General features: G+C 58.9%; 51 protein-coding genes and 1 pseudogene (2 of these 52 only partly in view). 20 read left to right on the forward strand and 32 right to left on the reverse strand.

Annotated elements, in window-relative coordinates:
* The 5 genes from fkpB to murJ form a co-directional block, all read right to left on the reverse strand.
* Positions 1 to 191: the start of an FKBP-type peptidyl-prolyl cis-trans isomerase gene (gene fkpB / locus ACYZT1_RS21335; protein WP_462019298.1), read on the reverse strand. The gene continues 247 nt to the left of window position 1, outside the view; the window shows 191 of its 438 coding nt (coding positions 1-191); its start codon is at positions 189 to 191; the stop codon falls past the left edge of the window.
* Positions 192 to 198: 7 nt separating this feature from the next.
* Positions 199 to 711, reverse strand: a complete 513-nt coding sequence (gene lspA / locus ACYZT1_RS21340; RefSeq protein ID WP_462016586.1) for a signal peptidase II — start codon at positions 709 to 711, stop codon at positions 199 to 201.
* Complete coding sequence (ileS, locus tag ACYZT1_RS21345; RefSeq protein ID WP_462016587.1) at positions 704 to 3535, reverse strand: isoleucine--tRNA ligase; 2832 nt, start codon at positions 3533 to 3535, stop codon at positions 704 to 706. Before ileS ends, lspA begins: the two co-directional genes overlap by 8 nt.
* On the reverse strand, positions 3536 to 4486 hold the full coding sequence (ribF, locus tag ACYZT1_RS21350; protein WP_462016588.1) for a bifunctional riboflavin kinase/FAD synthetase: 951 nt from the start codon (positions 4484 to 4486) through the stop codon (positions 3536 to 3538).
* A 129-nt stretch (positions 4487 to 4615) separates the two neighbouring features.
* Positions 4616 to 6154: a murein biosynthesis integral membrane protein MurJ gene (gene murJ, locus ACYZT1_RS21355; RefSeq protein ID WP_462016589.1), complete on the reverse strand. Its 1539-nt coding sequence runs from the start codon at positions 6152 to 6154 to the stop codon at positions 4616 to 4618.
* A 252-nt stretch (positions 6155 to 6406) separates the two neighbouring features.
* Between murJ and rpsT the strand changes: the two genes are divergently transcribed.
* Complete coding sequence (gene rpsT, locus ACYZT1_RS21360; protein ID WP_003185593.1) at positions 6407 to 6685, forward strand: 30S ribosomal protein S20; 279 nt, start codon at positions 6407 to 6409, stop codon at positions 6683 to 6685.
* 257 nt (positions 6686 to 6942) lie between these two features.
* On the opposite strand, the gene ACYZT1_RS21365 is transcribed toward rpsT, so the two are convergent.
* The 5 genes from ACYZT1_RS21365 to rplU all read right to left on the reverse strand — a co-directional run bounded on the left by ACYZT1_RS21365 (position 6943) and on the right by rplU (position 10718).
* Positions 6943 to 7407: a CreA family protein gene (locus ACYZT1_RS21365; protein WP_462016590.1), complete on the reverse strand. Its 465-nt coding sequence runs from the start codon at positions 7405 to 7407 to the stop codon at positions 6943 to 6945.
* A gap of 12 nt (positions 7408 to 7419) precedes the next feature.
* On the reverse strand, positions 7420 to 8538 hold the full coding sequence (gene proB / locus ACYZT1_RS21370) for a glutamate 5-kinase (protein ID WP_462019299.1): 1119 nt from the start codon (positions 8536 to 8538) through the stop codon (positions 7420 to 7422).
* 137 nt (positions 8539 to 8675) lie between these two features.
* On the reverse strand, positions 8676 to 9899 hold the full coding sequence (gene cgtA / locus ACYZT1_RS21375; RefSeq protein ID WP_462016591.1) for an Obg family GTPase CgtA: 1224 nt from the start codon (positions 9897 to 9899) through the stop codon (positions 8676 to 8678).
* A gap of 194 nt (positions 9900 to 10093) precedes the next feature.
* A complete protein-coding gene (gene rpmA / locus ACYZT1_RS21380) occupies positions 10094 to 10369 on the reverse strand; it encodes a 50S ribosomal protein L27 (RefSeq protein ID WP_003215862.1) in 276 nt (91 codons plus the stop codon).
* Positions 10370 to 10403: 34 nt separating this feature from the next.
* Complete coding sequence (gene rplU, locus ACYZT1_RS21385; RefSeq protein ID WP_003176051.1) at positions 10404 to 10718, reverse strand: 50S ribosomal protein L21; 315 nt, start codon at positions 10716 to 10718, stop codon at positions 10404 to 10406.
* A 240-nt stretch (positions 10719 to 10958) separates the two neighbouring features.
* Here rplU and ACYZT1_RS21390 point away from each other — a divergent pair, with 240 nt between their 5' ends.
* From ACYZT1_RS21390 to ACYZT1_RS21400, 3 genes are all read left to right on the forward strand, one after another.
* Positions 10959 to 11927 carry a polyprenyl synthetase family protein gene (locus ACYZT1_RS21390; protein WP_462016592.1) on the forward strand — a complete coding sequence of 323 codons (969 nt, stop codon included), beginning with the start codon at positions 10959 to 10961 and terminating at the stop codon, positions 11925 to 11927.
* 51 nt (positions 11928 to 11978) lie between these two features.
* Positions 11979 to 12320 carry a zinc ribbon domain-containing protein YjdM gene (locus tag ACYZT1_RS21395; protein WP_462016593.1) on the forward strand — a complete coding sequence of 114 codons (342 nt, stop codon included), beginning with the start codon at positions 11979 to 11981 and terminating at the stop codon, positions 12318 to 12320.
* Positions 12321 to 12525: 205 nt separating this feature from the next.
* Positions 12526 to 12783 (forward strand): PA4570 family protein, encoded by a 258-nt coding sequence (locus ACYZT1_RS21400; RefSeq protein ID WP_462016594.1) that lies wholly within the window; start codon positions 12526 to 12528, stop codon positions 12781 to 12783.
* A gap of 111 nt (positions 12784 to 12894) precedes the next feature.
* Here the strand turns inward: ACYZT1_RS21400 and ACYZT1_RS21405 are convergent, their stop codons facing one another.
* The 3 genes from ACYZT1_RS21405 to ACYZT1_RS21415 form a co-directional block, all read right to left on the reverse strand.
* The gene (locus tag ACYZT1_RS21405; RefSeq protein ID WP_462016595.1) at positions 12895 to 13512 is read right to left on the reverse strand and encodes an FKBP-type peptidyl-prolyl cis-trans isomerase; all 618 of its coding nucleotides are present in this window, start codon (positions 13510 to 13512) and stop codon (positions 12895 to 12897) included.
* Between the two features lie 127 nt (positions 13513 to 13639).
* Entirely contained in the window at positions 13640 to 13945 is a 306-nt protein-coding gene (locus ACYZT1_RS21410) for a DUF6482 family protein (protein ID WP_462016596.1), read from the reverse strand.
* A 130-nt stretch (positions 13946 to 14075) separates the two neighbouring features.
* On the reverse strand, positions 14076 to 14564 hold the full coding sequence (locus ACYZT1_RS21415) for a TIGR00645 family protein (protein ID WP_462016597.1): 489 nt from the start codon (positions 14562 to 14564) through the stop codon (positions 14076 to 14078).
* 172 nt (positions 14565 to 14736) lie between these two features.
* Between ACYZT1_RS21415 and ACYZT1_RS21420 the strand changes: the two genes are divergently transcribed.
* Positions 14737 to 16566 (forward strand): hypothetical protein, encoded by a 1830-nt coding sequence (locus tag ACYZT1_RS21420; RefSeq protein WP_462016598.1) that lies wholly within the window; start codon positions 14737 to 14739, stop codon positions 16564 to 16566.
* Positions 16567 to 16571: 5 nt separating this feature from the next.
* Here the strand turns inward: ACYZT1_RS21420 and ACYZT1_RS21425 are convergent, their stop codons facing one another.
* Both ACYZT1_RS21425 and ACYZT1_RS21430 read right to left on the reverse strand, forming a co-directional pair.
* Positions 16572 to 16898 carry a PA4575 family protein gene (locus tag ACYZT1_RS21425; protein ID WP_462016599.1) on the reverse strand — a complete coding sequence of 109 codons (327 nt, stop codon included), beginning with the start codon at positions 16896 to 16898 and terminating at the stop codon, positions 16572 to 16574.
* Between the two features lie 298 nt (positions 16899 to 17196).
* Positions 17197 to 19635, reverse strand: a complete 2439-nt coding sequence (locus ACYZT1_RS21430; protein WP_462016600.1) for a Lon protease family protein — start codon at positions 19633 to 19635, stop codon at positions 17197 to 17199.
* 274 nt (positions 19636 to 19909) lie between these two features.
* Here ACYZT1_RS21430 and ACYZT1_RS21435 point away from each other — a divergent pair, with 274 nt between their 5' ends.
* From ACYZT1_RS21435 to ACYZT1_RS21445, 3 genes are all read left to right on the forward strand, one after another.
* Positions 19910 to 20398 carry a DUF3015 domain-containing protein gene (locus ACYZT1_RS21435; protein WP_028624601.1) on the forward strand — a complete coding sequence of 163 codons (489 nt, stop codon included), beginning with the start codon at positions 19910 to 19912 and terminating at the stop codon, positions 20396 to 20398.
* Positions 20399 to 20505: 107 nt separating this feature from the next.
* Positions 20506 to 22359, forward strand: a complete 1854-nt coding sequence (locus tag ACYZT1_RS21440) for an Lnb N-terminal periplasmic domain-containing protein (protein WP_462016601.1) — start codon at positions 20506 to 20508, stop codon at positions 22357 to 22359.
* Between the two features lie 169 nt (positions 22360 to 22528).
* A complete protein-coding gene (locus ACYZT1_RS21445; protein ID WP_462016602.1) occupies positions 22529 to 23023 on the forward strand; it encodes a GreA/GreB family elongation factor in 495 nt (164 codons plus the stop codon).
* A gap of 58 nt (positions 23024 to 23081) precedes the next feature.
* Here ACYZT1_RS21445 and ettA read toward each other — a convergent pair whose 3' ends face one another.
* The gene (gene ettA / locus ACYZT1_RS21450; protein ID WP_462016603.1) at positions 23082 to 24746 is read right to left on the reverse strand and encodes an energy-dependent translational throttle protein EttA; all 1665 of its coding nucleotides are present in this window, start codon (positions 24744 to 24746) and stop codon (positions 23082 to 23084) included.
* A gap of 278 nt (positions 24747 to 25024) precedes the next feature.
* Here ettA and ACYZT1_RS21455 point away from each other — a divergent pair, with 278 nt between their 5' ends.
* The 3 genes from ACYZT1_RS21455 (at position 25025) to ACYZT1_RS21465 (ending at position 31394) form a co-directional block, all read left to right on the forward strand.
* Positions 25025 to 28873 (forward strand): sensor domain-containing protein, encoded by a 3849-nt coding sequence (locus tag ACYZT1_RS21455; protein WP_462016604.1) that lies wholly within the window; start codon positions 25025 to 25027, stop codon positions 28871 to 28873.
* 262 nt (positions 28874 to 29135) lie between these two features.
* Positions 29136 to 30389 (forward strand): serine hydroxymethyltransferase, encoded by a 1254-nt coding sequence (gene glyA / locus ACYZT1_RS21460; RefSeq protein ID WP_462016605.1) that lies wholly within the window; start codon positions 29136 to 29138, stop codon positions 30387 to 30389.
* Positions 30390 to 30827: 438 nt separating this feature from the next.
* Positions 30828 to 31394 carry a hypothetical protein gene (locus ACYZT1_RS21465; RefSeq protein WP_462016606.1) on the forward strand — a complete coding sequence of 189 codons (567 nt, stop codon included), beginning with the start codon at positions 30828 to 30830 and terminating at the stop codon, positions 31392 to 31394.
* Between the two features lie 76 nt (positions 31395 to 31470).
* On the opposite strand, the gene yjiA is transcribed toward ACYZT1_RS21465, so the two are convergent.
* From yjiA to ACYZT1_RS21480, 3 genes are all read right to left on the reverse strand, one after another.
* Complete coding sequence (gene yjiA, locus ACYZT1_RS21470; RefSeq protein WP_462016607.1) at positions 31471 to 32442, reverse strand: GTPase; 972 nt, start codon at positions 32440 to 32442, stop codon at positions 31471 to 31473.
* Between the two features lie 154 nt (positions 32443 to 32596).
* Entirely contained in the window at positions 32597 to 32794 is a 198-nt protein-coding gene (locus ACYZT1_RS21475; RefSeq protein ID WP_028620750.1) for a YbdD/YjiX family protein, read from the reverse strand.
* 14 nt (positions 32795 to 32808) lie between these two features.
* The gene (locus ACYZT1_RS21480; protein ID WP_462016608.1) at positions 32809 to 34875 is read right to left on the reverse strand and encodes a carbon starvation CstA family protein; all 2067 of its coding nucleotides are present in this window, start codon (positions 34873 to 34875) and stop codon (positions 32809 to 32811) included.
* Positions 34876 to 35034: 159 nt separating this feature from the next.
* Between ACYZT1_RS21480 and ACYZT1_RS21485 the strand changes: the two genes are divergently transcribed.
* A complete protein-coding gene (locus tag ACYZT1_RS21485; RefSeq protein ID WP_462016609.1) occupies positions 35035 to 35403 on the forward strand; it encodes a PilZ domain-containing protein in 369 nt (122 codons plus the stop codon).
* Between the two features lie 127 nt (positions 35404 to 35530).
* On the opposite strand, the gene radA is transcribed toward ACYZT1_RS21485, so the two are convergent.
* The gene (gene radA, locus ACYZT1_RS21490; RefSeq protein WP_462016610.1) at positions 35531 to 36898 is read right to left on the reverse strand and encodes a DNA repair protein RadA; all 1368 of its coding nucleotides are present in this window, start codon (positions 36896 to 36898) and stop codon (positions 35531 to 35533) included.
* A 225-nt stretch (positions 36899 to 37123) separates the two neighbouring features.
* On the opposite strand from radA, the gene mscL reads away from it, so the two are divergent.
* Positions 37124 to 37546 (forward strand): large-conductance mechanosensitive channel protein MscL, encoded by a 423-nt coding sequence (gene mscL / locus ACYZT1_RS21495; protein WP_462016611.1) that lies wholly within the window; start codon positions 37124 to 37126, stop codon positions 37544 to 37546.
* Between the two features lie 42 nt (positions 37547 to 37588).
* Here mscL and ACYZT1_RS21500 read toward each other — a convergent pair whose 3' ends face one another.
* Entirely contained in the window at positions 37589 to 38365 is a 777-nt protein-coding gene (locus ACYZT1_RS21500; protein ID WP_462016612.1) for a ferredoxin--NADP reductase, read from the reverse strand.
* Positions 38366 to 38714: 349 nt separating this feature from the next.
* Here ACYZT1_RS21500 and ACYZT1_RS21505 point away from each other — a divergent pair, with 349 nt between their 5' ends.
* Together ACYZT1_RS21505 and ACYZT1_RS21510 are read left to right on the forward strand one after the other, a co-directional pair.
* Positions 38715 to 39452 (forward strand): helix-turn-helix transcriptional regulator, encoded by a 738-nt coding sequence (locus ACYZT1_RS21505; RefSeq protein WP_462016613.1) that lies wholly within the window; start codon positions 38715 to 38717, stop codon positions 39450 to 39452.
* Between the two features lie 155 nt (positions 39453 to 39607).
* Positions 39608 to 40732, forward strand: a complete 1125-nt coding sequence (locus ACYZT1_RS21510) for a methyltransferase (RefSeq protein ID WP_462016614.1) — start codon at positions 39608 to 39610, stop codon at positions 40730 to 40732.
* Between the two features lie 77 nt (positions 40733 to 40809).
* Here the strand turns inward: ACYZT1_RS21510 and ACYZT1_RS21515 are convergent, their stop codons facing one another.
* From ACYZT1_RS21515 to ACYZT1_RS21525, 3 genes are all read right to left on the reverse strand, one after another.
* Positions 40810 to 40977, reverse strand: a complete 168-nt coding sequence (locus tag ACYZT1_RS21515) for a DUF2474 domain-containing protein (protein WP_462016615.1) — start codon at positions 40975 to 40977, stop codon at positions 40810 to 40812.
* A gap of 66 nt (positions 40978 to 41043) precedes the next feature.
* A complete protein-coding gene (gene cydB, locus ACYZT1_RS21520; RefSeq protein WP_462016616.1) occupies positions 41044 to 42051 on the reverse strand; it encodes a cytochrome d ubiquinol oxidase subunit II in 1008 nt (335 codons plus the stop codon).
* Positions 42052 to 42054: 3 nt separating this feature from the next.
* A complete protein-coding gene (locus ACYZT1_RS21525) occupies positions 42055 to 43503 on the reverse strand; it encodes a cytochrome ubiquinol oxidase subunit I (RefSeq protein ID WP_462016617.1) in 1449 nt (482 codons plus the stop codon).
* Positions 43504 to 43900: 397 nt separating this feature from the next.
* Here ACYZT1_RS21525 and ACYZT1_RS21530 point away from each other — a divergent pair, with 397 nt between their 5' ends.
* Complete coding sequence (locus tag ACYZT1_RS21530; protein ID WP_462016618.1) at positions 43901 to 45139, forward strand: MFS transporter; 1239 nt, start codon at positions 43901 to 43903, stop codon at positions 45137 to 45139.
* Here the strand turns inward: ACYZT1_RS21530 and ACYZT1_RS21535 are convergent.
* From ACYZT1_RS21535 to ACYZT1_RS21555, 5 genes are all read right to left on the reverse strand, one after another.
* Positions 45136 to 47337 carry a xanthine dehydrogenase family protein molybdopterin-binding subunit gene (locus tag ACYZT1_RS21535; protein ID WP_462016619.1) on the reverse strand — a complete coding sequence of 734 codons (2202 nt, stop codon included), beginning with the start codon at positions 47335 to 47337 and terminating at the stop codon, positions 45136 to 45138. The two genes, ACYZT1_RS21530 and ACYZT1_RS21535, sit on opposite strands and share 4 nt — an antisense overlap.
* A complete protein-coding gene (locus ACYZT1_RS21540; RefSeq protein ID WP_462016620.1) occupies positions 47337 to 48323 on the reverse strand; it encodes an FAD binding domain-containing protein in 987 nt (328 codons plus the stop codon). Before ACYZT1_RS21540 ends, ACYZT1_RS21535 begins: the two co-directional genes overlap by 1 nt.
* Entirely contained in the window at positions 48320 to 48853 is a 534-nt protein-coding gene (locus tag ACYZT1_RS21545) for a (2Fe-2S)-binding protein (RefSeq protein ID WP_462016621.1), read from the reverse strand. The genes ACYZT1_RS21540 and ACYZT1_RS21545 overlap by 4 nt, the downstream gene beginning before the upstream one ends.
* Positions 48854 to 49004: 151 nt before the next feature.
* Entirely contained in the window at positions 49005 to 49556 is a 552-nt protein-coding gene (locus tag ACYZT1_RS21550; protein WP_462016622.1) for a DJ-1 family glyoxalase III, read from the reverse strand.
* Between the two features lie 68 nt (positions 49557 to 49624).
* Positions 49625 to 50071, reverse strand: a complete 447-nt coding sequence (locus ACYZT1_RS21555) for a DUF4879 domain-containing protein (protein ID WP_462016623.1) — start codon at positions 50069 to 50071, stop codon at positions 49625 to 49627.
* 220 nt (positions 50072 to 50291) lie between these two features.
* On the opposite strand from ACYZT1_RS21555, the gene ACYZT1_RS21560 reads away from it, so the two are divergent.
* Positions 50292 to 51587 carry an NCS2 family permease gene (locus ACYZT1_RS21560; RefSeq protein ID WP_462016624.1) on the forward strand — a complete coding sequence of 432 codons (1296 nt, stop codon included), beginning with the start codon at positions 50292 to 50294 and terminating at the stop codon, positions 51585 to 51587.
* The gene (trmA, locus tag ACYZT1_RS21565) at positions 51584 to 52663 is read left to right on the forward strand and encodes a tRNA (uridine(54)-C5)-methyltransferase TrmA (RefSeq protein ID WP_462016625.1); all 1080 of its coding nucleotides are present in this window, start codon (positions 51584 to 51586) and stop codon (positions 52661 to 52663) included. Before ACYZT1_RS21560 ends, trmA begins: the two co-directional genes overlap by 4 nt.
* A gap of 65 nt (positions 52664 to 52728) precedes the next feature.
* Here the strand turns inward: trmA and ACYZT1_RS21570 are convergent.
* A pseudogene (locus ACYZT1_RS21570) lies at positions 52729 to 52905 on the reverse strand (DUF2442 domain-containing protein); the annotation flags it as partial.
* 188 nt (positions 52906 to 53093) lie between these two features.
* Here ACYZT1_RS21570 and ACYZT1_RS21575 point away from each other — a divergent pair.
* On the forward strand, positions 53094 to 53948 hold the full coding sequence (locus ACYZT1_RS21575; RefSeq protein WP_462016626.1) for a shikimate dehydrogenase: 855 nt from the start codon (positions 53094 to 53096) through the stop codon (positions 53946 to 53948).
* Positions 53949 to 54018: 70 nt separating this feature from the next.
* On the opposite strand, the gene ACYZT1_RS21580 is transcribed toward ACYZT1_RS21575, so the two are convergent.
* Together ACYZT1_RS21580 and quiC are read right to left on the reverse strand one after the other, a co-directional pair.
* Entirely contained in the window at positions 54019 to 54696 is a 678-nt protein-coding gene (locus tag ACYZT1_RS21580; protein ID WP_462016627.1) for a TetR/AcrR family transcriptional regulator, read from the reverse strand.
* A 101-nt stretch (positions 54697 to 54797) separates the two neighbouring features.
* Positions 54798 to 56699, reverse strand: a complete 1902-nt coding sequence (gene quiC, locus ACYZT1_RS21585; RefSeq protein WP_462016628.1) for a 3-dehydroshikimate dehydratase QuiC — start codon at positions 56697 to 56699, stop codon at positions 54798 to 54800.
* 445 nt (positions 56700 to 57144) lie between these two features.
* Here quiC and ACYZT1_RS21590 point away from each other — a divergent pair, with 445 nt between their 5' ends.
* Positions 57145 to 57255, forward strand: partial view of an MFS transporter gene (locus ACYZT1_RS21590; RefSeq protein ID WP_462019300.1) — the 5' end (the start) only. The gene runs 1206 nt beyond the window's last position; only the first 111 of its 1317 coding nucleotides appear in the window; the start codon lies at positions 57145 to 57147; the stop codon falls past the right edge of the window.

Here is a 57255-nt window from a genome sequence, read left to right on the forward strand (position 1 = left end):
GTCAGCGTACGCTTGTCACCGGCCTTGAAGCCGAACAGCGCTGCCTCAAAGCCTGGCAACAGGTTGCCATCACCGACCTTGAAGGTGGCCGGGGCTTTGTCGAAAGTGCTGTCGACGGTTTCGCCGTTCTCCAGGCGCAATGCAAAGTGCAAAGTGACTTCCGTGTTCTGGCGGATGCGTTGCTCAGCCAATACGTGCTCAGTCATGAACGGCCTCTCCAGTCTTTTTACTTTTAAACATGTCCAGCGCCAGCATGACTGCACCGACAGTAATCGCGCTGTCAGCGAAGTTGAACGCCGGGAAATACCAGCGGTTCTGCCAGTGCACCAGAATGAAATCGATCACATGGCCATAGGCAATGCGGTCATATAAATTGCCTAGCGCGCCACCTAGAACAAGCGCCAGCGCAATCGCCAGCCAGGTTTCGTTGCGCCCCAGACGCTTCAGCCAGACCACCAGCACGGCGCTGACCACTATCGCGATCAAGGCAAACAGCCAGCGCTGCCAGCCCGAGCTATCGGCAAGGAAACTGAAAGCGGCGCCAGTGTTGTAAGCCAGCGTCCAGCTGAAGTAGTCAGGTATCACCACAATCTGCTGGTACATCGAGAGCGAGCTTTCGAAGTAATACTTGGTGGCCTGGTCAACGACCAAAATCAGCAAGCTCAACCAAAGCCAACTCAAGCGCCCAAAACGGCCAATGTTGTCAGGCATAGTGACGAACCTCGCCAGCGCCGCTGATGTTGTCTACGCAACGGCCACAAATTTCCGGATGCTCCGGGTTCACGCCGACGTCTTCACGGCAGTGCCAGCAACGGGCGCACTTGGCGAAGGCCGACTTGACGATTTTCAGCTTCAGGCCGCTGACTTCGGTCTCCACGGCGTCGGCCGGTGCCTGTACCAACGGAGCAACGCTGGCGGTCGAGGTGATCAACACGAAACGCAATTCGTTGCTCAGTCTGGCCAGGTCGGCGCTTAGTGCTTCTTCGGCGAACAGGGTCACTTCGGCTTGCAGGTTGCCACCGACGGCCTTGGCCGCGCGCTGGATTTCCATTTCCTTGTTGACCGCCACCTTCACCGCCATGATCCGCTCCCAATAGGCGCGGCCCAGTTCGACGTCGTCCGGCAGTTCGGTCAGGCCTTCGTACCAGGTATTGAGCATCACCGATTCATTTCGCTCGCCCGGCAGGTATTCCCACAGTTCGTCGGCAGTGAACGCGAGGATCGGCGCGATCCAGCGCACCAGCGCTTCAGAGATATGATACAGCGCGGTTTGCGCCGAGCGGCGCGCCTTGCTGTTGGCGCCAGTGGTGTACTGACGGTCCTTGATGATGTCGAGGTAGAAGCCACCCAATTCCTGCACGCAGAAATTGTGGATCTTGGAGTACACGTTCCAGAAGCGGTATTCGCCGTAGTGCTCTTGCAACTCGCGTTGCAGCAGCAGCGTGCGATCCACGGCCCAGCGGTCCAGCGCGAGCATTTCTTCAGCCGGCAGCAGGTCGGTGGCCGGGTTGAAACCGGTCAGGTTCGAAAGCAGGAAACGCGCGGTGTTACGGATCCGCCGGTAAGCGTCCGCGCTGCGCTGCAGGATCTGATCGGAGACGGCCATCTCACCCGAGTAATCGGTCGACGCGACCCACAGACGCATGATGTCGGCGCCCAAGGTGTCGTTGACCTTTTGCGGTGCGATCACGTTGCCCAGCGACTTGGACATCTTGCGCCCGGACTCGTCGACGGTGAAACCGTGGGTCAGCAGCTCGCGATAAGGTGCGTGGTTGTCGATGGCGCAACCGGTCAGCAGCGACGAGTGGAACCAGCCACGGTGCTGGTCCGAGCCTTCCAGGTACAGGTCGGCGCGCGGCCCGGTCTCGTGACCCATCGGATGCGAGCCGCGCAGCACGTGCCAGTGCGTGGTACCGGAATCGAACCAGACGTCGAGGGTGTCGCTGATCTTGTCGTACTGCGGCGCTTCGTCACCGAGCAACTCGGCAGCGTCCATCTTGAACCAGGCTTCGATGCCTTCGACTTCAACGCGTTTGGCGACTTCTTCCATCAGTTCGGCGGTACGTGGGTGCAGCTCGCCGCTTTCCTTGTTGAGGAAAAACGGAATCGGCACGCCCCAGTTGCGCTGACGGGAGATGCACCAGTCCGGACGGTTGGCGATCATCGAGTGCAAGCGCGCCTGACCCCAGGCCGGAACGAATTTTGTTTCCTCAATCGCTTTGATCGCCCGCTTGCGCAGGGTTTCGCCCGAAGCCGGCTCTTTGTCCATGCCGATGAACCACTGCGCAGTGGCGCGGTAGATCAGCGGGGTCTTGTGGCGCCAGCAATGCATGTAGCTGTGTTCGATGACGGTGGTGTGCAGCAGCGCACCGACTTCGGTCAGTTTTTCGACGATGGCCGGGTTGGCTTTCCAGATGAACTGGCCGCCAAAGAACTCCAGCGAGGTCACGTAAACGCCATTGCTTTGCACCGGGTTGAGGATGTCGTCGTTGACCATGCCGTATTTCTTGCAGGTCACGAAGTCGTCCACGCCGTACGCCGGGGCGGAGTGAACCACGCCGGTACCTGCGCCCAGCTCAACGTAGTCAGCCAGATAAACCGGTGACAGGCGATCGTAGAACGGGTGACGGAAGTTGATCAGCTCCAGTTCTTTACCGGTGGTGGTCGCAATGATCGAACCTTCCAGGCTGTAACGCGCCAGGCAGGATTCGACCAGCTCTTCAGCCAGCACCAGCAGTTTGTCGCCGACATCTACCAGTGCGTAGTTGAATTCCGGGTGAACATTCAGCGCCTGGTTGGCCGGGATGGTCCACGGGGTGGTGGTCCAGATCACGATCGAAGCGGGCTTGGCCAGCGACGGCAGACCGAAGGCGGCAGCCAGTCTGGCTCCGTCGGCAATCGGGAAGGCTACGTCGATGGTCGAGGACTTTTTGTTTTCGTATTCGACTTCGGCTTCAGCCAGGGCCGAACCGCAATCGAAGCACCAGTTCACCGGCTTCAGGCCCTTGAACACGAAACCGCCCTTGACGATTTCGGCCAGGGCGCGGATTTCGCCGGCCTCGTTCTTGAAGTCCATGGTCTTGTACGGGTTGGCGAAATCGCCCAACACGCCCAGACGGATGAATTCGGACTTCTGCCCTTCGATCTGCTCGGTGGCGTAGGCACGACACAGTTCGCGCGTCTTGTCCGCGCCCAGGTTCTTGCCGTGGGTGACTTCGACTTTGTGCTCGATGGGCAGACCGTGACAGTCCCAGCCCGGAACATAAGGCGCGTCGAAACCCGACAGGGTCTTCGAACGGATGATCATGTCCTTGAGGATCTTGTTCAGCGCATGACCGATGTGAATCGTGCCGTTGGCGTACGGAGGACCGTCGTGAAGCACGAACTTCGGACGATCCTTGCCAATCTCGCGCAACTTACCGTACAGGCCAATGCTGTCCCAGCGCTGCAGAATCTGCGGTTCGCGCTGGGGCAGGCCGGCCTTCATTGGGAAGGCGGTGTCCGGAAGGTTTAGCGTGGCTTTATAGTCGGTCATTTAAGGCTCTTCATTAGCGATTGGCGCTAGGTGCGACAGGGCACGGGCGGCGGCGACATCCGCATTGATCGCCGTCTTAAGCGCCTCCAGAGAGGCGAAACGCTGCTCTTCACGCAGCTTATGGTGGAAAACCACCGTCAAACGCCGGTCGTACAGATCGCCGGCAAAATCTAAAAGATGCACTTCCAGGTGGGCTTTGCCATCACCCTGGACTGTAGGCCTCACGCCGATATTGGCGACGCCGGGCCAGGTCTTGCCGTCGATTTCGACATCGACCAGGTAAACCCCGGTCAGCGGCACACGACGGCGCTTGAGTTGTATGTTGGCGGTGGGCGTACCCAGTTGGCGCGCCAGTTTCTGCCCGTGCAGGACGCGCCCGGTGATCTGGAACGGGCGACCCAGCAGCTGCTCGGCCAAAGCAAAATCAGCAGCGGCCAGGGCATTGCGAACCTGGGTGCTGCTGACCCTGATCCCGTCCAGCTCGACGGTTTGCGCTGCTTCGACGGTAAACCCTTGCATCACGCCGGCCTGCTGGAGGAATTCGAAATCCCCGACCCGATCACAGCCAAAACGGAAGTCGTCACCAACTTCCAGGTGTTTGACGCCGAGGCCATCGACCAGAATCGTATCGACGAATTCGCTGGCGCTGAGTTTGCTCAAACGTTGGTTGAAAGGCAGGCACAGGACCCGGTCGACGCCTTCGGCGGCCAACAGCTGCAACTTGTCGCGCAGCCGGGCCAGCCGCGCAGGCGCCGTGTCCGGGGCAAAGAACTCCCGGGGTTGCGGCTCGAAAATCACCACGCAGCTGGGTACGCCCAACTCGAGTGCACGCTCACGCAGCCTCGCCAGGATTGCCTGGTGACCACGGTGAACACCGTCAAAGTTGCCAATGGTGGCGACACAGCCCCGATGCTGGGGGCGCAGATTTTGGAGGCCTCGAACCAGCTGCATAACGCGCTTCTTGCTCATAAAGTGGTCGATTATAACCACACCCGGCGGCCGACGACAGGCAACACCGTAACCCAAAGTAATCGAGCCGACAAAACCGTCGGCTCGCCCGTGACGATCGAGGAAAAAGCCTCAGCCCAACGCCTTGCGATTAAAGTCGCGCAAACGGAAACCCATCAGCAGCAACATGCCGAAATAGGAGACCACACCCGCCGCAACCAGAGCACCCAGGCGCAGGAACCGCTCGAGCATATTTCCGTCCCCCCAAGCCGGCATGAAATGCATACCGGCCAGTAAAACAGCGGACATCACCGTCACCGCGACCACCAGTTTGACAGCGAACTTCCCCCACCCAGGTTGCGGCTGATACATCTGCTGTTTGCGCAGTTGATAGAACAGCAGCCCGGCATTCAGGCAGGCCCCGGCACTGATGGCCAGGGCCAGACCGGCGTGGGCCAGCGGACCGATAAGCACCAGGTTGAACAGCTGCGTACACACCAGGGTGAAAATCGCGATTTTGACCGGCGTACGGATGTTTTGTTGCGCATAAAAGCCCGGAGCCAGCACTTTGATCACGATAATGCCGAGCAAGCCGACGGAATAAGCGATCAGTGCGCGCTGCGTCATGGACGCGTCGAACGCGCTGAACTGGCCATACTGGAACAGGGAAACGGTCAACGGTTCGGCCAGTATCCCCAGCGCCAGCGAGCAGGGCAGCACCAGCACGAAGCACAGCCGCAGGCCCCAATCGAGAATTCGCGAGTATTCGTTACGATCCTTGCTGGCGTAGTTCTTGGCCAGCGTGGGCAGCAGGATCGTGCCCAATGCCACGCCGAGCACGCCGGACGGCAGCTCCATCAAACGGTCCGCGTAATACATCCATGACACGGAACCGGCGACCAGGAAAGACGCAAAAATGGTGTTGATGATCAGCGAAATCTGGCTCACCGATACGCCGAGAATCGCCGGCAGCATTTGCTTCATCACTCGCCATACGCCGCTGTCACGCAGGTTCAGCCGTGGCAGCACGAGCATGCCGATCTTTTTCAGGTGCGGCAGTTGATACAGTAACTGCGCGAGACCGCCGACCAGTACCGCCCAGCCAAGGGCCATCACCGGCGGGTCGAAATAAGGCGTCAGGAACACCGCAAAAATGATCATGCTGACGTTAAGCAGTGTCGGCACGAACGCCGGCACCGAGAAGCGGTTGTAAGTATTGAGGATCGCCCCGGCCAGTGATGACAAGGAAATCAGCAATATATAAGGAAAGGTCACTCGCAGCAGGTCGGTGGTCAGCTCGAACTTTTCCGGGGTATCGGTAAATCCTGGCGCCGTCGCCCAAATGACCCACGGCGCGGCGAGCATGCCTAACGCGGTGACCAGCGCCAGTACCAGCGTCAGCAAACCCGAGACATAAGCGATGAATGTACGTGTGGCCTCCTCGCCCTTCTGGCTTTTGTATTCAGCCAGAATCGGCACAAAGGCCTGGGAAAATGCGCCCTCGGCGAAGATCCGCCGCAGCAGATTGGGCAACTTGAAGGCGATAAAGAAGGCATCCGTTGCCATCCCCGCGCCGAATGCGCGCGCGATAAGGGTGTCACGGACGAACCCCAGAATCCTGGATAGCATCGTGATTGAGCTGACGGCGGCCAACGATTTGAGCAGATTCATTGAAAGAGTTCGTGCCTGTCGATAAACAGCAGGCGAACTGAGCGCCTACTTATGCGATACTCCGCGCCGCAACAGCACAGAGCCAAAGCTCGCGAGTTTACAGGTCAAGCGCCGGAAATAAATATCCCGCCTCTTCATACCTACCACTTAGCGGAACGTCTCAACCGCCCTTGACAAGACATCAACTCATCGGCATGATTCGCGGCCTATTTTGTTTGCTATTTCCTAAAAAGTCTTTCGAGGAGCTCGACGGTGGCCAACACACCTTCCGCCAAAAAACGTGCAAAACAGGCTGAGAAGCGTCGCAGCCACAACGCCAGCCTGCGTTCCATGGTTCGTACCTACATCAAGAATGTAGTTAAAGCCATCGACGCAAAAGACGCTGAAAAAGCTCAAGCTGCTTACGTTCTGGCCGTGCCAGTTATCGACCGTATGGCCGATAAAGGCATCATCCACAAGAACAAGGCAGCTCGTCATAAGAGCCGCCTGAATGGCCACGTGAAGGCCCTGAACGTTGCCGCTGCTGCCTAAGCGACACGCTCGTTAAAAAACCGACCTCAGGGTCGGTTTTTTATTGCCTGCGATTTGGCAAACACAACACAAAAAAAGTGTGGGAGCGGGCATGTGTGGCGAGGGGGCTTGCCCCCGCTGGGGCGCGAAGCCCCCCCCCCCTTAACCGGTCGCCGCGACCTCAATGTGCAGGTGATGACTGGTTTACGATTGCGTTGCAATCGAGCGGGGGCAAGCCCCCCCCTCGCCACACAAGCCCGCTCCACCGTATCGTCAGATTATTGAGCGTGCGGCCAAGGCAGAATCGGGATCGCCGTTACCGCATTCTGCGGACTACCCTCGATCAGCCGATCGCTGTACACCAGATACACCAGCGTATTACGCTTCTTGTCGAGAAATCGCACCACCTGCATGGTCTTGAACACCAGCGAAGTGCGCTCCTTGAATACCTCATCACCGTCCTTCAACTCGCCCTTGAAGTTGATCGGCCCGACCTGGCGGCAAGCGATGGACGCCTCCGCGCGATCTTCAGCCAACCCCAGACCACCCTTGACTCCACCCGTCTTGGCGCGCGACAGATAGCAGGTCACGCCCTCGACCTTGGGATCGTCAAACGCCTCGACCACGATGCGGTCATTCGGGCCGACAATTTTGAACACCGTCGACACTTGGCCAATTTCTTCGGCCGAGGCCAGCAGCGGCATCGCCAACACCAGACCCAACAATCCTTTTGCCACGCGCATTCGAGTAATCCTTCAGACCAGAATCAGGTTATCGCGGTGAACCAGCTCAGGCTCAGCCATGTAACCCAGCAAACCGACAATCGCCTCAGACGACTGCCCGATGATTTTTTGTGCTTCCAGCGCGCTGTAGTTAGCCAGGCCACGGGCGATCTCACGACCGTCCGGCGCCACACACACCACCATCTCACCGCGCCGGAAACTGCCCTGAACCCGCTTGACGCCCACCGGCAACAAACTTTTGTTGCCCTGGGAAAGCGCCGCCACCGCACCCGCGTCCAGCACCAGCGTGCCGCGAGTTTGCAGATGCCCGGCCAACCATTGCTTGCGCGCAGCGAGCATGCCGCGCTCCGGTGACAGCAAGGTGCCAATCCGCTCGCCCGCTTTCAAACGATCCAGCACCCGCTCAATGCGACCGCCAACGATGATGGTGTGCGCACCGGAACGCGCCGCCAGACGCGCCGCGCGCAACTTGGTCTGCATACCGCCACGGCCCAGCGCCCCACCCGTCCCGCCGGCTACCGCGTCCAGCGCAGGATCATCGGCACGCGCTTCGTAGATCAGACTGGCATCGGGGTTATTACGGGGATCGGCATCAAACATGCCATCGCGGTCCGTGAGGATCACCAGCAAGTCCGCCTCCACCAGGTTGGCCACCAGCGCTGCCAAGGTGTCGTTGTCGCCGAAGCGGATCTCGTCAGTGACCACGGTGTCGTTTTCGTTGATCACCGGGATCACTTTCAACTCGACCAGGGCACGCAGGGTGCTGCGGGCATTCAGGTAGCGCTTGCGGTCGGACAGATCGTCATGGGTCAGGAGAATCTGCGCGGTGTGCCGATCATGCTCGGCAAAGCTCGACTCCCAGGCCTGCACCAATCCCATCTGGCCAATGGCAGCGGCCGCTTGCAGCTCGTGCATTGCACTGGGTCGTACGGTCCAGCCCAGGCGACTCATTCCCGCCGCCACCGCCCCGGAGGACACCAGCACCAGCTCGACGCCAGCCTCATGCAACGCGACCATCTGCTCGACCCAGACGCCCATTGCCGCGCGATCCAGGCCCTTGCCATCCGCTGTCAGCAACGCGCTGCCGATTTTCACGACCCAACGCTGCGCACCTGTCACCTTGCTCCGCATCATCTTCAACCTTAGCTTGAGGACAGCGCGACCTGGCACTGCCCGTGACGTTAATCGTGGCCATTGCTGACCAACGATCGATTTCCAGATACTAAAACGCCGCTCGATTGAGCGGCGTTCAAGTTTATCGCAACGAATCAGTCACGCACGTAAATGATTTCCGGACCGTCTTCATCATCCACATCTTCTTCATCCCAATCATCGTCACCGATGTCGTGGACCGACTTCACGCCGCTACGACGCAGGGCACGCTGGTCATCCAGCGCCTGCAGCTGAGCACGGGCTTCGTCTTCGATGCGCTGATCGAGTTCGGCCAGCTCTTCCTTGTAAGCCGGGTCGTTGGCCAAGCGATCAGCACGATCTTCCATGTAACGCATGATGTCGTGGCACAGACGCTCGGTACCCAGCTTGGAAATGGCCGAGATCACATAAACCGGACCGGTCCATTCCAGGCGATCAACGATTTCCTTGACGCGCGCGTCGTGCTCTTCCTCAAGGATCTGGTCGCACTTGTTCAGCACCAGCCAGCGATCACGCTCAGCCAGGGACGGGCTGAACTTGGTCAGCTCGCTGACGATGACTTCAGCAGCATCCGGAGCGCTTGCATCATCCAGCGGAGCCATGTCGACGAGGTGCAGCAACAGACGAGTGCGCGACAAGTGCTTGAGAAAGCGAATGCCCAGGCCGGCGCCATCGGAAGCACCTTCGATCAGGCCCGGAATGTCCGCAACCACGAAGCTCTTCCAGCGATCGACGCTGACCACGCCCAGGTTCGGCACCAAGGTAGTGAACGGGTAATCGGCGACTTTCGGCTTGGCGGCCGACACCGAGCGAATGAACGTACTTTTACCCGCGTTCGGCAGACCCAACAGGCCAACGTCCGCCAACACTTTCATTTCCAGCTTGAGATCACGCGCCTCACCCGGCTTGCCCGGAGTGGTCTGACGCGGCGCACGGTTGGTACTGGATTTGAAACGGGTGTTGCCCAGACCGTGCCAGCCACCATGTGCCACCAGCAAACGCTGGCCGGCCTTGGTCAGGTCGCCGATCACTTCCTGAGTTGCGGAGTCGATCACCGTGGTGCCGACCGGCACGCGCAACACCAGCTCTTCGCCTTTCTTGCCGGTGCAGTCAGTGCTGCCGCCGTTGGAACCGCGCTCGGCATCGAAGTGCCGGGTGTAACGGTAGTCCACGAGGGTGTTGAGGTTTTCGTCGGCGACCATGTAGACCGAACCGCCATCACCGCCATCACCGCCGTTCGGACCACCGTTCTCGATGAATTTTTCGCGACGGAAGCTCATGCAACCGTTGCCGCCGTCACCGGCCTTTACTCGAATGGATACTTCATCAACAAACTTCATAACTAACGCCTCTCGTCATACGGACGAGCCGAGAAAAATCCAGACATAAGACTCTTGCAAAAATGAGCGCAGCGACCTCAATCAACGACCGCAGAATCCAGCGCTGGAGCCCATTACAAACAGCTTTGCAAGAGACTCACCCCACAAACGAAAAAGCCCCGTCGCGAGACAGGGCTTTTCCAGCAACTACGCAATTATGCCGCGACGACTTCAGTCTTCGGGACAATGCTCACGTAACGGCGGTTGAAAGCGCCTTTTACTTCGAACTTGATCACGCCGTCGATTTTAGCGAACAGAGTGTGATCTTTGCCCATGCCAACGCCGTAGCCAGCGTGGAATTGGGTGCCGCGCTGACGCACGATGATGTTGCCCGGAATGATAACCTGGCCGCCATACATCTTCACGCCAAGGCGTTTGGCTTCTGAGTCGCGACCGTTACGGGTACTACCACCAGCTTTTTTGTGTGCCATGAGTCAATTCTCCTAGTGAGGAATTAGGCTGAAATTAAGCCTGAATACCGGTGATTTTGATCTCGGTGTACCACTGGCGGTGGCCCATACGCTTCATGTGGTGCTTACGACGACGGAACTTGATGATGCGGACTTTATCGTGACGACCTTGGGAGATCACTTCAGCCACAACGGTAGCGCCTGCAACAACTGGAGCGCCGATGTTCACGTCGTCGCCATTGGCGACCAACAGAACGCGATCAAAAGTTACGGATTCGCCGGTAGCGATTTCCAGTTTTTCGATCTTCAGGTATTCACCTGGGGCGACCTTGTATTGCTTGCCACCAGTAACAATTACTGCGTACGACATGGTATTTCTCCGATAATCCTGCTCACCCAGCTCTTTATAAGAAGAGGTATTGGCTGGCATGGCTGCATAAGGCTGGAAGGCCTGTTTGCAATTGCGTAAGGCAGGTGCTGCCCAGGAAGTTCAGGGTGCGCGATTGTACGCAAGCTGCCGGGGTGATGCAAGAGGCCGTCCATCGCGCCTTGACACCCGCCGACGTGGGTCCTAGCATGCCGCGCAACCCTTCTGGAGCAACTGTCGCTGATGCAACCCCAAGCTTTCTACCGCGCGGTGGCGGACGATTTTAGCGCCGTCGACGGCATCATCAAGAAGCAGCTGACTTCCCGAGTGCCGCTGGTATCGAAAATCGGCGACTACATTACCTCGGCCGGCGGTAAACGCCTGCGTCCTTTGTTAGTGCTGCTGTGCGGCAAAGCCCTTGGCCGCGAAGGCGACGATTTGCGTCTGCTGGCCGCAACCATCGAGTTCCTGCACACCGCGACCCTGCTGCACGACGACGTGGTCGATATGTCCGGCATGCGCCGTGGCCGCTCGACCGCCAACGCCATGTGGGGCAACGCGCCAAGCGTGCTGGTGGGTGATTTCCTGTATTCGCGTTCTTTCGAAATGATGGTCGAGCTGGGCTCCATGCCGGTGATGAAAATCCTGTCGCAAGCCACGCGCATCATCGCCGAAGGCGAAGTGTTGCAACTGTCGAAGGTCCGTGACGCCAGCACCACCGAAGAAACCTACATGGAAGTCATCCGCGGCAAGACCGCGATGCTGTTCGAGGCCTCGACTCACAGCGCTGCGGCCCTGTGCGAAGCGACGCCGGAACAGGCTGAAGCGCTGCGCACTTTCGGCGACCACCTCGGCGTAGCCTTCCAGCTGGTCGATGATCTGCTGGATTACAAGGGCGATGCGCAGACGCTGGGCAAGAACGTTGGTGACGATCTGGCGGAAGGCAAGCCAACCCTGCCACTGATCTTCACCATGCGCGAAGGCACACCGGAACAAGCGGCGCTGGTGCGCAAGGCGATTCAGAAAGGTGGCATCGACGACCTGGAAAGCATCCGTGAAGCCGTTGAAGCGTCCGGCTCGCTGGATTACACCGCTCAACTGGCGCGCGATTATGTTGCCCGCGCAATCAAATGCCTCGATGCGCTGCCCGCCAGCGAGTATCGCGACGCGTTGGTCGAACTCAGCGAATTCGCTGTAGCCCGCACGCACTGAATACCCCCCTGTAGGAGCGACTTTTAGCGATCCTCAAACCAAGGAGCTTTAGTGAGCACGTTGCCACCCTGCCCGAAATGCAATTGCGAATACACCTACGAAGACGGCGCGCAGCTGATCTGCCCGGAGTGCGCGCACGAATGGTCTGCTACTGACGAAGCCGAAGCAGCGTCCGATGACGCGGTGAAAAAGGATTCGGTAGGCAATGTCCTGCAAGATGGCGACACCATCACCGTGATCAAGGACCTCAAGGTCAAAGGCACGTCACTGGTGGTCAAGGTCGGCACCAAGGTCAAGAATATCCGCCTGTGCGATGGCGATCACGACATCGACTGCAAGATTGACGGTATAGGTCCGATGAAACTCAAGTCCGAGTTCGTCAGAAAAGTCTGAACCTGTTGTACGCCATCCCGCGCCAGGCGTGGGATGGGGCTCCACCCTCTCCCGCGTCATCCAACATTACCTGGCAGTAGCCAAACGCCAGCCGATTTGACCTTACGCAATCTTTACCCACTCAAGATCCAGAGTTGCCAATAGACGCTTGCTATTTGACGAATAAAAATTATTCTCATTGAAACCATCAATGGAGATGAGAACCATGACTTATTTGATCGACGCCTGGCTGGACCGCCCGCACCCCTACCTCAGAATCCTGCATAGGGAAACCGGGGAGGTCTGTGCCGTACTGGAAGAAGAAGCCTTGAACGAACTGCAGGATCAGGGTGATCTGGACGTCAACGGCCTGAGTTCCAGCGAGCCAGTGGTGCTCAAGGAACTGGTGCGCAACCTGTTTCTGTTCTGTTATGCCCGGGCATTGCGCCCGACCGCCGAACTAAACCATAAAATCGAACTATGAGACACCGCAAACGGCTGTGGGAACGAGCTTGCTCGCGATGACTGACTGGCATTCAACATCTCTGTCGACTGTGATGTCGCCATCGCGAGCAAGCTCGCTCCCACAGGGGGATTACAGAACGTCGAGCAGTTCGACGTCGAATACCAGAACGCTGTGCGGCGGGATGCTGCCAACGCCTTGAGCACCGTAAGCCAGTTCGCTCGGCACGTACAGGCGCCATTTGCTGCCCGCATTCATCAGTTGCAGGGCTTCGGTCCAGCCGGCGATCACGCCGCCGACCGGGAATTCTGCCGGCTGGCCACGATCGTAGGAGCTGTCAAATACAGTGCCGTCGATCAGGGTGCCGTGGTAGTGAGTGCGCACGGTGTCTTCACGGGAAGGCTTGGCGCCGTCGCCGGCGGTCAGCACTTCGAACTGCAGACCGGAAGCCAGGGTGGTGATGCCGTCACGCTTTGCGTTTTCAGCCAGGAAGGCCAGGCCTTCGCCAGCAGCTGCTTCGGCTTTGGCAGCCGCTTCAGCTTGCATGATTTCGCGGATGACCTTGAAGCTGGCGGACATCTCTTCCTGACCCACACGGCTTGGCTTGCCGGCAAACGCGTCAGTCAGGCCGGCCAGGATCGCGTCCAGGTTTACGCCCGGTGGCGGGTTGTCGCGCAGCTGGTCGCCCAGCTGACGGCCAATACCGTAGCTGACGCGGGTTTCGTCGGTGGACAGATTTACTTCGGACATGACACTGCTCCGCTGTGCGGACGGCCCGGGAACTTGCCGTGCGTGCACAGCGCGTCCCGGAGCGCCCGGAACCAAAAAGGGCCAGCAGACTAGCACAGATGCCATCGCGTTGATCAGAGGGCCAACGTTACCAGGTAGACCGGAAAGCAATCGGCACTTTCAGGCTTTCTCCCGCACTGGCGCCCAGCCCGCACATTTCGTCATGAACCGAGGTATGCACCAGATTGAACTGCACCCTCGGGCAAGCATGCAGCACTTGCCGCGCGTGCTCGACCGAACGCAGGTGGAACGCCTGGCCATGAGCATCGCTCAATGGATACGCGGCGCCATGCATGCGCGCCTCCAGCAGGTAGATCCCGCCTTCCATCGAGATCAGGTTCAGCTCATCGACCTTGCCGGCGATGGCATACGCATTCAACTCTTCCAGGTTCATGAACACCCCCACGCTGTCGCGAGATCGCATCCTTAAGGGATAGGCTTGAGCACCTCAAAGCACAAGCAACAAATGACGCCGCTCGTCCGGTTCACCTTTGCTGCAACCTCGTGCCCTATCGTGCTGCGGATCAGTGTTTGGTCAGCTTGTCCAGGTAACCCATGGCGAACGCCGACACCACGAACGTCATGTGAATGATCACGTACCACTGCAAATGCTCGGGATCGACATTCTTGGCGTCCATGAAAATACGCAGCAAGTGAATCGAGGAAATCGCCACGATGGACGCCGCGACCTTCATCTTCAACGAAGACGAATCCATGGTGCCCAGCCAATTGAGCTTTTCCTTGCTGTCGTCGATATCCAGTTGCGAAACGAAGTTCTCGTAACCGGATATCATCACCATCACCAGAAGCCCACCCACCAGCGCCATGTCGATCAGCGACAGCAGCACCAGAATCAGCTCGGACTCAGCCATGGCGAAGACGTTGGGAATGACGTGGAAAACTTCCTGAAAGAATTTCAGCGCCAGTGCCAACAGGCCCAGGGACAAGCCAAAGTAAATCGGCGCCAGCAGCCAGCGGGAAGCGTACATTGCGTTTTCGATAAAGCGTTCCATTGAATCTCACACATTGGGCTGGAAATGGCCGCGAGTATACCAGCCACCCGCCTATACCCAGAAGCAACCGCAAACAGGCGGGAAATCCGCAGCCTGCGCGCGTGTGACAAAGTCTTTCTGCTAGTGTCCCACTCACTGACACTTCAGCGATATCGGACAGGAAAACTGGAAAATGGATGTGCGATTGCCTTTAACGAGCGCCGGATTCTGCCTGGCGCTGCTGATGAGCGGCTGCTCGCCCAGCGATGAAAAACGCCAGGTCAGCCTCGACGAGAAAACCGTGCAGTTCGAACAATCCGTGAATGCGCTTGAGGATCCGCAGTTGCGGACAGCCGTGGCCGAACTTGGCGGTTCACTGTTACTGCTCGAACGCGCGCAACTCAAGCTGGACAGCAAGCCGCTGGAAACCGAGTACAGCGAAGACGTCCTCGCGGTGCTCAAGCACTATCCTACGCCGCAAGCGCTGGTCGACACCTTCATCAACGGTCTGTTCGTGCTGCACAAGGATTCCGGTTCCGATTACCTCACCGACCTGCAACCGGTGTTCCCTTTCAGCTTCAACATTCCGGACACTTTTTTGTTCCCCCATGCCCTGGAATGGCAGTCGGTGATGCTCAGCGACAAACGTGTGATCCCGTTCCAGCCGGAATGGTCGGAAACCGATCCCGGCATCCAGCTCAGCCCTTCAAGCTCCAGTGTGACCAATCCGGATGACCTGACGGTGACCTACCCCTTCATCGATGGCCTGGACGCAGACAACAAACACCAGCCGCAGCCGGTGAGCCTGCAAGGCAAAGTGGAAGTGATCGCGCCGCGTCGTCTCCACAGCTTCGACCTTGGTAAAAAGGATGTCGGCCAGACCCGCAGCAACGACAACCTCAGCGTCACCCTGCTGAAACTGGAAAACAATTACGCCGAAATAGAATTCCACAACAGCTTGCCGCTGGCGGCCGAGGTAGCCGAGACGCCGCTTAATCCGTTGATCGTGCAGGCCAAGGACGGCACCGGCCAGTTCCTCTCACGCTCAGGCGCGATCAACGAGACCCCGGCGCAAATCGCTTTTTATGAAAAACAACTGGCAAAATTACAGGCACAGAAGGCCTGGAGCGAACCGTTGGCGAAACAGTTGAAGGAGGAACAACGGGCCTTCGATCAACAACAGGCCAAGCAATATTCGAAGGTTTACTTCAACGGCCCGATCGATACCCTTGAAGTCAGTTTGCTGGATTTCTCGACCGCCACGATCACGCGCAAAGACCTCGATCTGCCGGTGCGGCGCTTTGACCCGCACACCACGGAGAAAACAGTGGTGCCATTGACGCTCCCGGTGGTGGTCTACGACGACCAGGCTGCAAACTGGCTGAAAGGCGCCACGCTGGGCGAGGAGCAACTGAAAAAGAGCGTCAGCATTCGCCAATCCATAGACGATCCGAGCGCTGCCACCATTGAATTCAGCCACCCGAAAAGCTTTAACGACGAGCTGCTGAGCACTGCCGTTAACCCCGGTGAAAGCCCTGTGACGTTTTTTACCGAGGATGGCTCCGGCAAACGCGATGAACCTATTGAATTGCCGCCGCAAGCCTATGAGGTCGACCCGCTGGGCGGCACTATCACCTACGACTTGAATCTGTTTCCGGAAACACCGGCATATGCGGTCGGTTCCTTCCCGCTATTCCTCGCCACAGTCGCCAAGCAAACCCTCAGCGTCGACCAATTGCCGCAAGGTCTCGACATTCGCGACAACGCATTGGTGATTGATCGCACAGTGTTTCCGGCACAGGAGTGGCGTTTTTTCGCCAAGGATGACAGCGGCAGTTATCTGAAAGAAATTCTTGCCGTCAGTCACGACGCGAGCGCGCAAGGCCCGGCGGTGACGGGCGTACAGTACTTCTACGGTCGGCCGACCCGACTGGAAGCTTACCAGCGCACCGACCTCACCACGGTGCAGTACGGCTTTGAGCTGAAACTTGACGAGGCTGACCTGAGCAGCCTCGAACCCTGACCCACTTACAGCTCAGGCCTGCCACCCCGACACCGTCCGCCGTTGATTTCGCGCAGTTGAGCCTGCAGGTGCAGGCACCAGATTTGCGGATCATCGGCCAGTTCATAGCCGTGCAGCGTCAGGCTTTCAACGATAGTGTCGAGAATGGATTCGGCCACAAACGGCCCGTGAAATGGGCCTTGGGCTTTAATGGCGGACGGTTGCTCGCCGGCCATACCGGCGGCGAACAGCAAGGTCCACATGCCCGTATCCCCCGCCAAAGGGCGGATGGCGCATTCGATCCGGGTCACAAGACCCAGGCATTGTCGGGTGAGGCAGAGGTTGCGCGACATGGCGGCGACCCTCGGTAGATCCGGTATTCAACCCCCATAGGGAGGCTGTCTCGATCCAGTGATTACTGTCGACATCCCTGAGCTGAGAATAGAAGAAAAGCGCGACGCGCACGCTAACTGAGACCAGAAGGCGCCGAGTGGTCATTGTGTGAATGTTGGCGTCAGAGTGATGGCACTTTTATCCCCAATAGCAGGAAGGAATGTGGGAGCCTGCTCGCGAAAACGGTGCGTCATCCAACAGATGTGTTGGCTGATGTACCGCTTCGCGGGCAAGCCTCGCTCCTGCAAGGGCTGTGTATCAGGCCGGTTTGGCCTCTGCCAACGCTTCCAGCGCGATCTCTTTTTCCGCTTCCTTGAGGTCTTCCTCGCTGATCATTTCCGCGATCACCCGCAAGCGCTCCACCACTCGCGCATTCACGCTGCCTTCCGGAAACTCGCCATTCTCGTCCGGTGCACCCGCAGGCTCGCCGACCAACAGGCTTAATGCCTCATCCGCCTGACGCACTGCATACACGTGGAACTGCCCCGCGCGCACGGCCGCCAGCACTTTTTCATCAAGCATCAAGGTGGCCACGTTGGCCTGAGGAATGATCGCCCCTTGCTCACCCGTCAGCCCACGAGCCTCGCACAGGCGGAAGAAGCCTTCGATCTTCTCGTTGACCCCGCCTACTGCCTGCACTTCCCCGAACTGGTTGATGGAGCCGGTGATGGCGAAGCACTGTTTGAGCGGTGTTTTCGACAGGGCGGAAATCAGCGTACACGCCTCACCCAGCGAAGCACTGTCGCCATCGACGTAACCGTAAGACTGCTCCAGGGCAATGCTCGCGGAAATCGCCAACGGAAATTCCTGCGCATATCGGCTGCCCAGATACCCGGTGAGGATCATCACGCCTTTGGAGTGAATCGGCTGACCGAGATTAACCTCACGCTCGATGTCGACAATGCCGCTGCCGCCCGGATAAACCGTGGCAGAAATCCGCGCCGGCACACCGAACGCCGAGTCACCGACTTCCAGTACTGTCAGCCCGTTGCACTTGCCCACGGCCGCGCCATCGGTGTCGATCAGGATGATCCCGGCCAGCATGTCATCCAGAATCCGCGCCGAGACACGCCCGGTACGCGTGGCTTTGGCCTTGAGCGCACGCTCGATGTGCCCGGCATCGGTCATTTCATCGCTGGCCAGATGACGAATGAAGTCCGCCTCGCTGACCAGTTGGAACAGGTCGCCAATGCGCGCCGACAACCGCCCCTGGTGTTCCGCCAGTCGTGCGCTGTAAGTGGCCAGACGTGCCACCGCATCGGCAGTCAGCGGCGCCATGCCTTCTTCCGAAGTACGGGTCTTGAGCAACTGGGCGAACTGCTCGAGGCTTTCGTCGACCATCGGGATGTCTTCGTCGAAGTCCACCAGAACGCGAAACATTTCCTGGAAGTCCGGATCGAGGTCCTGCAGCGTGTAGTACAACTGCCGCGCGCCGATGATGACGACCTTGACTTGCAGCGCAATGTTTTGCGGCGTCAGGGTCACGGTGGCCAGACGGCCAAGTTCACCCAGCGGCGATTCCATCTTCAGTTTTCGCGATTGCAGGGCGCGCTTGAGCGCATCCCACACGAACGGCTCGCTGAGCATTTTTTCCGCTTCGAGGATCAGAAAACCGCCGTTGGCCCGGTGCAAGGCGCCCGGACGTAACTGCCGATAGGTCGTGTACAGCGCGCCCTGATCGGTGCTGTATTCGATGCGGCCGAACAGGTTTTCGTACGTAGGATGCGGCTCGAACACCACCGGCGCGCCACCGCTGGCCGAATGACCGACCACCAGGCTGGGCGCGTATTGCTCTTCCAGCATCTTGCGCGCGACGGCATCCGGTTTGCTGTCGTCGACCAGTTGCTCGACCACCGTCTTCAGCAAATAAACCTGCATCGCCTGCAGGTAACCGCACACCGCCGCGTTCTCGGCATACTTCTCCGAGAGCGGCGACAGTAACGGCTGCAACGCCAGGGTGATGGTTTCTTCGTTGAGGTGGCGCAGTTGATTGCTCGACTCGCGCTTCCACTGCGGGAGGCTGGCAAGCTCTTCGTTCAGACGCTCTTCAAGCCCGGAGATATCTTCGTGAAAGCGCTCACGATCGGCTTCCGGCAGTTGCGCGAATTCGGCTTCGTCCAGCGCCTTGCCTTCGGCCATCGGCGTGAAGGCTATATTGCTGGCGTCGCGGTACAGCGCGACGTCTTTGTCCAGCGCGAGACGCTCGATGACATCCAGCGCCTTGTCGTAACGCTGATTGAAGGCGCGGTCGATGGCACTTTTTTTCTGCTGGTAGGACGGATGCTCGAACACTGCCGGAAACGTCGCCAGCAGGTTGTCGATCAAACCATTGATATCACCGATAAAAGCGCCGGCCGTGCCCGAGGGCAACTCCAGGGCGCGAGGCTCGCGGGGCTCATCGAAATTGTTGACGTAAACCCAGTCGGACGGGGTCTGCAGGCGTTTGCCTTCGGCTTTCAGATAGCGTTTGACGAAGGAAAACCGGCCGGTGCCGGGCTCGCCCATGACAAATACGTTGTAACCGGGGCGTGGCATCGCCACACCAAACTGCAAGGCTTCGACCGCACGTTCCTGGCCAAGCACACCGCGGAAGGGCTCCAGATCATTGGTGGTAGAGAAGCTGAACTGTTCAGCGGAAAACGGACGGGTCAGCGCTTCGGGCGCTAGACGCAAGCTGGCAGCAACAGGATCAGGCATCGGGCTTCCTTACATCAGGCGGGGCAGATAGCGGCATTCTGGCGCTGCCCACACCTCACTGGCAAGGCGCGCCTTTGACAAAGCATAGCCAAGCCCGGATTGCCCGGCGGGCCGGGGGTCAAACAATGCTTTCAATGAATGTTTCGTAAAATGTCACGGAACCCTTGGATCGTGCCTAAACTCCAAATTGCGCGGCTGGAACAATAACCGGCCCACTGGCGCCAGATCGGGCCAGACCCTTGTCCATTGGTATGCACATAAAGAGAACAAAGCTATGAAACGGATTCTTCTCGGTACTCTCTTCACCGCTGTATCCATCAACGCCATGGCTCAGGCGCCAGGCGGCCCGGATTGCGGTTGGGGCAACATGCTGTTCGAAGGTCAGCGTGGCACTCCGGCTCACTTCCTGGCATCCACCACTAACGGCACTTCCGGCAACGCAACGTTTGGTATGACGTCGGGTACCAACGGTTGCTCGACCAATGCGTCGCTGACTTACGGCGGCAAATCCTGGCTGGCCATGAATGGCATGATGAACGAGCTGTCTGAAGACATGGCTAAAGGTCAGGGCGAAGCGCTGACTACTTATGCCGTGGTACTGGGCGTGGCGCCGGAAGACCGTGCGCACTTTGCCGCCGTGACTCACGAGCACTTCCAGCAGATCTTCAGCAAAGCTGACGTGACCGCTGAAGACGTGCATACCAACACTGTGTCCGTTCTGAAGAACGATGCTCGTCTGGCCAAATACGCCACTCAAGCATAAGCTCGACCCGCCCGCTCCTTCCGGGGAGCGGGTTTTGTTTTTTGGACCTGCCCTCTCGGGCATAAAACCGCCCCTGGTCTTTATTTTTTCGACTTAAGTTGCCCACTATGCTCAAACGCCTCGCCTGGCTGGCGCTCTGTGTCTGCGCCCCGCTGTCCGCCGCGCCACCTCTCGACCATCAACGTTTGCAGCAACTGGCCAACAATCCCTTCTGGATTTCCCTGGGCCATTACGAAACCGCCAAACTCGGCGGCTGGCGCAGCTATGTCAGCGACCGTAAATTCTTTCTCGCCGCCGACGGCAACCAGCATCCGGACCGCGAACTGGCAGCAACCGTGCAAGCGCTGTACGCGCCAGCCAGTGCAGGCGAGCAGCACGCCCAGTGCGTCTACCCGGCGCGCACCCGCTGGCTCAAGGCGCAACTCAACCTGACTGATTTACCGGCGCCCGACTGTGCTGAATTCAAACAATGGTTCAAGGATGTGTCGCCGCACAGCGCGGTGATGATTTTCCCGGCAGCCTATCTGAACAGCCCATCGTCGATGTTCGGCCACACCTTGCTGCGCATTGATCAGGTGGATGTGCAAAGCGACAAGACCGCGTTGCTCAGTTACGCAATCAACTTCGGTGCTTACATTGAAGGCTCCGACAACAGCATTCTGTACGCCTGGAAAGGCTTGATGGGCGGCTACCCGGGCCTGTTCGCGCTGGTGCCGTATCAGGAAAAACTTTCGGAATACCGCAGCCTGGAAAACCGTGACCTGTGGGAATACCGACTGAACCTGACCCAGGCGGAAACCGAGCGGATGGTCGAGCACGTCTGGGAACTCAAGCAGATCCAGTTCGACTATTTTTTCTTTGACGAAAACTGCTCCTATCGCTTGCTGGAGTTGTTACAGGTGGCGCGGCCGGGGTTGCGCCTGACTGAACAGTTCCCGCTGACCGCCATCCCCACCGACACCGTCAAAGCGGTGAAAGAAGCCGGGCTGGTCGAATCGATTCAATACCGGCCATCCCGCGAGCGCGAATTGCTCAGTCGCGCCGAACCGCTGGACCCCGAAGAGCAACAATGGGTGCTGAAAGTCAGCGCCGACCAGAAGCAATTACAGGACCCGGCCTTCAAGGCGCAGCCTCGCGATCGTCAGGCGCTGATCATCGACGCCGCCTACCGCCTCGAGCGTTACCGCGCCAACGGGCAGGAGCGCGATGCAAATCGTGCGCAGCGCAGCTTTGAACTGTTGCGGGCGATCAATCAGAATCCGGCGCCGGAGCTGGACATCCCGCAACCCGGCCTGCCCGAGGACGGTCATGAATCGCGCACGTGGCAGGCCGGCATCGGTACTCGCGGCGATCAGGCCTTTGGCGAATACGGCCTGCGCATGGCGTATCACGATCTCAACGATAATGCCGAGAGCTTCCCGCTGGGCGCGCAGATCGAAATCCTGCAGATGAAATTGCGTCAGTACGAAGGCAATAACTGGCAATTACAGCAACTGGATCTGGCGACCATCCGTTCGTTGACCCCGCGCAACGAGCTGTTGCAACCCCTGTCGTGGCAGGTCACCGGCGGTCTGGAGCGAGTGCCCGGCAAGCACGACGACGAAACCCTCGTCAGCCACGTCAATGGCGGTGCCGGCGGTACCTGGCAGCTGAGCGAAGACATGCTCGGTTTCGCCTTGGGCACCGTGCGCGTCGAGCACAACAACGACTTCGCGGAATTCATTTCGCCGGCGGCGGGTTTCAATAGCGGCGTGCTGTGGCAGAACCCGTTGGGCAACTTCAGCCTGGAGGCCAAGGGCGACTTCTTCACCAATGGCGAAGTGCGTCGTAGCGTGAGTCTGAATCAGCAGTGGGAATTATCGCGTAACCTCGGCCTGCGTCTGAGCGCCCAGCGCGAATTCAGCCACCTTGCCTCGCCCGAAAACGAAGTGATGCTTGAAGTGAAGTGGTATCACTACTGATCTGACACACCCTTACCCCTGTGGGAGCGAGCTTGCTCGCGATGAGGAACTGACATTCAACAGTTGTGTTGGCTGAACGTGCGCCATCGCGAGCAAGCTCGCTCCCACCGGGATATTTTTGAAACCAACGCCTGCAACTTTTGCCCAAACCCTATAACGGGAGAACAGCATGAGTCGCGCTTTCGTCAATGAAGATAACGCCGCAGCCCAAGCCGATCAGCCGGTTGAACGGCAGATCAGTGCGCAGCCCAATTACGTCACGCCCACCGGCCACGTCCAGCTGCAAGCCAAGGTTGCCGAGCTGCAACACCTGCACAGTGAACAGTTGGCCAAAGGTGAGCAGGCGGACAAACAACGCCAGGCGGACCTTGAACGTGATTTGCGTTATTTCACTCAGCGCCTGTCAAGCGCGCAGGTGGTATCAACCGCCCGTTCGACGCAGAAAGTTCAGATCGGTAGCCGGGTGACGTTCGCCGACGAGCACGACACGGAACAAACCGTACGACTGGTCGGCGAAGACCAGGCCGACGCGTCGGCGGGCCTGATCAACTGGGGCTCACCGCTGGGGCGCGCCTTGCTCGGGGCGAAACTGGGTGACGAAGTGCTATGGCTGCGCCCGGTGGGCGATCAGACGATCGAAATCATCCGCATCGAACCGGCTTGAACACTCCTAAAAAAAACGGAGCCCCGAGGGCTCCGCTTTTCATGCAACCGACCCGACATCAGGCCAGTTTTTTGTGCCGTACACGGTGTGGCTGAGCAGCCGCTTCGCCGAGACGCTTTTTGCGATCGGCTTCGTACTCGGTGTAGTTGCCTTCGAAGAACACCGCTTGCGAGTCGTCTTCGTACGCGAGGATGTGAGTCGCGACGCGGTCCAGGAACCACCGATCGTGAGAGATCACAATGGCGGCGCCCGGGAAGTCCAGCAAGGCTTCTTCCAGGGAACGCAGGGTTTCAACGTCGAGGTCGTTGGAAGGTTCGTCGAGCAGCAGGACGTTACCGCCCTCCTTCAAGGTCAGCGCCAGGTGCAAGCGACCGCGCTCACCACCGGACAGGTCCTTGACGAACTTCTGCTGATCACCGCCCTTGAAGTTGAAGCGACCGACGTAGGTACGCGACGGGATCTCGTAGTTGCCGATGCGGATCTGATCGGAACCGTCGGAGATTTGCTGGAACACGGTCTTGCTGCCATCCAGGTCTTCGCGGCTCTGATCGACGCAGGCCAGTTGCACGGTTTCGCCGACTTCGATGGTGCCCGAGTCTGGCGTTTCCTTGCCCATCAGCATGCGGAACAGGGTCGATTTACCGGCACCGTTACCGCCGATCACGCCGACGATGGCGCCTTTAGGCATGGAGAACGACAGGTTATCGATCAACACGCGATCGCCGTAGCCCTTGGAGACGTTTTTGAATTCGATGACTTTGTCGCCCAGACGGGGACCGGCCGGGATGTAGATCTCGTTGGTTTCGCTGCGCTTCTGGAATTCCTGCGACTGCATTTCTTCGAAGCGTTGCAGACGCGCCTTGGATTTCGACTGGCGGGCCTTGGCGCCTTTGCGCACCCACTCCAGTTCTTCCTTCATGGCTTTTTCGTGGGCCGACTGCGACTTGGATTCGGCAGCCAGACGATCGGACTTGGCTTCGAGCCAGCCGGAGTAGTTGCCTTCGTACGGGATACCGGCGCCACGGTCGAGCTCGAGAATCCAGCCAGCGACGTTATCGAGGAAGTACCGGTCGTGCGTGATCGCAACCACGGTGCCCGGGAAGTCGTGGAGGAAATGCTCCAGCCAGGCGACGGAATCGGCATCCAGGTGGTTGGTCGGTTCGTCGAGCAGCAGCATGTCCGGGGCGGACAGCAGCAAGCGGCACAAGGCCACGCGACGCTTTTCACCACCGGAGAGGAATTCGACCTTGGCGTCCCAGGCCGGCAGACGCAGCGCATCGGCGGCGACTTCCAGCTGGCGCTCCAGGTTGTGGCCATCGCTGGCTTGCAAAATGGCTTCAAGCTTGGCTTGTTCGGCAGCCAGTTTGTCGAAGTCGGCATCTTCCTCGGCGTAAGCGGCGTAGACCTCGTCCAGGCGAGCCTGGGCGTTCTTGATCACGCTGACCGCTTCTTCGACCACTTCACGCACGGTCTTGGTCGGATCGAGCACAGGCTCCTGCGGCAAATAACCGATGTTGAGTTCCGGCATCGGACGGGCTTCGCCTTCGAACTCGGTATCGACGCCGGCCATGATTTTCAGCAGCGTGGATTTACCCGAACCGTTGAGGCCGAGCACGCCGATTTTGGCGCCGGGGAAGAATGACAGCGAAATGTTTTTGAGGATTTCCCGCTTCGGCGGAACAACTTTGCCCAGCCGATGCATGGTGAAGACGTATTGAGCCATGGAGAACCTTGGGTCAGTGACAATGAATGATTGGAGCGCAGGCGATGCCCGGGCCAGACCGTGCGCGTCTTCCGCTTGATCGTGTTCAATGCGTGCGCGCTGGAAAGTCTAGGAGCTGGAACGCTCCCGCGTAACCGGCAAAGCTACCTTAATGATGAAAGGCAGTCCAGCCGAGAGGGACTGGCACTTTGCCACAACTCAAGGCATGCTAGCCGCCCTCCGGGCGTCCGGCTTATAGTGCACGTCGCGCCAGTCCAGCCAAACCGCAGGATTACAGTTTGTCCAATGCCCCTTTGCCCCTGACCTCCCGTGCGGCGACCGTTGCGTCCGGCTCCCCTCTGCGCGGAACCCTTAAAGGCGCACTGGCGACTCTGGTGCTGCTGCTTTTGGCATTGCTGTTCTGGCAACTGCTCGATCAACTGCGCGAAACCCAAAAGAACCAGCGCCAGTACACCATTGACTACACCGCGGACCTGGCCGCACAGGTCAGCCTCAATATGGCCCTGAATGCGCAGATCGCGCTTAACCTGCTACCCATCGTCGAGCAGCCGCAAAACGCCACCGACCAGCAGGCCTTGTTGCGTAAAGTGCAGCAGTCATTGCCGGAGGTTCGCAGCCTCGCGCTGCTGAGCCCTTCCGGGAAAATTCTCAGCGACACTGCGGACAATGCCACCGACGCCGATTACCTCGCCGAGCTGGTACGCCGCAGCCGCAATCAGGCTCACTATTTCAGCAACGCCGAAGACGGCTCAACGGTGCATTTACTGCTGCATCAGGCCAGTGGCAGCGGCCGTGGTTATTGGGCCCTGCGTCTGACACCGACGTTTTTTTCGTCACTGACCCAGCATGACGACAGCGGCATCCGACCGTTGTGGCTGGTGGAAAACCGTCTCAATCACCAGATCATCAGTCGCGACGAGATGCTGCCTGCGACCCGACCCGCCCTGCTTACGGAGGACGATCTGGCCAACAGCGTGCTGACGGTTCTACTGAGCAGCAGCGACTGGCAGATGCGCGGCCTGTTCAACCGACAACGTGTGATCGAAGAACTGCTGCCCGCCTTCATCGCAAAATGCCTGTTGGGGCTGGCACTTTCACTGCTGCCGCTGATTGCGTTGCTGAACATGCGACGCCGTCAACTTCAGGTCAATGAAGGTCGTCGGCGCTATCAGGATATTTTCGACGGCACCGGCGTGGCGCTTTGTGTACTGGATGTGTCAAGCCTCAAAGGCGTTTTCGAAAAGGCCCGGCTGCGCACCCGTGCGGAGCTGGACGCATGGCTGGCTGTCCCGGAGCAAAAACGCCTGCTGTTGCAGCAGTTGCGCATCACCGAGGTCAATCAGGTCGCCTTGCAACTGCTCAACGTCAATACAACCGATCAAGCCTGGAATGTGTTGATCGCGGGCGACCCACTGGACGGCGTCGCCATTGGCGCTCAGGTCCTGGAAGCCGTTCTCGCGCAACAGAAACAGCTGGAACTGGAGATCACGCGCGAGGACGCCAACGGTCGCGATCAACATCTGTGGCTGGTGCTGCGCCTGCCCGAAGACACCAGCGACTATAAAGCGGTGATCCTCAGCATCAGCGACATCACCAGTCGCAAACTCGTTGAGTTGTCACTGCTTGAGCGTGAAGGGTTCTGGTCGGACGTGGTGCGTACCGTGCCCGATCACCTGTACGTGCAGGACGTGGTCAGCCAGCGGATGATTTTCAGCAACCATCACCTGGGCCAGACCCTGGGCTACAACCGCACCGAACTGCACCAGATGGGCGAATATTTCTGGGAAATTCTCCTGCACCCCGAAGATGCCGATCACTACCACCGCTCGCGGCAGATTCAGCGGCAGGCCGGTTACAGCCAGTTACTGCAATGTCAGCTGCGTTTCCGGCACCGCGATGGTCTGTGGCGGCGCTTCGACATCCGCGAGCAAGCGTTGGCGCGGGACAAAAACGATCAGGTCACGCGGATCATCGGTGTGGCCAAGGACGTCACCGAGCAGATCGAAGCCAGTGAATCCTTGCGTGACAGCGAACAACGCTACCGAATGCTCGCCGAAAGCATCAGCGACGTGATTTTCTCCACCAACAGCCAGCTGGCGCTCAACTACGTCAGCCCTTCAGTGCAAGCCGTGCTGGGTTACGACGCTGAATGGATTTTCCAGAACGGCTGGCAATCGACCATCGCCACCCCGCAACAACTGAGCGGTATCACCGAGCTGATGGACCGGGTCAGCAAGGCGCTGGACAAGCCCGAGCAACTGGGAGAGCTGCGCAATCAGGTGCAAAGCCAGCTATTTTTGTTCGACTGCCTGCGCGCAGACGGGCGCAAGATCCCGATCGAGTTGCGACTGGTACTGGTCTGGGACGAACACGGTGCTTTCGAAGGGGTTTTGGGTGTTGGTCGAGACATCAGTCAGCAGCGCCGCGCGGAAAAAGATCTGCGCATGGCCGCCACCGTTTTCGAACACTCGACGTCGGCGATCCTGATCACCGACCCGGCTGGCTACATTGTCCAGGCGAACGAGGCGTTCAGTCGCGTCAGCGGTTATGCGGTGGAGCAGGTGCTCGACCAACTGCCGAACATGCTCACCGTGGACGAGCAGCAGAACGCGCATTTGCGGTATGTGCTCAAACAGCTGAATCAGCACAGCACCTGGGAAGGTGAAGTGTGGCTGCGTCGGCGCAATGGCGAACATTACCCGGCCTGGGTCGGTATCACGGCGGTGCTGGATGACGAAGGCGACCTGGCCAGCTATGTGTGTTTCTTCAGTGACATCAGCGAGCGCAAGGCCAGCGAGCAGCGGATTCACCGTCTCGCCTATTACGACGCCCTGACGCACTTGCCCAACCGCACGCTGTTCCAGGATCGCCTGCACACCGCGCTGCAATCGGCGGAGCGGCAAAAGTCCTGGGTCGTGCTGATGTTCCTTGACCTGGACCGGTTCAAACCGATCAACGACTCCCTCGGCCACGCCGCGGGTGATCGCATGCTCAAGGAAATGGCCACGCGCCTGCTCGGTTGCGTCGACGATGACGATACCGTGGCGCGCATGGGCGGCGACGAATTCACCCTGCTGCTGCAACCGCGGGTCAGCCGCGAGGTGGCGCTGAATCGGGCGATTCATGTCGCCGAGCAGATTCTCGCCAGCCTGGTGAAGCCTTTTGTGCTTGAAGGTCGCGAGTTCTTTGTTACCGCCAGTATCGGCATCGCGCTGAGTCCGCAGGATGGCAACGAACTCAGTCAATTGATGAAAAACGCCGATACCGCGATGTACCACGCCAAAGAGCGCGGCAAGAACAACTTTCAGTTTTATCAGACCGACATGAACGCCAGTGCGCTTGAGCGTCTGGAGCTGGAAAGTGATTTGCGTCACGCCCTCGAGCAGAACGAATTCACGCTGTATTACCAGCCGCAGTTCAGCGGCGACGGCAAGCGTTTGACCGGTGCCGAAGCCTTGCTGCGCTGGCGCCATCCGCGCCGTGGCCTGGTGCCGCCGGGGGACTTCATTCCGGTGCTTGAAGAGCTTGGCCTGGTGGTGGATGTCGGCGACTGGGTGATCAGCGAAGCCTGTCGCCAGCTCAAGACCTGGCATCAGGCCAAGGTGCGCGTGCCGAAGATTTCGGTGAACATTTCCGCGCGGCAATTCTCCGATGGCCAGCTCGGTACGCGGATCGCCACCATCCTGCGGGAAACCGGGCTGCCGCCGGCCTGCCTTGAGCTGGAACTGACCGAAAGTATTTTGATGCGCGAAGTCAGCGAGGCAATGCAGATTCTCGACGGTTTGAAGAATCTGGGGCTGAGTATTGCGGTCGACGACTTTGGAACCGGTTATTCATCGCTCAACTACCTCAAGCAGTTCCCGATCGATGTGCTGAAAATCGACCGTACATTCGTCGATGGCCTGCCGTCCGGCGAGCAGGACGCGCAGATCGCCCGGGCGATCATCGCGATGGCGCACAGCCTGAACCTGGCGGTCATCGCCGAGGGCGTGGAAACCCACGAGCAGCTCGAATTTCTGCGTGAGCACGGGTGCGATGAGGTTCAGGGTTATCTGTTCGGGCGCCCGATGCCGGCCGCAAGGTTTGCGGCGCAGTTCTGTAATGATGCGCTGTTCGTGTTCGAGTGAAGCGCAATCTTGTGGCGAGGGGGCTTGCCCCCGCTGGGTCGCGAAGCGGCCCCCTGGCACTTGTCCAGTCAAATCATGGAAGCAGGGTTTGCGACTGCTTCGCAGCCGAACGGGGGCAAGCCCCCTCGCCACAGGCCTGCATGATCACCGCTGATCCCGCCATGAAGCCCACTTGTCCGCGACATGATGTCCTTTCATATGCCATCCAAAAGCGGTTGGGTTAGAATGCCCCCCTTTTCTGCCCCGATCCTTGAGGACCGCCATGTTCAGCCGTGATTTGACTATTGCCAAGTACGACGCCGATCTCTATGCCGCCATGGAGCAAGAAGCTCAGCGCCAGGAAGAGCACATTGAGCTGATCGCTTCGGAAAACTACACCAGCCCTGCGGTGATGGAGGCTCAAGGCTCGGTACTGACCAACAAGTACGCCGAAGGCTATCCGGGCAAGCGTTACTACGGTGGTTGCGAATTCGTCGATATCGTCGAGCAACTGGCCATCGATCGCGCCAAAGAACTGTTCGGGGCGGACTACGCCAACGTTCAGCCGCACGCGGGTTCGCAAGCCAACAGCGCGGTGTACCTGGCCCTGCTGCAAGGCGGCGACACCATTCTGGGCATGAGCCTGGCCCATGGCGGTCACCTGACCCACGGTGCTGGCGTTTCCTCTTCCGGCAAGTTGTACAACGCGGTTCAGTACGGCATCGACACCAACGGCCTGATCGACTACGACGAAGTCGAGCGTCTGGCGGTCGAGCACAAACCGAAAATGATCGTTGCCGGTTTCTCGGCCTACTCGCAGATCCTCGACTTCCCGCGCTTCCGCGAAATCGCTGACAAGGTCGGCGCCTACCTGTTCGTCGACATGGCCCACGTCGCCGGTCTGGTCGCCGCGGGCGTCTACCCGAACCCGGTGCCTTTCGCTGACGTTGTGACCACCACCACGCACAAGACCCTGCGCGGTCCACGTGGCGGTCTGATCCTGGCGCGCGCCAATGCCGAGATCGAGAAGAAGCTTAACTCTGCGGTCTTCCCGGGCGCCCAGGGTGGTCCGCTGGAGCACGTGATCGCGGCCAAGGCGATCTGCTTCAAGGAAGCCCTGCAGCCCGAGTTCAAGACCTATCAGCAGCAAGTGGTGAAAAACGCCAAGGCCATGGCCGGCGTGTTCATCGAGCGCGGTTACGACGTGGTTTCCGGCGGCACGGAAAACCACCTGTTCCTGCTGTCGCTGATCAAGCAGGACATCTCCGGCAAGGACGCAGACGCTGCTCTGGGCAAAGCCTTCATCACCGTGAACAAGAACTCCGTGCCAAACGATCCACGCTCCCCGTTCGTCACTTCCGGCCTGCGCTTCGGCACTCCGGCTGTGACCACTCGCGGCTTCAAGGAAGCTGAGTGCAAAGAGCTGGCCGGCTGGATCTGCGACATCCTGGCTGACCTGAACAACGAAGCGGTCATCGACACCGTTCGTGAGAAGGTCAAGGCCATCTGCAAGAAGCTGCCGGTGTACGGCGCTTAATTGCTCCGCTGAACCGCAGCGACAATCAAACCGGCCAGTGTGGCCGGTTTTTTTTCGTCCGCAGTTTTGGGTCGCTCGATCAACCGGCCTGACCAACGCCGTGATTCCGAACATTATGCATATCGATTTACTGCCAGTCTTCGACAGGCGTTAGAAGGCTAAAGTGTGCACAGTTGAAACATGCGATCATTAATAAACTTCCAACTTTATCAACGCCACTGATAGGTTAATAACGCGCCGAACAACTTCGGCACAGCCAACCTTTAATCAATGGAACCAATACAATGGAAGTACATCCCAAACACTGTTTCGTTGCCACGATAATTATCAAAAGATCTGGCCGCCCCATATTCGCCGGACTTCGCCCCGCGCAGCCTCTCGAATTTGAACTCAACGATTTGAGCCACGGGCTTTACAAGGTCGAGGCGTAATACAACCATGACGACCGATCGACAAAAATCTTTTATTGCAACGCTCGGCACCCCAACCAGTGCGCTGCACTTCCTTGACGTCATCCATGGCCAACCGGCAACGGTAATGTCTTCCCTCATCAGCGGAGGCTTCTTCACCGGCCGACCACAAGCACGAGATGACTCACACTTTCTAGGGCTTGGCCCCGACGTTCCGATGGGTGCCACACCCAAACTGACGCTTTATTTCAGATATATCGGCCCTGGTTACAGACTCTACATCCGCACTACCGGCGATTATTACGGGATGTGCCTCAGCACCGACGACGCTGGCTTACTTGGAGCATTCGCGGCCACCGGTTCCAAAAACTTCAACTTGATAGGTACTAACGGTGCGATCGTGAACCTTAACGATATTCAGAAGGATGCCAATAGAATTTATTTACAAGTCAAAGATTCCGGATTGGTGCATGCCCATAAAGTCCATGACTCCCGATATCACTACATCGCAGATCAGGGCGGGGCGCCATTGGCTTTTGACTTGCACATCCAACAAAGAAACGCACCTTACATCCGACACCCAGACGAAGTGTGAGGCCCAGCCCCTTACTGAAGATCGCCTTCGCGATACGACTTGCCCGCGAAGGCGTCACCACGGACGACGAAATAGATTAATCCGCCGCTACCCGCGCAAACCCTTCGCGAATTTTCTCTTCGGGCAGATCATCGGCGATGAACACAATCACGCTTTCGCGCGTTTCGTCATCGGCCCACTCGGTATCCCAGTCGAAACCGTAAAGTTTCAGCACACCTTGAAACACCATCCGTCGCGGCTCGCCGGCGATACTCAAAACGCCTTTGTAGCGCAGCAATTGCTTGCCATGGTCTTCCAGCAGTTCATTCATGAACTCGCTGAGTTTGTCGATATCCAGCGGTTTGTCGGTGCGCAGCACCAGACTGGAGATTCGGTCGATGGAAGGCGCGGTGCTGACCGGACGCAGGCTCATGCCGCCGCCCAGATCTGCATTCAGGTTAAACCCGCGCACGTCGAGCATTTGCGCCAGGTCGATGTTGCCGTGATCGACCGTGCGAATGGGCGCGCGACGGTTGATGCGGCTCAGGCGTTCGCTTAACGCGGTGAAGGTCGACTCATCCACCAGATCGCGCTTACTTACCAGCAAGCGATCGGCGAACCCGATTTGTGCCTGGGCGATGGTCTGAGTCAGGTGTACGTCGGCGTGGGCCGCGTCGACCAGGGTGATGATGCCGTCGAGGATGTAACGCTCGCGCAGTTCCTCATCAATGAAGAAGGTCTGAGCCACCGGCGCTGGGTCGGCCAGGCCGGTGCACTCGATGACCAGCCGATCGAAGGCGATTTCGCCGCTGTCCAGGCGCTCGAGCAACAGGTAAAGCGCCTTGGTCAGGTCGGTGTGAATGGTGCAGCAGACGCAGCCGTTGGACAGCGTCATCACTTGCACCGGCTCCTCGCCCAACAATTGGGTATCGATGCCGGCATCGCTGAATTCGTTTTCGATCACGGCGATTTTCAGGCCGTGCTCGGCTTTGAGCAGGTGCCGCAGCAACGTGGTTTTACCAGCGCCGAGGAAACCGCTGAGGATCGTGACCGGGATGGGAGAGGACAAAGCTGTAAGTCTCCTTGAATAATAAGAGCGCAAAAACAACTGTAGGAGCGAGCTTGCTCGCGATGGCCGTCAACGATAACGCGTACTTTCTGAATGTACGTGTCGTCCTTGCGATCATCGCGAGCAAGCTCGCTCCTACACGAGGCCTAGCGGATCAACAGCACTTGGGCCCACCCTTGCCACCGTAACGGGCTTCCTGACGTTCCCGGAAGAACATCTCGTAACTCATCACCGGTTTGTCCGGGTGATTGGTTTGCATGTGCTCGACGTAGTTGTCGTAGTCGGGCATGCCGACCATCAGGCGTGCGGCCTGACCGAGGTATTTACCGAGGCGACTCAGGTCATTGAACATGCTGCATTCCTCGCTTACGCATCCGGCAGAGCCTGAAACGGCGCTTCTTTATCCGTGCGCTCTTTGGTACCCCAGGCGGCGATGCCGACTTTGAGGGCAAAGAACAGGATGCTGAAGACGACGAACAGGAACAGCGCCGTCAGCGTGGCATTGGTGTAGGCGTTGAAGATCACGTGTTGCATCTGGTCGATGTTCTTGGCCGGAGCCAGGATCTGACCATTGGCCAGGGCATCACTGTATTTCTTGGCCAGCGACAGGAAGCCGATCGCCGGGTTGGCGTCGAACAGCTTGATGAAGCCTGCAGTGGTGGTGCAGATCAGCAACCACACGGCGGGCAGCATGGTCACCCAGATGTAGCGCTGGCGTTTCATTTTGATCAACACCACGGTAGCGAGCATCAGCGCGATACCGGCCAGCATCTGGTTGGAAATGCCGAACAGTGGCCACAAGGTGTTGATGCCACCCAACGGATCGATCACGCCCTGGTACAACAACCAGCCCCACATCGCTACACATCCCGCAGTAGCGATCAGGTTGGCGGTCCAGGATTCCGTACGTTTCAGCGCCGGCACGAACGAACCGAGCAGGTCCTGCAGCATGAATCGCCCGGCGCGGGTACCGGCGTCGACGGCGGTCAAAATGAACAGCGCTTCGAACAGAATCGCAAAGTGGTACCAGAACGCCATGGTGTTTTCACCTGGCAGGACACTGTGCAGAATCTGCGCGATACCCACCGCCAGCGTCGGTGCACCACCGGCACGGGCCAGGATGGTGGTTTCACCGATGTCCTTGGCCACCGCTTGCAGCGCTTCCGGGGTGATCGCAAAGCCCCAGCTGCTGACTGTCTGCGCCACCGAAACGACGTCGCTGCCCACCACTGCGGCCGGGCTGTTCATGGCGAAGTACACACCCGGTTCGATGACCGACGCGGCAACCATCGCCATGATCGCTACGAAGGATTCCATCAGCATGCCGCCGTAACCGATGTAACGGGCATTCACCTCGTTATCCAGCAGTTTGGGCGTGGTGCCGGAGGAGATCAGCGCATGGAAACCGGACACTGCGCCACAGGCAATGGTGATGAACAGGAACGGGAACAGACCGCCCTTCCACACCGGCCCGGTGCCGTCGATGAACTGCGTCAAAGCCGGCATTTTCAGCTCGGGCATGGTTACCAGAATACCGATGGCCAGCGCGATGATGGTGCCGATTTTCAGGAAGGTCGACAGGTAGTCACGGGGTGCCAGGATCAGCCACACCGGCAACACCGCTGCGACGAAACCGTAACCAATCAGCATCAAGGTGATTTGCACCCCGGTGAAACTGAATGCTTTGGCCCAGACCGGATCGGCAGCAATTTGCCCGCCCAGCCAGATCGAACCCAGCAGCAACAACACGCCGATGAGAGAGATTTCACCGATACGGCCGGGGCGGATGTAGCGCATATAAATGCCCATGAACATCGCGATCGGGATCGTCGCCATCACGGTGAACATGCCCCACGGACTTTCCGCCAGCGCTTTCACAACGATCAGCGCCAGCACCGCAAGGATGATGATCATGATCAGGAAGCAACCGAACAGCGCAATCGTGCCGGGGATGCGACCCATTTCTTCGCGAACCATGTCACCCAGCGAGCGGCCGTTGCGGCGGGTGGAAAGGAACAGGATCATGAAATCCTGAACCGCACCGGCCAGCACCACCCCGGCAATCAGCCACAGCGTGCCGGGCAAATAGCCCATTTGCGCCGCGAGCACAGGGCCTACCAGCGGACCCGCGCCGGCAATGGCCGCGAAGTGGTGACCGAACAGAATGTGTTTATTGGTCGGGACGTAATCCAGACCGTCATTGTTGAGCACTGCGGGGGTTGCCCGACGTGCATCGAGTTGCATCACATTGTTAGCGATGAACAGACTGTAGTAACGATACGCCACCAGATAAATGGCCACCGCTGCGACCACAATCCACAAGGCGTTGATCGCCTCGCCCCGGCGCAATGCCACTACGCCCAGGGCGCATGCTCCTACGATTGCCAGCAGCAGCCAGGGTAAGTGGCGTACCAGGCTATTATTATTTTTCATTTTATGATTCCAGCCAGAGTGGACAAGAAAGACAGCCATCCCGAGTTTAGCTCGCTTGACGGTAAAGGCCATAGTCCGACGTTAGGCGCATCTGCCGGTGGCGCTGGCAGTGGTTCACAATGCGGGTCTATAGTCAGCGCACACCTTGAGGATTGCGCCATGAGCGAACAGCCTGCCGATCGACGCCGCTTCAAACGGATTGCGTTCGATGCCCGAACCGAATTGTGTCAGGGGGAGTTTATCTGGCCTGTGCAACTGATCGATCTGTCGCTGAAGGGGCTGCTGATCAAGAAGCCTGAACCTTGGGAGGGCAATCCGGAGAAGGATTTTTTTGTCGACATTCATCTGAGCAATGACGTCGACATAAAAATGGAGGTGCGCCTGACCCATGACGACAACGGGCAATTGGGTTTTGTCTGCCGTCACATCAGTCTGGAGTCCATTGAGCTTCTACGGCGCCTTATAGAGTTCAACCTTGGCGACCCGGCAGAGCTGGAGCGCGAGTTGGGCGCCTTGATCGAAGTGTGACCAACGCCGCCGTCCACTGTGGGAGTGAGCCTGCTCGCGATGGCGCCGGCACGTTCAAGCCAAATGTGTCAGTACGACCGCTATCGCGAGCAGGCTCGCTCCTACAGGGATGGGTGTGCTTCAGCGCTTATTCGAACAACGCATCCAGCGCCTGTTCCAGACGCGTCACCGCAATTATCTGCAACCCCGGTGGCGCCTCTTTTGGCGCATTGCCCTTGGGCACGATGGCGCGTTTGAAGCCATGCTTGGCGGCCTCCTTCAAGCGCTCCTGCCCACTGGGCACCGGCCGCACTTCGCCGGACAACCCGACTTCACCGAACACCAGCAAATCATGCGGCAACGGCCGATTACGCAAACTGGACATGACCGCCGCCATCAGCGCCAGGTCGGACGCCGTTTCCAACACCTTGACCCCGCCGACCACGTTGAGGAACACGTCCTGATCATGGGTCGGAATGCCGCCGTGCCGGTGCAGCACGGCGAGTAACATTGCCAGACGATTCTGATCCAGCCCCAGCGTCACCCGACGCGGATTGGCCAAATGACTGTCATCGACCAGCGCCTGCACCTCCACCAGCATCGGCCGCGTCCCTTCCCACGTCGCCATGACCACGCTACCCGGCACTTCTTCCTGCGCTCGTGTCAGGAAAATCGCAGAAGGGTTGGAGACTTCTTTCAGGCCTTTGTCAGTCATGCCGAACACGCCCAATTCGTTGACCGCACCGAACCGGTTCTTCACCGCCCGCAATAGACGCAAGCGCCCATCGGACTCACCTTCGAAGTACAGCACCGTGTCGACCATGTGCTCCAGCACTCGCGGCCCGGCCAGTGCGCCTTCTTTGGTGACGTGGCCGACCAGGAAAATTGCCGTGCCACTTTGCTTGGCATAACGCACCAGCAGCGCCGCACTTTCGCGCACCTGGGAGACTCCGCCGGGCGCTGACTGCAGTTGTTCGGTAAAAATCGTCTGGATCGAATCGATGACCATGACCTTGGGCTTCTCAACCCGAGCCGTGGCGATGATGGTTTCGATACAGGTTTCGGTCATGACACGCAGTTGGTCCTGCGGCAAGCCGAGACGCCGGGCGCGCATGGCCACTTGCTGCTGGGATTCTTCGCCCGTGACGTAGAGCGCCGGCATGGTCTTGGCCAGGTTGCACAAGGTTTGCAACAGGATGGTTGACTTGCCGATACCGGGATCACCGCCGATCAATACCACCGAGCCGTCCACCAGGCCGCCGCCAAGCACCCGGTCAAGCTCGCTGGAAGCGGTAGAAAATCGGGGAATTTCTTCAACACTGACTTCGGCCAATGTCTTGATTTGCGCCTGCTGGCCGGTCCAGCCGGTACGACCACTGGGGGGGGCGGGGGCACCGCTTTCGATCATGGTCTCGGTCAGCGTGTTCCAGGCCCCGCATTCGCCACACTGGCCGGCCCACTTGGGAAAAGTCGAACCGCACTCGGTGCAGCCGTACATGCGCTTGGCCTTGGCCATCTGAACTCCCGGCAAAAGCGCGATGATAGCTCAGCTGACCGGAGTCGGTGCACCGCAGTCGGCAGACGGCAAGCGTCGCGTTCGGCCAAATGCCGGCGCGGGATAAACTTTTCGGCGCTGATCCGGTCGACTGCAAGCTAACGATGTGAGCAGATGTTTCGGGCAAGACCCGTTTTGCTGATTTACACTGCCTTACCAAACTCATCTGTAACAGGGAATAACCTTATGGGCGTGATAAGCGAGTTCAAGGCCTTCGCGGTCAAAGGCAACGTGGTCGACATGGCCGTCGGCATCATCATTGGCGCGGCGTTCGGCAAGATAGTTTCGTCATTTGTCGGCGACGTGGTCATGCCACCGCTCGGCCTGCTGATCGGTGGGGTGGACTTCAGCGATCTGGCGATCACGCTCAAGGCAGCCGCGGGTGATGCGCCCGCGGTGGTATTGGCCTACGGCAAGTTCATCCAGACCACCATTGACTTCATCATTGTTGCGTTCGCGATCTTCATGGGCGTCAAAGGCATCAACCGTCTGAAGCGCGAAGAAGCCGTAGCGCCGACTCTCCCGCCAGTGCCTACAAAAGAAGAAGTGCTGCTGGGCGAGATTCGCGATCTGCTGAAGGCCCAGAATAATCAGCCACCTCAACTGTAAGGGATCCTTGAAAAAACAGGCGCCTCCCCAGGCGCCTTTTTTCTACCAGTAAGTTTCCACGGCCACCTGCCCCGGTCGGCGACTCAGGCTCAAATGCAAGCCTCGCAGCTTCAGCAGTTTTCGGGTGTCATCAATCATCTGCGGATTACCACACAGCATGACGCGCGAGTGTTCCGGCGTCAGGGACACACCGGCCGCGCGCTCCAGTTCGCCGCTCTCGATCAGCGATGTAATCCTGCCATTCAAGGCATCCGGCCGCACCTCGCGGGTGACCGTCGTGATCAACTGCAGCTTATGTGCGGACTCTGCCAGGTAGTCACGTTCTGCCAACCCGGCAACCAGTTCCCGATAAGCCAACTCCCGTTCCTCGCGCACGCTGTAGACGAGGACGATGCGCTCAAATTTTTCCCAGACTTCGAAATCCTGCAGAATCGACAGAAATGGCGCCACGCCGGTTCCTGTGGATAACAACCAGAGATCTCGCCCGTCGGCAAAGCGGTCCAGCGTCAAATAGCCAAAGGCCTGACGATCCACCAGCAACATGTCGCCGACACCGAGCCGGTGCAGTTCGCTCGTGAACTCACCGCCCGGCACCACGATGGAAAAGAACTCGAGAAACTCGTCGTAAGGCGACGAGACCATGGAATAGGCGCGCCAGACAATGCTGCCGTCAGGCCTGGTGACTCCCAGTCGCGCAAACTGCCCTGCACGAAAACGAAAACCGGGATCGCGGGTGATGCGAAGGGTAAACAGGCCGGGCGTCAACGGTTGAACGTCGGTCAAAGTCTGGCGAGTGAATTTCTCGACGCTGGCGGTCATGGGCGCGCTCCCTGGATTGAAGACATACAGTGTCCCGCAAAGGGCCCTCGCTAAACACCGGTTGTTTGTAGTGTCTTTAACAGTTGTACAAGCTGACATCAATATTTGTACAAATACAAAAGTCGTTAACAACTTTTCAACCACTTAGCTAAACAAGTTATAAGTATATTAAGTTTAATCTCAGTTACGAATTCGTCACGTGTGTTTGTTTGAAATGGATATCCAGATTCTAATGACAAAAAAATCATTAGAAACTTTTATCATTGCGTAGGAACGGTCCTACACTGAGCCTCTCGCCGGAGTGGGTCCGTGCACCGCGAGCCGAACAAATGGACCATGGAGAGGGATGATGGAACAGTGGAAAAAATCACAGCTGCAACAATTTTCAAGTACCACGGATATTAACAGTGCCTACCTGAGAGGGGTGGGATTTGCGAACAACATCGGCTTCAATTATTTTTCCTTTTCAACCACTTACCCCATCAAAGACAAGCAATCAAAAACAGTGAGTTTCAACAATTATCCGACCCGTTGGAACCAGGAATACGAACAAAAACAAATACGTGATATCGACCCAATAGTGGCGCATTGTAAGCATTCGATGCTGCCCATTCTGTGGACCAAAGATGCGTATTCAAACACTCCGGCACTGTGGGAGGCGCTGCAAACGCACGGTCTGCAACACGGTTGGTCGCAAGCGTTACATGATGAAGAAAAAGGTTTGTGCAGTATCTTGAGTCTGGCGCGCAGTCATTGCCCTGTCTCGGCCATGGAGCTTTATGAAAACCTTGGCTATTGCGTGCTCATGGCGCGTCACCTGCATACACTGGTGGAACAATCGCTACCCAAACACGTTGCAGAACCAGGTTTGCCGCGTCTTTCGGATCGCGAGGTCGACGTGCTGAATCTGGCCGCCTCTGGCAAAACAGCGCAGGAGAGTGCCCGAATTCTTAACCTGAGCCCGCGCACCATTCATTTCCATATTCATAGCGCGATCGAAAAAATGGGCGTCACCAACAAGATTTCGGCAATCGTCGCGGCGATGAAAGCCGGCCACTTGAATGTGCTTCGACCCGCTGACAGCTAAAACCTGCAGGTAATCCGCAAGAAAAAAACGTACCATCTGCAGGCCTTCCCGAGTGATCACGTGTGAATCTCACGACGCAGTTCACCGGGACGGTCTCGCCCGTCGCAGCCCCCCGGCCCGCGGGATACCTGTTGATTATCAGAGCTGCCCGCCCCATGCCTTTGCTCGAAACATCCTTCGCCCGCCTCGACCTGATTCGCCAGCCTGAACAGCAGAACGAGCCCTTGCAGGCATTCGATGCTGCAGACGAATACTTGCTCGCGTACCTGGCCGATCAGCAACCGAATGCTGACACGCGCGTGCTGGTGCTCAACGACAGTTTTGGTGCGTTGGCGGCGAGCCTGACCGGCAAGGTTCGGGTGACCAGTAGCGGCGATTCGTTTCTGGCGTTGCAAGGCCTGGAAAAAAACCTGCTGCGCAATGGCTTGCCATTCGATGCGGTGCCCCACGTGCCGGCTAGCGACACCTTTACCGGTCCGTTCGACCGGGTACTGATTCGTGTACCGAAAACCCTGGCGTTGCTGGAGGAGCAGTTGATTCGGCTTCAGAGTCAGTTGGCACCCAACGCCCAGGTGATCGCTGCTGCGATGGTCAAGCACCTGCCACGTGCCGCAGGCGATCTGCTGGAGCGTTACATTGGTCCGGTGCACGCTTCACTGGCAGTGAAAAAAGCCCGCCTGTTGATTGCCACCGTTGAGGCCAAAGCCCCTGCCGCTTCCCCCTACCCCACTCGTTACACACTTGATTCGCCGTCGATTGAACTGCTCAACCATGCCAACGTGTTCTGTCGCGAAGGGCTGGACATCGGCACACGGGCCTTTCTGCCGCACCTGCCGAACAACCTTGGCACCGCGCGGGTCGCCGACCTCGGTTGCGGTAATGGTGTGCTGGCCATTGCCAGCGCACTGCAAAACCCCGACGCGCATTACACGCTGGTCGACGAATCCTTCATGGCCGTGCAATCCGCTGCCGAGAACTGGCGTGCGGCATTGGGTGATCGAAAGGCGGTCGTGCGTGCCGGCGACGGTCTGGCCGGGCAGGAAGCGCAGTCGCTGGACGTCGTGCTATGCAATCCGCCGTTTCATCAGCAGCAAGTGGTGGGCGACTTCCTGGCCTGGCGCATGTTCCAGCAAGCCCGCGAAGCACTGGTGGTGGGCGGTGCCTTGTACATCGTCGGCAACCGCCATCTCGGTTATCACAGCAAACTGGCGCGACTGTTCCGTGGCGTTGAGCAAGTGGCCGCCACGCCGAAGTTCGTGATCCTGAAAGCGCGCAAGTAATCAGCGTAAAAAAACCTCCATCAGGAGGGTTTGAGTCCCGCGCCAAAAGGCGCAGGACGGGAACTGTGAGAGTGTTTTCAGGGAGTGCTCAGGCCCGCAGCATTCATGAACATGCGCATCAGACTCGCGACGATGAACAGCGCTACGACACTGCCGGTCCAGATCATCGCCAACCATCCGAGCCGCTGCCAAAGCGGCTTTTTTTCGGCCTCCTTGATGTCGTGCAGAGAAGGTTTGTTAGCCATTGCGTTCATTCCTCTTCAAAGGTTGTTGGCGCCATCGAGGGCGCCAACGCGAGTGAGCCAAGCGCACTAGTGATAACCATCTTCGTGGGTGACCTTGCCGCGGAACACGTAGTAGCTCCAGAAGGTGTAACCCAGGATGAACGGGATGATAAACAGCGTGCCCACCAGCATGAAGCCCTGGCTTTGCGGAGGCGCGGCCGCGTCCCAGATGGAGATCGACGGCGGCACGATGTTCGGCCACAGGCTGATCCCGAGACCACTGTACCCGAGGAATATCAGCACCAGCGTCAGCAGGAACGGCGTGTAGTTGGCATTGCGCCCAACGGCGCGGAGCAGGCCGTACATCGTGACCAGTACCAGAATCGGCACCGGCAGGAACCAGAACAGGTTCGGCAGCGTGAACCAACGCGCGGCGATGTCGGCGTGCGTCAGTGGCGTCCAGATGCTGACGATTCCGATCACCGCCAGCACCACAAAGGCCAATGGCCGAGCGATATCGTGCATCTGCTTCTGCAGTTCGCCTTCGGTTTTCATGATCAGCCAGGTGCAGCCCAGCAAGGCATATGCAACGACCAGGGCCGCGCCACAAAACAGCGTAAATGGTGTCAGCCAGGCCAGTGAACCGCCGACAAATTGCCGGTTGACCACTTCAAACCCATCGATGAAAGCGCCCAGCGCCACGCCCTGGAAGAAGGTTGCCGCGACCGAGCCACCGATGAAGGCCTTGTCCCACAGGTGGCGCTTGTTGTCCCTGGCCTTGAAGCGGAACTCGAACGCCACACCGCGAAAGATCAGCCCCATCAGCATGAAGATCAGCGGCAGGTACAACGCCGAGAGCACCACCGAATAGGCCAGCGGAAACGCGCCAAACAGCGCCGCACCGCCCAGCACCAGCCAGGTTTCATTACCGTCCCACACCGGCGCCACCGTGTTCATCATCACGTCACGGTCAGTCTTGCCCTTGACGAACGGGAAGAGAATGCCGATGCCCAGGTCAAATCCGTCCATGACCACGTACATCATGATGCCGAAGATGATGATCACGGCCCAGATCAGCGGAAGATCGATACCCATGATTCAAATCTCCTTGTTCAGGCTGATACGGTCGTCCGCGTCGCCTGCGCCGTTGTCTTCATCGGCCGCCGAGAGTGGACGCGCAGGCGTACGTTTCTTGCCCGGCCCGCCGTCGTTGGTTTCCTTGCCTTCGTCGGTGACCGGGCCTTTGCGCACCAGACGCATCATGTAGCCGAGGCCGGCGCCGAACAGGGCGAAATAGATCACCACAAACATGATCAAGGTGATGCTCATCTGCATGAAACTGTGTCCGGACGACGCATCCGCCGTGCGCATCAGCCCGTAAACCACCCACGGCTGACGGCCGATTTCCGTGGTGAACCAGCCAGCCAGAATCGCGATCAGACCTGAAGGCCCCATCCACAAGGCCATGTACAGAAAGGGTCGCGAGGTATACAGCTTGTCGCCCTTGCGCAACCACAGACTCCACAGACCGGTGACGATCATCAGCAACCCCAACGCGACCATGATCCGGAAGGTCCAGAAGACGATGGTCGAATTGGGCCGGTCTTGCGGTGGGAAGTCTTTAAGCGCTGGTACTTGCTTGTCCAGCGAGTGGGTCAGGATCAAGCTGCCCAGGTACGGGATTTCGACCGCGAATTTGGTTCGCTCCTCTTTCATGTCCGGCCAGCCGAACAGGATCAAGGGGGTCGGTTCGTTGCCGTGATTTTCCCAATGACCTTCGATCGCAGCGATTTTCGCCGGTTGATGCTTGAGCGTGTTGAGGCCATGGAAGTCGCCGATCACGGCCTGAATGGGCGCGACGAGCAAAGCCATCCACATCGCCATCGACAGCATGGTGCGGATCGCCGGATTGTCACGACCGCGCAGCAAGTGCCATGCCGCCGAGGAGCCGACGAAGAATGCCGTCGCGACGAAGGCGGCGGTCGCCATGTGCATCAATCGGTAAGGGAACGAGGGGTTGAAGATGACCGCGAACCAGTCGGTCGGAATGACCTGGCCGTTGATGATCTCGAAGCCTTGCGGGGTTTGCATCCAGCTGTTGGACGCCAGAATCCAGAAGGTCGAAATCAGCGTGCCGATGGCGACCATGACGGTGGAAAAAAAGTGCAGATTGCGCCCCACCTTGTTCCAGCCGAACAGCATGACCCCGAGGAAACCGGCTTCGAGGAAGAAGGCTGTCAGCACCTCATACGTCAGTAACGGTCCGGTCACGGCGCCGGCGAAGTCCGAGAAGCGGCTCCAGTTGGTGCCGAATTGATAAGCCATCACCAATCCGGAAACCACACCCATGCCGAAGTTGACGGCAAAGATCTTCGACCAGAAGTGATACAGGTCGCGATAGGTGTTGTTGTTGGTTTTCAGCCACAGTCCCTCGAGCACCGCCAGGTAACTCGCCAGACCAATGGTGATGGCCGGGAACAGGATGTGAAACGAGATGGTGAATGCGAACTGAATTCGGGCGAGATCGAGCGCCTCCAAACCGAACATAAGTCTTCCTCTGTCAGGTGATACCGGCTGAAGGCTTGTGGCCTGCACCCACTGCCCCCACGGATATGGAGTGTGGCGAATTCGAATTCGTTCTTTTTTTACCAACATCACACGTAGGGAGTCTGGCCATTTGGCCGCCGGATCAACCCTGTGGCGGTTTTGATCTGGATCAAGCAACGATGAAAGAGTAGTCCGGATTTCGACGATGGACGGTGTGGTCTATTGCCGCGTGACAGGTTGCCTCATCAACACGGCTGCCCCTGCGTAGCAGCTGCCGAAGGCTGCGTCCGGCTGCGCAGCAGCCTCCGGCGTTTGATAATCAAATGCGCTGCGCCCGCAACTTCTAGTTACAGGTTGGTGATAATGTCGCCCTTCCCTTCATTCAGATTGACTGCCGATGCCCAGCCAAGCGCCATTGCTATTACGTCATCACCGCCCGTTCATTGCGTTTTGGCTGGCCAGGGTATTTACCGCCAGTGGCTTTCAAATGCTGACGGTAGCCATTGGCTGGAATCTTTATCAGCTGACCGGCAATGTGCTCGACCTCGGTTTGGTCGGCCTGGTCGAGTTTGCCCCGCGCGTACTCTTCATGTTGCACACCGGACATGTCGCCGACCGCTACGACCGACGCCGGGTCGCGGCCATCTGCCAGTCGCTGCAGGCCTTGATCGCTCTGTCGCTGGCGATCGGCAGCGCGACAGACCAGGTCACGCGTGAAATGATCTTTATCCTCGCCTTTCTGCTGGGTGCTGCGCGCTCCTTCGAGATGCCGACCACGCAGGCCCTCTTACCGAGCATCGTGCCCAAGGCGCTGTTTCCTCGCGCGGTCGCCGCTGCCCAGTCGGCGCAGCAATCGGCAACCATCGTCGCCCCGGCCCTCGGTGGTTTGCTTTATGCGTTCGGCAGCGTCTGGGTTTACGGCCCGACAGTGATTCTCTACGTGATTGCCTGCCTGTTGATGCTCAACCTGCCCGCGCGGCAGACGCCGTTGAACAAAGGCAAAGCGACTCTCGATTCGCTGCTGGCAGGCATCCGCTTTATCCGCAGCCGTCCGGACATTCTCGGGGCGATTTCCCTCGACCTGTTTGCCGTGTTGCTCGGCGGCGCGACCGCTTTGCTGCCGGTATTCGCCAAGGACATTCTGCTGACCGGGCCGTGGGGGTTGGGCCTTCTGCGTTCGGCGCCGGCCGTTGGCGCGCTGCTGATGTCGCTGTGGCTGGCGCGTTTTGCGGTGGATCGACAGGTCGGGCGCGTGATGTTCACCGCCGTCGGCGTGTTCGGCGTCGCGACCATAGCATTCGGCCTGTCGACGTCGTTCTGGTTCTCGCTGGCGGTGCTGGTGGTGCTGGGTGCGGCGGACATGATCAGCATGGTGATCCGCGCCTCGTTCGTGCAGTTGGAAACCCCGGACGAAATGCGCGGCCGAGTCAGCGCCGTGAACGGCCTGTTCATCGGCGCTTCCAATCAGTTGGGCGAGTTCGAGTCGGGGCTGACCGCACACTGGTTCGGCACGGTTCCGGCGGTGGTCATGGGCGGCATCGGCACGCTGGTGGTCACCGGGGTCTGGATCAAACTGTTCCCGACCCTGGCCAACCGCGACCGCATGCACGAGCCGCTTGAGGAAGTGAAAGCCTAAAGCAGCTTGTCCAGGGTGATCGGGAAGTCCCGTACCCGTTTGCCAGTGGCATGATAAATCGAATTGGCCACCGCTGCCGCGACGCCGACGATGCCGATCTCACCCACGCCTTTGGAACCCAACGCGTTGACGATCTCGTCGTGTTCTTCGACGAACAGCACATCGATGTCGCCAATGTCGGCGTTCACCGGGATGTGATATTCCGCCAGGCTGTGGTTCATGTGACGGCCCAGCGCGTGGTCGGTCTGCGTTTCCTCGTGCAACGCCATGCCAACGCCCCAGACGACACCGCCGAGAATCTGGCTGCGCGCCATTTTCGGATTGACCACGCGGCCTGCTGCAATGGCGCTGACCACACGATTGACCTTCACCGTGCCCAGATCCTCATCCACCAGCACCTCGACGAACACCGCCGAATGGGTGGCGGTGGCGTAGGCATCGCGCTTCTTGTCCGGCACGGCGTCGACCTGCGCGTCAATCGTCTCTTCCCCGCAGTTGCGCGCAAGCTCGGCCAAGGCAATGCGCGAGTCCGCGAAAGCCAGCATGCCGTCCTCGAATACCGCCTGCTCCGCCGTGACGCCACTAAAGGCAGGTGCCGTTTGCCGGGCTACCGCGAGCAGCTTTTCCTTGAGGGCTTCGCAGGCTTGCTGCACCGCCGTGCCGACTGACGACACGGTGAAGGACCCGCCCTGCAAGGGCGCCGTCGGCAACGACGAATCGCCGAGGATAAACGTGACGTCCTGCACAGGAACGCCTGACGCCTGCGCGGCGATTTGCGTCATCACCGTGTAGGTTCCCGTGCCGATGTCAGTGGTCGCGCTGCTAACGGTCAGTTTGCCGTTTTGGTCAAGACTGGCTTTGGCACTGGCCTTTTGTTGCATGGCCTCCCACACGCCGCCGGCCATGCCCCAGCCGACCAATTGGTGGCCCTGACGCATGCTGCGCGGTTCGGGATCACGCTGGTCCCAGCCGAAACGCTTGGCCCCTTGGGCGTAGCACTCGCGCAGTTCCTTGCTGGAATAGGGTTTGTCTTCGTTCTGATTGCGCTCGGCATAATTGATCAACCGTAACTGCACCGGATCGATCACCAGGGCACAGGCCAGTTCGTCCATGGCGCATTCCAGACCGATCAAGCCCAGCGCCGCGCCCGGGGCGCGCATGTCCAATGGCGTGAACACGTCCAAGGGCACCAGTTTGTAAGTCAATTGCACATTGTCGCAGTGATAAAGCATGCCGCTCCACTCCACCACGTGCTCGGTGAAATCCTCGAAGCGCGACGTCTGGCCGATGGCTGTGTGGCCGACCGCGAGCAAGCGGCCATTGGCCGCCGCGCCCAATTGCAGACGTTGCAAGGTGCGGGGGCGATAGCCAAACGTGAACATCTGCTGGCGCGTGAGCGTCACGCGCACCGAACGCTTGAGATGCAGCGCCGCCATCACCGCCAGTGGCAGTTGATACTGGGGGCGTAACCCGGAACCGAAGGCGCCGCCGACATAAGCGGCGAAAATCCTCACCTGTTCTTTCTCCAGTCCGAAGACCTTCTGCACATAAGACTGACAGTTCTGCGGGCCTTGGGTCTTGTCGTGAATATGCAAACTGCCATCGGCTTGAAACAGCACCGTGCTGGCATGCGGTTCCATCGGGTTGTGATGTTCGATCGGGGTGCTGTAATTCAGGTCCAGGCTCAACGCCGCGCCGGCAAACTCGGCCTGAAAATTCCCACGGGGTTTGGGCAGTTCGGCCGGGGCCGGGTGCGCCTCGTCCTGCAGGGACAACAGATCGGTCTGATGGGACTGGCTTTCGTACTGGATCTTCACCAACGAGCCGGCATAGCGCGCCAACTCAAGATTGTCGGCCACCACCAGTGCCAGCGGTTGACCGCTGTAGAGCACACGGTCGTTGTAGAGCGGACGGAACGGCGAGCCTTCGGCCGAATCAGCGTCGTCGTAACTTTCATCATAACTGGCGATTTTCGGCCGGTTGGTATGATCGATGACGGCGATCACGCCTGGCAGAGCCAAGGCTCGCGTGGCATCAATGCTGACCACGCGTCCACTGGCGATGGAGCTCGACACGACGCTGCCATGGAGCAGGCCTTCTTCTGGAAATTCGCCCGCATAGCGGGCCTGACCGGTCACTTTCAGATGACCATCGACCCTGTCCAGCGGCTGGCCCATTGGTTGTGTGAAGGTATTCATCAGGCGTGCCCTCCCAGCGCGGCTTCGCTCAGGGCGCGGACGATGGCCCGGCGCGCCAGTTTCACTTTGAAAGCATTGTGTTCAAGCGGCTCGGCGGCTTGCAGCAGGGTATCGGCAGCGGTGGCGAACGTTTCTTCGCTGACGGATTTGCCCACCAGCCATTGCTCAACCGCGATGTCTCGCCAGGGTTTGTGCGCAACCCCGCCCAGCGCCAATCGCGCCTGACCAATCACCGATCCGTTTATATCCAGCGCCGCGGCCACCGAGACCAGTGCGAACGCGTAAGAAGCCCGGTCGCGAATTTTCAGGTAATGGCTGTTCGCGGCAAAACCGGCCGCTGGCAATTCGACGGCGGTGATGAGTTCGTCATCGGCCAACTGGTTATCGCGCTCCGGCGAATCACCGGGCAAACGATGGAAGTCGGCGAAAGCGATGCTGCGCATGCCACTGCGACCCTGCACATGAATCACGGCCTCCAGCGCTGCCAGCGCCACACACATGTCGGATGGATGCGTGGCGACGCATTGGGCACTCGCACCGAGAATGGCGTGAATACGGTTCAGACCGTCCCGCGCCGGGCAACCGCTGCCCGGTTCGCGCTTGTTGCAAGGCACATTGGCGTCGTAGAAGTAATAGCAACGCGTACGTTGCAACAGATTGCCGCCAGTACTGGCCATGTTGCGCAGTTGCGGCGAGGCACCGGCCAGGATGGCCTGGGACAACAGTGGATAACGCTGTTCGATCAACGGGTGCCAGGCCAGGTCTGCGTTGCTCACCAGGGCGCCGATCATCACCCCACCGCTGTCCGACTCGGTCACGTCACGCAAAGGCAGCCCGGTGATGTCGATCAGGTGTTCCGGCCGGCTGAGGTTTTCTTTCATCAAATCCAGCAGGTTTGTTCCTCCTGCAATGAATCGCGACGCGGGGCCGGCGAGATCAACGGCGTTTTGTACCGAATCCGGTTTGCTGTATTGAAAGGGATTCATTGATCACCCCCTTGCCCGGCGCGTTGACGGCAGGCAGGAAGCGCCTCTTCGATGGCATCGCGAATATTGCTGTAGGCGCCACAGCGGCACAGATTGCCGCTCATCAGTTCCTTGATCTGCTCGGTGGTCTGCGCCCGCCCCTCGTTGGCCAGGCCGACCGCCGAACAAATCTGCCCCGGCGTGCAATAACCACACTGGAAAGCATCGTGTTTGATGAAGGCCTGTTGCATCGGGTGCAGTTCGTCGCCATCAGCCAGGCCTTCAACCGTGGTCAGTTCGGCACCGTTACACATGATCGCCAGGGTCAAACAAGCATTCACCCGCTTGCCGTTGAGCAACACCGTGCAAGCGCCACACTGACCGTGATCGCAGCCTTTCTTGGTGCCGATCAAGTCCAGTTGTTCGCGCAGCAGATCGAGCAGTGTGGTCCAGGGCAGGACATCAAGCTGATGTTGCTGACCATTCAAAGTCAGACTCAGCGGGTGGCGGACGAACGCCGGTTGTGCCACGTCGGGAGTGGTGACGCTCATAAACACCTCACGGTTGGTCGTATGTTCGCGGCGTTTTGGCAAACCGCCGTCATAAGGGGTACGACTTCGGGGTTTTGTGAGCGTTCAAGGGGATTGATGGGCGATATAAAACACTAATAAAGCGGCAAACACACCATTTGCGCCCAAGCCCTTAAACCGGCAACTGCGCCGCCACCGTCGTCCGCGTGGCCTTGCCGCAAAGTTGCTCCACCAGCGTCAGGGCGAATTCCAGGGCTGCGCCGGAGCCTTGCGCGGTGATGCAGTTGCCATCGACCACCACCGGTTGGTCGACGAAATTGCAGCCTGAAAGTTGATGGCTGGTAGTGGGCAAACAGGTCATACGGCGCTGACGCAACACGCCAGAGGTTTGCAGCGCCAGCGCCGGAGATTCGGCGATGCCGGCGAAAAGGTGCCCGGCCGCCGCCTGATCCTTGATCAATTGCTGCAAAGGTTGATGCGCCGCCAGGTGCTGCGCGCCAACTGCCCCGCCGGGCAAAACGATCAGGTCAAACGGTTGCGCGAGCAGATCGACGAGCATGGCGTCGGCGGTCAGGCGGGTGCCGCGGGCACAGGTCAGCATGCGCCGCCGCTCGATGCTGGCAACGACGACTTCCACTTGAGCGCGGCGCAGCACGTCAATCAAAGTCACGGTTTGCAGGTCATCGATGCCCTCGGCGAGGGTAATCAGGGCTCTAAAGGTCATGTGCGAAGGTCCACGGAATGATCTTTGAAGCGTAGTCAGCTTTCCCGACCCTTGTTCACGTCCAGCCGTTACTTGATGTAAAGCTGCGTCGACATCGTGTTGCCCGGGGCGTTGATCGACGTGTTGCTGAACGTAAAAGTGCCCTCCTGCTTGCCCGCCAAATCGAGAACGTACAGATAACCGACGGTTTTCTTGCCGGTCGTGCATTCAGTCAGGTTGCCGTTGTCAAACGCGCAGACCGGCGTTCGTGTACCGTTCACTTCAAAACCGTCGAGCCCGATACGTGCAGTGCGGCCGTAGCCGACTTCCAGCACATAGACCTTGATGTTTGGCCCACTGTGATTGCAGCGCGTGCGCTCCTGTCCGGGCGCAATGTCTTCAAACCCACAGGCGGGCGATTCGACCTTGAGCACTTTGACCTGACTCAGCGCAGCCGCCGACGCAGCCAAGGCGCCTGGCACGTTCAGCATCAGGGCACACCACAGACCGAATCCGGCAAACAGACGCTTTTTCATGCACGACCCACTGTTCAGAAATCAGCGCGCAGTATGGCGTGTTTGGCTTCAACGCAAAACATCGACGACGATCGCAGCCATCAGCAGCCACAGCCCCACGCTGCTGGTATGATGCGCGGCTTTTTCCGACCCACAGAAAATAACAGGCGCGATCAGTGCCCTGTGCTTTGCTGTTGAAGTCGATACATTCACGGCGCCGGGTGCGCCACAGGGAGCAGACATGCTGGAAAGGCTGTTTCAACTCAAGGCACACAACACCAATGTGCGCACCGAGATGCTTGCGGGCGTCACGACTTTCCTGGCCATGGCCTACATTCTTTTCGTCAACCCGAGCATCCTCGGCGAGACCGGCATGGACAAGGGTGCGGTGTTCGTCGCTACGTGCCTGGCAGCCGCCATCGGCTCGGCCGTGATGGGCCTGATCGCCAACTACCCGATCGCCCTCGCGCCGGGCATGGGCTTGAACGCCTTCTTCACCTACACCGTCGTGCTGCACATGGGCCATACCTGGCAAGTGGCGCTGGGCGCGGTGTTTATCTCGGCGGTGCTGTTCTTTCTTCTGTCGATTTTTCGCATCCGCGAATGGATCATCAACAGCATCCCGTTGCCGCTGCGTTCGGCGATAGCCGCCGGTATCGGCCTGTTCCTGGCGCTGATTGCCCTGAACAACGCCGGCATCGTGGTCAGCAACCCGGCGACCATGGTTGGCCTTGGTGACTTGAAACAACCTGCGCCGATCCTCGCGACGCTCGGTTTTGCCTTGATCGTTGCGCTGGAAGCCTTGAAGATTCGCGGTGCCGTGCTGATCGGCATTCTGGCCGTCACCACAGTGTCGATCGTGATGGGCTTCACCCCGTTTGGCGGTGTGACGTCCATGCCGCCCTCGCTGGCGCCGACGTTCCTGCAGCTGGACATCAAAGGCGCGCTGGACATTGGTCTGGTCAGCGTGATTTTTGCTTTCCTGTTCGTTGACCTGTTCGACAACTCCGGCACCTTGATTGGCGTTGCCAAGCGCGCCGGGCTGATGGGCAAAGACGGCCACATGCCGAAAATGGGCCGCGCCCTGATCGCCGACAGTACTGCCGCCATGGCTGGCTCGCTGTTGGGCACGTCGACCACCACCAGCTACATTGAATCCGCAGCCGGTGTCAGCGCCGGTGGCCGTACCGGCTTGACCGCCATCGTGGTGGCGATTCTGTTTCTGCTGGCGCTGTTCTTCTCGCCACTCGCCGCCAGTGTTCCTGCATTTGCCACGGCACCGGCATTGCTGTTCGTCGCGGTATTGATGACCTCCGGCCTGGCCGAAATAGACTGGGACGACATCACCGTTGCTGCACCGGTTGTGGTCACTGCGCTGGCCATGCCATTCACTTATTCCATCGCCAACGGCATCGCTTTCGGTTTCATTGCCTGGACTGCAATCAAGCTGCTGTCCGGCCGCGCTCGTGAGCTCAATCCGGCGCTGGTGATTCTGTCGATTCTGTTCGTGATCAAGCTGGGTTGGTTCAACGCATGACTTTTGATTCCCAGGCTTACGCCATTCAGCTCGAAGAAAAGGTCACGCGCCTGCGTGATCTGCTGGCCCCGTTCGATGCGCCCGAGCCGGCGGTTTACGACTCACCGCTGAAAAACTTCCGGCTGCGGGCCGAATTCCGTCTGTGGCGCGAAGCCGGCGAGCGTCACTATGCGATGTTTTCCCAGGAAGACAAACGCACCCCGATCCTGATCGAAGAGTTTCCGATTGCCAGCCTGCGTATCAATGAGCTGATGCCGCAGTTGAAAGCGGCGTGGCAGGCCAGCGCGGCGCTGAGCCACAAGTTATTTCAGGTGGAATTTCTGACCACGCTGGCCGGTGATGCGATGATCACGCTGTGTTATCACCGACCGCTCGACGGGCACTGGCACGCGGCAGCGTCAAAACTGGCGGCTGATCTGAATGTCAGCATCATTGGTCGCTCAAAGGGCAAGCGCGAAGTGATTGGTCACGACTACGTGGTCGAGCAGCTGGAAGTGGGCGGTCGCACGTTCAGCTACCGTCAGCCGGAAGGCGCATTTACCCAGCCCAACGGCACGGTGAACCAGAAGATGCTCAACTGGGCCTATGAATCGCTGGGTGATCGTCCGGATGATTTGCTTGAGTTGTATTGCGGTAACGGCAACTTCACCCTGCCGCTCGCCACACGTGTGCGCAAAGTGCTGGCAACGGAAATCAGCAAGACTTCCGTCAACGCGGCGCTGAGCAATCTCGGCGAAAACGCTGTGGATAACGTGACGCTGGTGCGTCTGTCGGCCGAAGAGCTGACCGAAGCCCTCAACGAAGTGCGCCCCTTCCGCCGTCTGCATGGCATCGACCTGAAAAGTTATGAATTCGGCAGCGTCTTTGTTGATCCGCCCCGCGCCGGTATGGACCCGGACACCTGCGAACTGACCCGACGCTTCGATAACATTCTGTACATTTCCTGCAATCCGCAGACGCTGGCCGCCAACATCGCCCAACTGCACGACACTCACCGCATCACCCGTTGCGCAATGTTCGACCAGTTCCCGTGGACCCATCACATGGAATCCGGGGTGTTGTTGACCCGTCGCTGATGGCTACCGCGTCGAACGAAACAGCCGTCTGTACGACGGCTTTTTTGTGGGTGTTCAAACAGTGCAATCTGGTTTGCGCAGGCGCTCATCCCGGCGATGGAGACATGCAGATCCCTGTCCTCATGGCAGAGAGCGGTGCCTGAAATGCCGACTTTCAAGTCGGCAAAATCCTCGACCTCGAAATCCTCGAATTCTGGATAGTGCTGCATGGGCAGCAGCACCCCACTGCCATCAGCAAATGAATCGCTGATAACGTCCGATCACCGCACACAAACGCCGGATGCAGTATTCGTTTGATTGACCAAATTAACCGCCTAGTACAATTTATCTCCAGAGCCTGAAAATCACGGCTGATTCCAAAAACAAGAACTGGAGATCCAACCATGCCCCCAATTGTGCTGGTGTTCAACGGCCTGAAGAGGCAGACCCCATGACCCGCGATAATGCCATTCTGGCCGGGCTGATCGGCGCCGGTATCCAGGCTTCCCGCACCCCCGCATTGCACGAGCGAGAAGGCGATGCCCAGGGTTTGCGTTACCTCTATCGTCTGATCGACCTCGATCAACTGAAGCTCGACAGCACCGCTCTGCCCGACCTGCTGCTGGCCGCCGAGCGCATGAACTTCACAGGGCTGAACATCACATTTCCCTGCAAACAGACGGTCATCCCGTTGCTCGACGAACTGTCGCCGCAAGCGCGCGGCATCGGTGCCGTGAACACCGTGGTGTTCAAGGATGGCAGACGCATCGGTCACAACACCGATTGCCTGGGTTTCGCTGAAGGTTTTCGACGCGGCTTGCCGGGCGTTGCCGTGGAGCGTGTCGTCCAGATGGGCGCCGGTGGTGCCGGGGCGGCGGTGGCCCACGCCTTACTCAGCGAAGGCGTACGGCTGCTGAGCATTTTTGATGTGGACATCAACCGCGCGCAGAGTCTCGCCGACAACCTCAATCACCACTTCGGCCCAGGCCGAGCTGTGGCAGGGCATGACCTGTCAGGCGCGATGGCCGTGGCCGACGGCCTGGTCAATACCACGCCCATGGGCATGCAAAAACTGCCGGGAACCCCGGTGCCCGTGGCGTTGCTGCGGGCGCAGTTGTGGGTGGCGGAAATCGTTTATTTCCCGCTGGAAACCGAACTGTTGCGCCACGCCCGCGCCTTGGGTTGCCGGACGCTGGACGGCGGCAACATGGCGGTGTTTCAGGCCGTGAAGGCTTTTGAACTGTTCAGCGGCGTAGCGCCGGACGCGCCACGGATGCTGGCGCATTTTCAGAGCATGAATGGCTGAGATGCATCAAGCCCCTGTAGGAGCCAACTTGCTGGCGATGACCGCCTCAAAATCGCCATCGCCAGAACGCTCAGGCCTGCAGATAACGCAACACCGACTCGCAAATCATCTCGCGATGGCGCTGCTTGATCTGGTCGTCGGGCAAATCGATCTGAAAGATCTCACCCAGCGTGTGGCGGTTCGATACCCGATAAAAACAGAACGAGGTGATCAGCAGATGCACGTCCAGCGGTTCAAGCCCTGCGCGGAAAATACCTGCCTCGACACCGCGGCGCAGAATCACGCCCAGTGAATCCAGAATCGTGTTGTTCATCGCCTTGATCGCATCGGAACGCTTCACGTATTGGGCGTTGTGAATGTTTTCAATGCTGACGATGCGTACGAAATCGACATTGCGATCGTGGTGGTCGAAGGTGAACTCGACCAACCGCCGAATGGCTTCCAGCGGCGCCAATTCAGCCAGGTGCAGGCGATTTTCGGTGTTGCGGATATCACCGTAAAGCTTCTCCAGCACCTCGAGATACAGCTGTTCCTTACTGCCGAAGTAGTAATAGATCATGCGTTTGGAGGTGTGAATGCGCTCGGCGATCGCATCGACGCGCGCGCCGGAAAGCCCTTGCTGCACGAACTCCACGATGGCTTCCTGAAGAATGTTCTCGCGGGTCTTTTCCGGATTGTTCTTGCGACTCTTGCGAGGCTCGGCAATGGGAGCCTCGGGCGCTGCGGAGAGTTCTGAAATTATCGTCATTGTGGGCCACGGCCATCACTGCACAGGCTGGCGATTATGGGCCGCACCGCACAGCGAAGGAAGACGCGCAGCCACGCTTTCAACTCACGGTTACGAAATAACTACAACTTCGCCTGACGAATCGCGCCGCTGCGGGATTTGGCCATGGCCGCCAGTCGCACGGCAACGTTAGCCGCGCCATAGCCCGCGTAGCCGTTCTTGCGCTGGATGATTTCGAAAAAGAACCGGCCTTCGAACGGCTCGGTGTACACGTGGAACAATTCGCCACCCTGGGCATCACGGTCGTAGAGCACGTTGAAGTAGGCCAGTTCACTGAGAAACTCGTCATCAAAGTCGAAGCGTGCGGCAAGGTCATCGTAATAATTGAGTGGAATGTCCAGCAGGGGTACGCCGGCTTTCTTCGCCCGGCTGACTTCGGCAAAAATGTCATCGCAATCAAACGCGATGTGATGCACCCCAGAGCCGCGGTAACTCGACAGCGCGTGTGAGATGGCAGTGTTGCGGTTCTCGGAAATATTCAACGGCAAGCGGATCGAGCTGTCCCGGCTGCGCAGCGCACGACTTTTCACCAGGCCGTACGGGTCGGGCAGCACGACTTCGTCATCGGCCTCGAAATCCAGCAAGCTCTTGTAAAACAGCACCCAACTGTCGAGGCTGTCGGCCGGCAGCGCCATGGCCATGTGGTCGATGCGTTTCAGTCCACCACCGGCGATCGCGGCTGGATGCAGATTGAAGTCCGTGCCATAGACATCGGCCTGCTGGTCGACCAGATAGATCAGGCTGCCATCCGGCGCACGCACGGCGGCCAGCTCCAGTTCATTGGGGCCCACCAGCCCACGATAGGGTTGACCTTTATAAGCCACGGCCCGCGCCAGCGCGCTGGCACTGTCGGTAACCCGTACAGCCGTTGCGCACAACGAAGGGCCATGCGCCTCGAAGAAACTGTGGGCGAACGAATAGGGTTCCGAATTGAGAATCAGGTTGATGTCGCCCTGACGCATCAGGCTCACGCTCTTGGAGCGATGTTGCCCGGCCTTGACGAAACCCAGCCGCTCCAGCCAGTGAGACAGTTTTGCCCCGAGGCTTTCGTCCACGGCGAATTCGAGAAACTCGATGCCGTTGTATTCGCTGGCCTTGGGGGTTTCGAACAGAATTTCAGGAGCCGCCGTTGCAGCGGCTTCTTGCGCCAGGCGCTCGCGGGTTTTCTCTTCGAGGTACAGCAACGAACGCAAACCGTCGGCCGCATTAGCCCGTGGCGGTGCTGCGCGGAAACCGTCGTTGAAGATCTCCAGCGACAACGGCCCGGTGTAGCCACTTTTGATTATCGGTGCGAGAAAACCCGGCAGATCGAACTCGCCCTGGCCGGGGAAGCAGCGGAAATGCCGGCTCCACTCAAGCACATCCATGGCCAGAATCGGCGCGTCAGCCATTTGCACAAAAAAGATTTTGTCGCCGGGAATCCCGGCGATGGCACTTGGATCGCCCTTGAGCGACAGCGTGTGAAAACTGTCCAGCAACACCCCGAGGTTGGGATGATCCGCCTGACGGACGATGTTCCACACCTGCTGCCAGGTGTTCACATGCCGCCCCCACGCCAACGCTTCGTAGCCAATGCGCAACCCGCGCGCAGCAGCGTGTTCGGCCAGCAGGCGCATGTCATCGACGAGAATCTGTTCATCGCCGAGGGCGTCAGCCGAGGCATTGCTGCAAACCAGCACGAGGTCGGTACCGAGTTCCTGCATCAGGTCGAACTTGCGCTCGGCGCGCTCCAGATTGCGCGAGAGTCGATCGCGGCGGCAGCCTTCGAAATCCCGAAACGGCTGAAACAGCGTGATGGCGATCCCGAGATCGGCGCACATCTGCTTAACTTCCCGCGGGCTGCCGTCGTAGTACAGAAGGTCATTCTCGAAAATCTCCACCCCGTCGAACCCGGCGGCGGCGATGGCTTCGAGTTTCTCCGGCAAGGTACCGCTCAAGGAAACGGTGGCAATGGAACGCTGCATATTTCGACTCCCGGTGGTGGAGACACTGTTGTTGGAGGCACCGTGGCGAAGGGGCTTGCCCCTGTTCGGCTGCGCAGCAGTCGTTGACCCGGAGTTCACAGTCTCCTGACACAACCTATCGCCTGAATTCACGACGGCTTCGCAGCCGAACGGGGGCAAGCCCCCTCGCCACATTTGGCCAGCCTGTTACAAAGATCGACGCTTAACCTGACATGAATTATTGGCCGCACAACGACACACAGCAATTTAAAGTGTACTACCCGGTTAGTTTTGCGTGCGATTATCGAACACAATGCCCTTCTGCGAATTGACGATTTTTTGTTCACTGCGCACCATCAACTCGCACATTGAGTCCGGTCACGAGCAATGTTCTCTGTGACTCAAGACCCAGAACACCACATAAAAATAATCGGTGGCCCACATGACTCCTTCTCGAAGCTCTTCCATGGAGCACTCCTCCATGACCCCTGCCACCGCCGGCATCGGCGACAAGATTCGCGGCGCCATGGCCGTCGGCAAAACCCGTTGGGGCATGCTGGCGCTGGTGTTTTTCGCC

The organism is Pseudomonas sp. PB3P13, assembly GCF_054897735.1.

Coding starts and splice junctions, on each gene's coding strand:
- ACYZT1_RS21475 (WP_028620750.1), bottom strand. CDS start 32,794: ATGTTCAATGACCTGAGTCGCCTCGGTAAATACCTCGGTCAGGCCGCA.
- ribF (WP_462016588.1), bottom strand. CDS start 4,486: ATGCAGCTGGTTCGAGGCCTCCAAAATCTGCGCCCCCAGCATCGGGGC.
- ACYZT1_RS21445 (WP_462016602.1), top strand. CDS start 22,529: ATGAGTCGCGCTTTCGTCAATGAAGATAACGCCGCAGCCCAAGCCGAT.
- lspA (WP_462016586.1), bottom strand. CDS start 711: ATGCCTGACAACATTGGCCGTTTTGGGCGCTTGAGTTGGCTTTGGTTG.
- ettA (WP_462016603.1), bottom strand. CDS start 24,746: ATGGCTCAATACGTCTTCACCATGCATCGGCTGGGCAAAGTTGTTCCG.
- ACYZT1_RS21535 (WP_462016619.1), bottom strand. CDS start 47,337: ATGAATACCTTCACACAACCAATGGGCCAGCCGCTGGACAGGGTCGAT.
- quiC (WP_462016628.1), bottom strand. CDS start 56,699: ATGCAGCGTTCCATTGCCACCGTTTCCTTGAGCGGTACCTTGCCGGAG.
- ACYZT1_RS21405 (WP_462016595.1), bottom strand. CDS start 13,512: ATGTCCGAAGTAAATCTGTCCACCGACGAAACCCGCGTCAGCTACGGT.
- ACYZT1_RS21390 (WP_462016592.1), top strand. CDS start 10,959: ATGCAACCCCAAGCTTTCTACCGCGCGGTGGCGGACGATTTTAGCGCC.
- ACYZT1_RS21440 (WP_462016601.1), top strand. CDS start 20,506: ATGCTCAAACGCCTCGCCTGGCTGGCGCTCTGTGTCTGCGCCCCGCTG.
- ACYZT1_RS21510 (WP_462016614.1), top strand. CDS start 39,608: ATGCCTTTGCTCGAAACATCCTTCGCCCGCCTCGACCTGATTCGCCAG.
- ACYZT1_RS21415 (WP_462016597.1), bottom strand. CDS start 14,564: ATGGAACGCTTTATCGAAAACGCAATGTACGCTTCCCGCTGGCTGCTG.
- ACYZT1_RS21410 (WP_462016596.1), bottom strand. CDS start 13,945: ATGAACCTGGAAGAGTTGAATGCGTATGCCATCGCCGGCAAGGTCGAT.
- rplU (WP_003176051.1), bottom strand. CDS start 10,718: ATGTCGTACGCAGTAATTGTTACTGGTGGCAAGCAATACAAGGTCGCC.
- ACYZT1_RS21530 (WP_462016618.1), top strand. CDS start 43,901: ATGCCCAGCCAAGCGCCATTGCTATTACGTCATCACCGCCCGTTCATT.
- ACYZT1_RS21575 (WP_462016626.1), top strand. CDS start 53,094: ATGACCCGCGATAATGCCATTCTGGCCGGGCTGATCGGCGCCGGTATC.
- ACYZT1_RS21555 (WP_462016623.1), bottom strand. CDS start 50,071: ATGAAAAAGCGTCTGTTTGCCGGATTCGGTCTGTGGTGTGCCCTGATG.
- ACYZT1_RS21400 (WP_462016594.1), top strand. CDS start 12,526: ATGACTTATTTGATCGACGCCTGGCTGGACCGCCCGCACCCCTACCTC.
- mscL (WP_462016611.1), top strand. CDS start 37,124: ATGGGCGTGATAAGCGAGTTCAAGGCCTTCGCGGTCAAAGGCAACGTG.
- ACYZT1_RS21485 (WP_462016609.1), top strand. CDS start 35,035: ATGAGCGAACAGCCTGCCGATCGACGCCGCTTCAAACGGATTGCGTTC.
- ACYZT1_RS21430 (WP_462016600.1), bottom strand. CDS start 19,635: ATGCCTGATCCTGTTGCTGCCAGCTTGCGTCTAGCGCCCGAAGCGCTG.
- ACYZT1_RS21465 (WP_462016606.1), top strand. CDS start 30,828: ATGACGACCGATCGACAAAAATCTTTTATTGCAACGCTCGGCACCCCA.
- ACYZT1_RS21435 (WP_028624601.1), top strand. CDS start 19,910: ATGAAACGGATTCTTCTCGGTACTCTCTTCACCGCTGTATCCATCAAC.
- proB (WP_462019299.1), bottom strand. CDS start 8,538: ATGCGGAGCAAGGTGACAGGTGCGCAGCGTTGGGTCGTGAAAATCGGC.
- rpmA (WP_003215862.1), bottom strand. CDS start 10,369: ATGGCACACAAAAAAGCTGGTGGTAGTACCCGTAACGGTCGCGACTCA.
- ACYZT1_RS21480 (WP_462016608.1), bottom strand. CDS start 34,875: ATGAAAAATAATAATAGCCTGGTACGCCACTTACCCTGGCTGCTGCTG.
- ACYZT1_RS21545 (WP_462016621.1), bottom strand. CDS start 48,853: ATGAGCGTCACCACTCCCGACGTGGCACAACCGGCGTTCGTCCGCCAC.
- ACYZT1_RS21420 (WP_462016598.1), top strand. CDS start 14,737: ATGGATGTGCGATTGCCTTTAACGAGCGCCGGATTCTGCCTGGCGCTG.
- ACYZT1_RS21540 (WP_462016620.1), bottom strand. CDS start 48,323: ATGAATCCCTTTCAATACAGCAAACCGGATTCGGTACAAAACGCCGTT.
- ACYZT1_RS21550 (WP_462016622.1), bottom strand. CDS start 49,556: ATGACCTTTAGAGCCCTGATTACCCTCGCCGAGGGCATCGATGACCTG.
- ileS (WP_462016587.1), bottom strand. CDS start 3,535: ATGACCGACTATAAAGCCACGCTAAACCTTCCGGACACCGCCTTCCCA.
- ACYZT1_RS21525 (WP_462016617.1), bottom strand. CDS start 43,503: ATGTTCGGTTTGGAGGCGCTCGATCTCGCCCGAATTCAGTTCGCATTC.
- glyA (WP_462016605.1), top strand. CDS start 29,136: ATGTTCAGCCGTGATTTGACTATTGCCAAGTACGACGCCGATCTCTAT.
- ACYZT1_RS21505 (WP_462016613.1), top strand. CDS start 38,715: ATGGAACAGTGGAAAAAATCACAGCTGCAACAATTTTCAAGTACCACG.
- murJ (WP_462016589.1), bottom strand. CDS start 6,154: ATGAATCTGCTCAAATCGTTGGCCGCCGTCAGCTCAATCACGATGCTA.
- ACYZT1_RS21365 (WP_462016590.1), bottom strand. CDS start 7,407: ATGCGCGTGGCAAAAGGATTGTTGGGTCTGGTGTTGGCGATGCCGCTG.
- cydB (WP_462016616.1), bottom strand. CDS start 42,051: ATGGGTATCGATCTTCCGCTGATCTGGGCCGTGATCATCATCTTCGGC.
- ACYZT1_RS21515 (WP_462016615.1), bottom strand. CDS start 40,977: ATGGCTAACAAACCTTCTCTGCACGACATCAAGGAGGCCGAAAAAAAG.
- cgtA (WP_462016591.1), bottom strand. CDS start 9,899: ATGAAGTTTGTTGATGAAGTATCCATTCGAGTAAAGGCCGGTGACGGC.
- ACYZT1_RS21500 (WP_462016612.1), bottom strand. CDS start 38,365: ATGACCGCCAGCGTCGAGAAATTCACTCGCCAGACTTTGACCGACGTT.
- ACYZT1_RS21560 (WP_462016624.1), top strand. CDS start 50,292: ATGCTGGAAAGGCTGTTTCAACTCAAGGCACACAACACCAATGTGCGC.
- ACYZT1_RS21425 (WP_462016599.1), bottom strand. CDS start 16,898: ATGTCGCGCAACCTCTGCCTCACCCGACAATGCCTGGGTCTTGTGACC.
- radA (WP_462016610.1), bottom strand. CDS start 36,898: ATGGCCAAGGCCAAGCGCATGTACGGCTGCACCGAGTGCGGTTCGACT.
- ACYZT1_RS21580 (WP_462016627.1), bottom strand. CDS start 54,696: ATGACGATAATTTCAGAACTCTCCGCAGCGCCCGAGGCTCCCATTGCC.
- trmA (WP_462016625.1), top strand. CDS start 51,584: ATGACTTTTGATTCCCAGGCTTACGCCATTCAGCTCGAAGAAAAGGTC.